This window comes from Guggenheimella bovis (assembly GCF_054492335.1).
Map to the genome: position 1 here is coordinate 116,510 of NZ_JBQWTF010000002.1, position 56,995 is coordinate 173,504.

The 56,995-nt window shown below is 44.5% G+C and carries 56 protein-coding genes, 2 tRNA genes and 1 other RNA gene (2 of these 59 cut by a window edge); 47 read left to right on the top strand and 12 right to left on the bottom strand.

Annotated features, from left to right (window positions below):
* From ACUB3H_RS07040 to ACUB3H_RS07065, 6 genes are all read left to right on the top strand, one after another.
* Window positions 1-505: the 3' portion of a hypothetical protein gene (locus ACUB3H_RS07040; RefSeq protein WP_459129974.1), read on the top strand. 158 nt of this gene lie to the left of the window's left edge; 505 of the gene's 663 nt are visible here — the last part of the coding sequence; its start codon lies beyond the left edge, outside the window; it ends in the stop codon at window positions 503-505.
* A gap of 74 nt (window positions 506-579) precedes the next feature.
* The gene (locus ACUB3H_RS07045; RefSeq protein ID WP_459129975.1) at window positions 580-2,076 is read left to right on the top strand and encodes a Ppx/GppA phosphatase family protein; all 1,497 of its coding nucleotides are present in this window, start codon (window positions 580-582) and stop codon (window positions 2,074-2,076) included.
* Complete coding sequence (gene ppk1 / locus ACUB3H_RS07050) at window positions 2,073-4,124, top strand: polyphosphate kinase 1 (protein ID WP_459129976.1); 2,052 nt, start codon at window positions 2,073-2,075, stop codon at window positions 4,122-4,124. The genes ACUB3H_RS07045 and ppk1 overlap by 4 nt, the downstream gene beginning before the upstream one ends.
* Window positions 4,117-5,613: a Ppx/GppA phosphatase family protein gene (locus ACUB3H_RS07055; RefSeq protein WP_459129977.1), complete on the top strand. Its 1,497-nt coding sequence runs from the start codon at window positions 4,117-4,119 to the stop codon at window positions 5,611-5,613. The genes ppk1 and ACUB3H_RS07055 overlap by 8 nt, the downstream gene beginning before the upstream one ends.
* A 38-nt stretch (window positions 5,614-5,651) precedes the next feature.
* Window positions 5,652-6,233, top strand: a complete 582-nt coding sequence (locus ACUB3H_RS07060; RefSeq protein ID WP_459129978.1) for a hypothetical protein — start codon at window positions 5,652-5,654, stop codon at window positions 6,231-6,233.
* Window positions 6,234-6,275: 42 nt separating this feature from the next.
* Window positions 6,276-6,647 carry a prepilin peptidase gene (locus tag ACUB3H_RS07065; RefSeq protein WP_459129979.1) on the top strand — a complete coding sequence of 124 codons (372 nt, stop codon included), beginning with the start codon at window positions 6,276-6,278 and terminating at the stop codon, window positions 6,645-6,647.
* Here the strand turns inward: ACUB3H_RS07065 and ACUB3H_RS07070 are convergent.
* From ACUB3H_RS07070 to ACUB3H_RS07080, 3 genes are read right to left on the bottom strand one after another with little or no spacing between them, the layout of a single operon-like run.
* Window positions 6,640-7,863 (bottom strand): aminopeptidase, encoded by a 1,224-nt coding sequence (locus tag ACUB3H_RS07070; RefSeq protein ID WP_459129980.1) that lies wholly within the window; start codon window positions 7,861-7,863, stop codon window positions 6,640-6,642. The two genes, ACUB3H_RS07065 and ACUB3H_RS07070, sit on opposite strands and share 8 nt — an antisense overlap.
* A gap of 35 nt (window positions 7,864-7,898) precedes the next feature.
* On the bottom strand, window positions 7,899-8,828 hold the full coding sequence (gene fba / locus ACUB3H_RS07075; RefSeq protein WP_459129981.1) for a class II fructose-1,6-bisphosphate aldolase: 930 nt from the start codon (window positions 8,826-8,828) through the stop codon (window positions 7,899-7,901).
* Window positions 8,829-8,839: 11 nt separating this feature from the next.
* Window positions 8,840-9,355: a hypothetical protein gene (locus ACUB3H_RS07080; RefSeq protein WP_459129982.1), complete on the bottom strand. Its 516-nt coding sequence runs from the start codon at window positions 9,353-9,355 to the stop codon at window positions 8,840-8,842.
* Window positions 9,356-9,416: 61 nt separating this feature from the next.
* On the opposite strand from ACUB3H_RS07080, the gene ACUB3H_RS07085 reads away from it, so the two are divergent.
* The 23 genes from ACUB3H_RS07085 (at window position 9,417) to ssrA (ending at window position 33,019) form a co-directional block, all read left to right on the top strand.
* On the top strand, window positions 9,417-10,310 hold the full coding sequence (locus ACUB3H_RS07085; protein WP_459129983.1) for a pseudouridine synthase: 894 nt from the start codon (window positions 9,417-9,419) through the stop codon (window positions 10,308-10,310).
* 7 nt (window positions 10,311-10,317) lie between these two features.
* Complete coding sequence (locus tag ACUB3H_RS07090) at window positions 10,318-11,022, top strand: hypothetical protein (protein WP_459129984.1); 705 nt, start codon at window positions 10,318-10,320, stop codon at window positions 11,020-11,022.
* Window positions 11,019-12,644 carry a PP2C family protein-serine/threonine phosphatase gene (locus tag ACUB3H_RS07095; RefSeq protein ID WP_459129985.1) on the top strand — a complete coding sequence of 542 codons (1,626 nt, stop codon included), beginning with the start codon at window positions 11,019-11,021 and terminating at the stop codon, window positions 12,642-12,644. Before ACUB3H_RS07090 ends, ACUB3H_RS07095 begins: the two co-directional genes overlap by 4 nt.
* A complete protein-coding gene (locus ACUB3H_RS07100; protein ID WP_459129986.1) occupies window positions 12,641-14,641 on the top strand; it encodes a glycine C-acetyltransferase in 2,001 nt (666 codons plus the stop codon). The genes ACUB3H_RS07095 and ACUB3H_RS07100 overlap by 4 nt, the downstream gene beginning before the upstream one ends.
* Window positions 14,638-15,276 carry an endonuclease III gene (gene nth, locus ACUB3H_RS07105; protein WP_459129987.1) on the top strand — a complete coding sequence of 213 codons (639 nt, stop codon included), beginning with the start codon at window positions 14,638-14,640 and terminating at the stop codon, window positions 15,274-15,276. Before ACUB3H_RS07100 ends, nth begins: the two co-directional genes overlap by 4 nt.
* Window positions 15,260-15,565, top strand: a complete 306-nt coding sequence (locus tag ACUB3H_RS07110; RefSeq protein WP_459129988.1) for a heavy metal-binding domain-containing protein — start codon at window positions 15,260-15,262, stop codon at window positions 15,563-15,565. The genes nth and ACUB3H_RS07110 overlap by 17 nt, the downstream gene beginning before the upstream one ends.
* Window positions 15,562-16,038 carry a tRNA (cytidine(34)-2'-O)-methyltransferase gene (locus ACUB3H_RS07115; RefSeq protein WP_459129989.1) on the top strand — a complete coding sequence of 159 codons (477 nt, stop codon included), beginning with the start codon at window positions 15,562-15,564 and terminating at the stop codon, window positions 16,036-16,038. Before ACUB3H_RS07110 ends, ACUB3H_RS07115 begins: the two co-directional genes overlap by 4 nt.
* A gap of 50 nt (window positions 16,039-16,088) precedes the next feature.
* On the top strand, window positions 16,089-17,189 hold the full coding sequence (locus tag ACUB3H_RS07120) for a BMP family lipoprotein (RefSeq protein WP_459129990.1): 1,101 nt from the start codon (window positions 16,089-16,091) through the stop codon (window positions 17,187-17,189).
* A gap of 65 nt (window positions 17,190-17,254) precedes the next feature.
* On the top strand, window positions 17,255-18,781 hold the full coding sequence (locus tag ACUB3H_RS07125) for an ABC transporter ATP-binding protein (protein ID WP_459129991.1): 1,527 nt from the start codon (window positions 17,255-17,257) through the stop codon (window positions 18,779-18,781).
* Entirely contained in the window at window positions 18,774-19,829 is a 1,056-nt protein-coding gene (locus ACUB3H_RS07130) for an ABC transporter permease (RefSeq protein WP_459129992.1), read from the top strand. Before ACUB3H_RS07125 ends, ACUB3H_RS07130 begins: the two co-directional genes overlap by 8 nt.
* Window positions 19,826-20,773 carry an ABC transporter permease gene (locus ACUB3H_RS07135; RefSeq protein WP_459129993.1) on the top strand — a complete coding sequence of 316 codons (948 nt, stop codon included), beginning with the start codon at window positions 19,826-19,828 and terminating at the stop codon, window positions 20,771-20,773. The genes ACUB3H_RS07130 and ACUB3H_RS07135 overlap by 4 nt, the downstream gene beginning before the upstream one ends.
* Window positions 20,773-21,063, top strand: coding sequence for a hypothetical protein (locus tag ACUB3H_RS07140; protein WP_459129994.1), 291 nt, complete (start codon window positions 20,773-20,775; stop codon window positions 21,061-21,063). The genes ACUB3H_RS07135 and ACUB3H_RS07140 overlap by 1 nt, the downstream gene beginning before the upstream one ends.
* A gap of 47 nt (window positions 21,064-21,110) precedes the next feature.
* The gene (gap, locus tag ACUB3H_RS07145) at window positions 21,111-22,121 is read left to right on the top strand and encodes a type I glyceraldehyde-3-phosphate dehydrogenase (RefSeq protein ID WP_459129995.1); all 1,011 of its coding nucleotides are present in this window, start codon (window positions 21,111-21,113) and stop codon (window positions 22,119-22,121) included.
* A 43-nt stretch (window positions 22,122-22,164) separates the two neighbouring features.
* Entirely contained in the window at window positions 22,165-23,343 is a 1,179-nt protein-coding gene (locus tag ACUB3H_RS07150; RefSeq protein WP_459129996.1) for a phosphoglycerate kinase, read from the top strand.
* Window positions 23,344-23,346: 3 nt separating this feature from the next.
* Window positions 23,347-24,093, top strand: a complete 747-nt coding sequence (gene tpiA, locus ACUB3H_RS07155) for a triose-phosphate isomerase (protein WP_459129997.1) — start codon at window positions 23,347-23,349, stop codon at window positions 24,091-24,093.
* A gap of 7 nt (window positions 24,094-24,100) precedes the next feature.
* Window positions 24,101-25,588: a 2,3-bisphosphoglycerate-independent phosphoglycerate mutase gene (gene gpmI, locus ACUB3H_RS07160; RefSeq protein WP_459129998.1), complete on the top strand. Its 1,488-nt coding sequence runs from the start codon at window positions 24,101-24,103 to the stop codon at window positions 25,586-25,588.
* Window positions 25,585-26,868 (top strand): phosphopyruvate hydratase, encoded by a 1,284-nt coding sequence (gene eno, locus ACUB3H_RS07165; protein ID WP_459129999.1) that lies wholly within the window; start codon window positions 25,585-25,587, stop codon window positions 26,866-26,868. Before gpmI ends, eno begins: the two co-directional genes overlap by 4 nt.
* Window positions 26,869-26,968: 100 nt before the next feature.
* Entirely contained in the window at window positions 26,969-27,220 is a 252-nt protein-coding gene (gene secG / locus ACUB3H_RS07170) for a preprotein translocase subunit SecG (protein ID WP_459130000.1), read from the top strand.
* 12 nt (window positions 27,221-27,232) lie between these two features.
* On the top strand, window positions 27,233-29,188 hold the full coding sequence (locus ACUB3H_RS07175) for a sodium-translocating pyrophosphatase (RefSeq protein WP_459130001.1): 1,956 nt from the start codon (window positions 27,233-27,235) through the stop codon (window positions 29,186-29,188).
* Between the two features lie 52 nt (window positions 29,189-29,240).
* Window positions 29,241-31,346, top strand: coding sequence for a ribonuclease R (rnr, locus tag ACUB3H_RS07180; RefSeq protein WP_459130002.1), 2,106 nt, complete (start codon window positions 29,241-29,243; stop codon window positions 31,344-31,346).
* A complete protein-coding gene (locus tag ACUB3H_RS07185; protein WP_459130003.1) occupies window positions 31,339-32,142 on the top strand; it encodes a Cof-type HAD-IIB family hydrolase in 804 nt (267 codons plus the stop codon). The genes rnr and ACUB3H_RS07185 overlap by 8 nt, the downstream gene beginning before the upstream one ends.
* 82 nt (window positions 32,143-32,224) lie before the next feature.
* On the top strand, window positions 32,225-32,671 hold the full coding sequence (smpB, locus tag ACUB3H_RS07190) for an SsrA-binding protein SmpB (RefSeq protein ID WP_459130004.1): 447 nt from the start codon (window positions 32,225-32,227) through the stop codon (window positions 32,669-32,671).
* 4 nt (window positions 32,672-32,675) lie between these two features.
* Window positions 32,676-33,019, top strand: a transfer-messenger RNA (tmRNA) gene (gene ssrA, locus ACUB3H_RS07195).
* A 50-nt stretch (window positions 33,020-33,069) separates the two neighbouring features.
* Here the strand turns inward: ssrA and ACUB3H_RS07200 are convergent.
* The 4 genes from ACUB3H_RS07200 to ACUB3H_RS07215 all read right to left on the bottom strand — a co-directional run bounded on the left by ACUB3H_RS07200 (window position 33,070) and on the right by ACUB3H_RS07215 (window position 35,630).
* Window positions 33,070-33,723: a vWA domain-containing protein gene (locus ACUB3H_RS07200; protein ID WP_459130005.1), complete on the bottom strand. Its 654-nt coding sequence runs from the start codon at window positions 33,721-33,723 to the stop codon at window positions 33,070-33,072.
* Window positions 33,724-33,800: 77 nt separating this feature from the next.
* Window positions 33,801-34,619: a macro domain-containing protein gene (locus ACUB3H_RS07205; protein WP_459130006.1), complete on the bottom strand. Its 819-nt coding sequence runs from the start codon at window positions 34,617-34,619 to the stop codon at window positions 33,801-33,803.
* A 70-nt stretch (window positions 34,620-34,689) separates the two neighbouring features.
* The gene (locus ACUB3H_RS07210) at window positions 34,690-35,373 is read right to left on the bottom strand and encodes an ATP-binding protein (RefSeq protein ID WP_459130007.1); all 684 of its coding nucleotides are present in this window, start codon (window positions 35,371-35,373) and stop codon (window positions 34,690-34,692) included.
* Window positions 35,370-35,630 carry a TIGR04076 family protein gene (locus ACUB3H_RS07215; protein ID WP_459130008.1) on the bottom strand — a complete coding sequence of 87 codons (261 nt, stop codon included), beginning with the start codon at window positions 35,628-35,630 and terminating at the stop codon, window positions 35,370-35,372. Before ACUB3H_RS07215 ends, ACUB3H_RS07210 begins: the two co-directional genes overlap by 4 nt.
* A gap of 79 nt (window positions 35,631-35,709) precedes the next feature.
* On the opposite strand from ACUB3H_RS07215, the gene ACUB3H_RS07220 reads away from it, so the two are divergent.
* On the top strand, window positions 35,710-36,369 hold the full coding sequence (locus ACUB3H_RS07220; protein WP_459130009.1) for a Crp/Fnr family transcriptional regulator: 660 nt from the start codon (window positions 35,710-35,712) through the stop codon (window positions 36,367-36,369).
* Window positions 36,370-36,410: 41 nt separating this feature from the next.
* On the opposite strand, the gene ACUB3H_RS07225 is transcribed toward ACUB3H_RS07220, so the two are convergent.
* A complete protein-coding gene (locus ACUB3H_RS07225) occupies window positions 36,411-37,844 on the bottom strand; it encodes a basic amino acid/polyamine antiporter (protein WP_459130010.1) in 1,434 nt (477 codons plus the stop codon).
* Window positions 37,845-37,947: 103 nt separating this feature from the next.
* On the opposite strand from ACUB3H_RS07225, the gene ACUB3H_RS07230 reads away from it, so the two are divergent.
* The gene (locus ACUB3H_RS07230) at window positions 37,948-38,718 is read left to right on the top strand and encodes a PhzF family phenazine biosynthesis protein (RefSeq protein WP_459130011.1); all 771 of its coding nucleotides are present in this window, start codon (window positions 37,948-37,950) and stop codon (window positions 38,716-38,718) included.
* Here the strand turns inward: ACUB3H_RS07230 and ACUB3H_RS07235 are convergent.
* The gene (locus ACUB3H_RS07235; RefSeq protein ID WP_459130012.1) at window positions 38,715-40,265 is read right to left on the bottom strand and encodes a vWA domain-containing protein; all 1,551 of its coding nucleotides are present in this window, start codon (window positions 40,263-40,265) and stop codon (window positions 38,715-38,717) included. The two genes, ACUB3H_RS07230 and ACUB3H_RS07235, sit on opposite strands and share 4 nt — an antisense overlap.
* 255 nt (window positions 40,266-40,520) lie before the next feature.
* Here ACUB3H_RS07235 and ACUB3H_RS07240 point away from each other — a divergent pair, with 255 nt between their 5' ends.
* The 3 genes from ACUB3H_RS07240 (at window position 40,521) to ACUB3H_RS07250 (ending at window position 42,261) form a co-directional block, all read left to right on the top strand.
* The gene (locus ACUB3H_RS07240) at window positions 40,521-42,017 is read left to right on the top strand and encodes a Na+/H+ antiporter NhaC family protein (protein WP_459130013.1); all 1,497 of its coding nucleotides are present in this window, start codon (window positions 40,521-40,523) and stop codon (window positions 42,015-42,017) included.
* Between the two features lie 78 nt (window positions 42,018-42,095).
* Window positions 42,096-42,169: transfer RNA gene (locus ACUB3H_RS07245), tRNA-Gly, on the top strand.
* Window positions 42,170-42,172: 3 nt separating this feature from the next.
* Window positions 42,173-42,261 (top strand) — tRNA-Ser (locus ACUB3H_RS07250).
* Window positions 42,262-42,303: 42 nt separating this feature from the next.
* On the opposite strand, the gene ACUB3H_RS07255 is transcribed toward ACUB3H_RS07250, so the two are convergent.
* From ACUB3H_RS07255 to ACUB3H_RS07265, 3 genes are all read right to left on the bottom strand, one after another.
* Complete coding sequence (locus ACUB3H_RS07255) at window positions 42,304-42,957, bottom strand: hypothetical protein (RefSeq protein ID WP_459130014.1); 654 nt, start codon at window positions 42,955-42,957, stop codon at window positions 42,304-42,306.
* Entirely contained in the window at window positions 42,957-43,490 is a 534-nt protein-coding gene (locus ACUB3H_RS07260) for a TetR/AcrR family transcriptional regulator (protein ID WP_459130015.1), read from the bottom strand. Before ACUB3H_RS07260 ends, ACUB3H_RS07255 begins: the two co-directional genes overlap by 1 nt.
* A gap of 93 nt (window positions 43,491-43,583) precedes the next feature.
* Window positions 43,584-44,045 carry a GNAT family N-acetyltransferase gene (locus ACUB3H_RS07265; RefSeq protein ID WP_459130016.1) on the bottom strand — a complete coding sequence of 154 codons (462 nt, stop codon included), beginning with the start codon at window positions 44,043-44,045 and terminating at the stop codon, window positions 43,584-43,586.
* A gap of 59 nt (window positions 44,046-44,104) precedes the next feature.
* Between ACUB3H_RS07265 and ACUB3H_RS07270 the strand changes: the two genes are divergently transcribed.
* The 13 genes from ACUB3H_RS07270 to grdD form a co-directional block, all read left to right on the top strand.
* Window positions 44,105-45,280 (top strand): M20 metallopeptidase family protein, encoded by a 1,176-nt coding sequence (locus tag ACUB3H_RS07270; protein ID WP_459130017.1) that lies wholly within the window; start codon window positions 44,105-44,107, stop codon window positions 45,278-45,280.
* Window positions 45,281-45,649: an iron chaperone gene (locus ACUB3H_RS07275; protein ID WP_459130018.1), complete on the top strand. Its 369-nt coding sequence runs from the start codon at window positions 45,281-45,283 to the stop codon at window positions 45,647-45,649.
* A gap of 8 nt (window positions 45,650-45,657) precedes the next feature.
* A complete protein-coding gene (locus ACUB3H_RS07280) occupies window positions 45,658-46,605 on the top strand; it encodes an AAA family ATPase (RefSeq protein WP_459130019.1) in 948 nt (315 codons plus the stop codon).
* Window positions 46,602-47,735, top strand: coding sequence for a DUF58 domain-containing protein (locus ACUB3H_RS07285; protein ID WP_459130020.1), 1,134 nt, complete (start codon window positions 46,602-46,604; stop codon window positions 47,733-47,735). The genes ACUB3H_RS07280 and ACUB3H_RS07285 overlap by 4 nt, the downstream gene beginning before the upstream one ends.
* Entirely contained in the window at window positions 47,716-49,902 is a 2,187-nt protein-coding gene (locus ACUB3H_RS07290) for a transglutaminase-like domain-containing protein (protein ID WP_459130021.1), read from the top strand. The genes ACUB3H_RS07285 and ACUB3H_RS07290 overlap by 20 nt, the downstream gene beginning before the upstream one ends.
* Window positions 49,903-50,031: 129 nt before the next feature.
* Complete coding sequence (locus ACUB3H_RS07295) at window positions 50,032-50,379, top strand: GrdX family protein (RefSeq protein ID WP_459130022.1); 348 nt, start codon at window positions 50,032-50,034, stop codon at window positions 50,377-50,379.
* Window positions 50,380-50,387: 8 nt separating this feature from the next.
* Window positions 50,388-51,335 (top strand): thioredoxin-disulfide reductase, encoded by a 948-nt coding sequence (gene trxB / locus ACUB3H_RS07300; protein WP_459130023.1) that lies wholly within the window; start codon window positions 50,388-50,390, stop codon window positions 51,333-51,335.
* An 8-nt stretch (window positions 51,336-51,343) separates the two neighbouring features.
* A complete protein-coding gene (gene trxA / locus ACUB3H_RS07305; protein ID WP_459130024.1) occupies window positions 51,344-51,670 on the top strand; it encodes a thioredoxin TrxA in 327 nt (108 codons plus the stop codon).
* A gap of 12 nt (window positions 51,671-51,682) precedes the next feature.
* Entirely contained in the window at window positions 51,683-52,969 is a 1,287-nt protein-coding gene (locus ACUB3H_RS07310) for a glycine/sarcosine/betaine reductase component B subunit (protein WP_459130025.1), read from the top strand.
* Between the two features lie 21 nt (window positions 52,970-52,990).
* Complete coding sequence (gene grdA / locus ACUB3H_RS07315) at window positions 52,991-53,467, top strand: glycine/sarcosine/betaine reductase complex selenoprotein A (protein WP_459130026.1); 477 nt, start codon at window positions 52,991-52,993, stop codon at window positions 53,465-53,467.
* Window positions 53,468-53,476: 9 nt separating this feature from the next.
* The gene (grdB, locus tag ACUB3H_RS07320) at window positions 53,477-54,787 is read left to right on the top strand and encodes a glycine reductase complex selenoprotein B (protein WP_459130027.1); all 1,311 of its coding nucleotides are present in this window, start codon (window positions 53,477-53,479) and stop codon (window positions 54,785-54,787) included.
* A gap of 39 nt (window positions 54,788-54,826) precedes the next feature.
* Window positions 54,827-56,356, top strand: coding sequence for a glycine/sarcosine/betaine reductase complex component C subunit beta (gene grdC, locus ACUB3H_RS07325; RefSeq protein WP_459130028.1), 1,530 nt, complete (start codon window positions 54,827-54,829; stop codon window positions 56,354-56,356).
* Window positions 56,352-56,995, top strand: partial view of a glycine/sarcosine/betaine reductase complex component C subunit alpha gene (grdD, locus tag ACUB3H_RS07330; protein WP_459130044.1) — the 5' portion only. The gene runs 544 nt beyond the window's last position; 644 of the gene's 1,188 nt are visible here — the first part of the coding sequence; its start codon is at window positions 56,352-56,354; its stop codon lies off the right edge, out of view. Before grdC ends, grdD begins: the two co-directional genes overlap by 5 nt.

The following is a 56,995-nucleotide window of genomic DNA, read 5'->3' on the forward strand; positions in this document are numbered from 1 at the left end:
CGAAGGGAGTGGAATTAGAGAAAATGATCAGAGGCGTTTTGAAAGCTTTACACTTGAAGCGGAACGCCTTTTAAGCGAGCTTCAAGAAGGGAAGAGACCGCGTTACAAAAGACCGCGGACCTTTTCTTTCCTGAGATTAGGTTTTGCTTCACTGTGCGCATTTTTTGCACTTCTCATCCTAAGCTTTATCACACGCTACGTATCCTACGGATTCTTTTCTGAGATGATCGCAGGCGTTCTTACGGGCTATCTTATGAAAGAAGCCTATTTAAGAGCGAAAGGACCGAAAGAATTCTTACTTGCCGTCATTATGACGCTAAGTATCTTAGGACCACTCCTTTCGTCTCTATGGGGAATCATCCTTTCGCCTGGACTTGAAATGGAGTTATCGAAGGTTCTCGCAGAGGAATTTTTTACCTTTTCAAACCTCCTCGCACTTTATGGAAACAGCTGGATCTTTATTGTCTTTTGCTATGTCGGAGTCCAATGGACGCCTTCGAGATAAAATTAATCTGTTCTTAACATGGAGCATTTTTATATAGATGCTCTTTTTGTCTATAATGTTAACTGGGAGGAAATATGGCAAATCATGTTTTCGCTGGTATTGATATCGGCAGTAATGCGATCAAAATGAAAATCGTTCAGACAGATCTTCGAACCATTTCGGTCCTTGAGGATCTATCGAAAACCGTTTATTTAGGTGAAGAAGCCTTTACGACCAATCAGTTAGTAATCCTTCGCCCCGTTCTTATGGACACATTGAAGTATTTCTCTAGGCTCCTTAAAGAATACAAAGTGGAAAAGTATCTAGCCGTTGCTACGAACCCTTTCCGTTTAGCGAATAACCGCGCCTTTCTACAAGATGAGATTGAAAGAGCGTATGGAATTAAAGTACAAATTATCGATGATGCTCAGGAAAAATTCATTACGTATAAGTCGTTAAGAGATCAAGAAAAGAACTACCTCATGTACAGAAAAGAGGGAACCGTTCTCGTAGAGCTTACGAGCGGTGGTTGCGACGTGACCTTCTACCGAGACGACAAGCTCATCCGTAATGACGAGATCGGAATCGGAAGCTTAGAGCTACGTGAGATCTTAGAAGCTTTCCAAGAGATGAGTAATGACAGCGCTGAGATGTTAGAGCAATATATTGCAACGAAAGTTGACTACATCGGAAAGGTGCTTAAGAATAAGACCATCCGTCACTACCTCGCGATGGGCGGTGAGATGACGACGCTTACAAGGGCGTTCTTCCATGGCTCACGTTCGATCTCGAGAGAAGAATTCTATTCGACCTTTAAACGCCTTACGTCAAATCTTGAAGAGCTAAAGGTCGCTTCGTTAAAAGCTGATAAGGACTGGCAAGAAGTGCTTGCAAGTCTTGTCTTCTTTAAAGTCTTCTTTGACCTCCTTCACTGTGATAAGCTCGTGATTCCTGATATTTCGTTACGAAGTGGACTCATTTCAGAACTCATTGATGGAGCTTCGGAAAGTTCTCGCTATCACTCCTTTAACGAAGATCCCTTTAATGCATCTTATCAAGTGGCGAAGCGCTTTGGCGTTCATACGGCACATGCGAAGTTCTTAGAGAAGAATGGTACACTCATTTGGAACGCATTAAAGGATGCGTATGAAAGTAAAAAAGAAGAGCTCGTGCTCTTAAGACACGCAGCCTTTTTACATGAAATCGGTAAGTCGATCGACTTAAATGATTACTACGAAGCGAGCTCCAAGATGATCTCGGGCCTTCGAATCTTTAACTTAAATAACCAAGAGGTTCAGCGAATCAGTGAGATCTGCTTGATTCTTGGTCGTTTTATTAAAAAAGATGTCAGCGTCTATTCATCGAATCTCGATGACCTTCGAATCGCTGCCATCTTACACCTCGTTGACAGCTTTGATGCATCGAAGTGGGAACACATTAAGATTCAAGAGGTCGACCTTAAAAAGAATCATTTGACGATTCGCTATGAAGGGGAAGGCAATATGGTGCTCGAAGAAATGATGCTTCGAAATGCCCAGACGATCTTCTCTAAAATATTCGGATTGACGCTTAGAATGGAGGAAGTGCAATGAATCAATTTACGAACCGTGAGCTGAGCTGGCTCCAATTTAACGAACGCGTCCTAGAAGAGGCGATGGACCAGAGTCTTTCGCTCTTTGACCGCTGTAAATTTCTATCCATTTTCTCATCAAACCTCGATGAGTTCTTTATGGTTCGCGTTGGAAGCTTAAACGACCAGCTCGAAGCCAAATTCGATAAGCTAGATATCGCAGGACTCACGCCTGAAGGACAACTCGAACTCATTCGAAAAGAGTCCTACCACCTTGCGACGAGACAACATGACTACTTTGAGAACGTCATGGAAGAAGCGAAAAAAGAGGGCTTTGAGATCCTTTCTATGGATGATGTCACGGAGGATGAAAGAAGAGACCTTGAAAAGTACTACAGAGACTTTATCTTCCCAGTACTTACCCCTCTAGCGACTGATGCTCATAGACCATTTCCACTCCTTACGAACTTCTCCATCTATCTAGCTTGCACACTAGAGGATGAAAAGAAGCTCATTAGCTTTGTACAAGTTCCATCCATTCTACCTCGCTTAATTACGATCGATAGAACGGCAAAAGTTGCGCGCTATGTACTTTTAGAGGACCTCATTAAAGCAAACCTCGAAAGCCTTTTTGTAAATAAAAAAGTAAAGACCGTGACAACCTTCCGTATCACTCGTAATGGAGACCTTATGGTCGATGAAGAGGGTGCAGAAGACCTCCTTCGCGTGATCGAATCATCCCTTCAGCAACGCCGTTGGGGTAAGGTCGTTCGCTTAGAGGTTGAGGAAGGATATGACCCAGACGTTCTCGAATACATTAAAAAGAGCGTCGATGTCAATGAAAATGACGTCTTTACCTTCCGCCGTCCACTCGACTTACGCTTTTTGATGGGCATTAAAGGACCTCAAGGAAATAAGAGCTTCTTTGGCTCCGAACACCGTCCCAAGCCCTTAAAGGAAATTGAACGTAAGAGCATCTTCCAAGCTGCAAAGGAAAGAGACCTCTTTTTCCACTTACCTTATGATTCCTTTGATCCCATTGAAAATACGATCGTAGAAGCCGCCAATGACCCTGAAGTCTTAGCAATCAAAATGACGCTCTACCGTGTAAATAGTGACTCCAAGATCGTAGAGGCACTCACGAAAGCAGCTCTTCAAGGAAAGCAAGTCACAGTACTCGTTGAGCTTATGGCTCGCTTTGATGAAGAAAATAACATTCACTGGGCAAGAAAGCTTGAGCGCGTAGGTGCCAACGTCATTTACGGTGTTCCAGGCCTTAAGACGCACTCTAAGATCTTCCTTGTCGTTCGTAACGAGAAGTCGAGAATTCGTCGCTATGTCCATTTAGGTACAGGTAACTACAACTCCAAGACCGCAAAGCTCTACACCGACATGTCTGTCCTTACTGCCCGTGAGGATATCGGTTCCGATGCATCTAAGTTCTTCAACATGATCAGTGGTTATGCAGAAGAAGTTTCCATGGAGCGACTCATCTATGCACCGACACTTCTTCGTAAGCGCATTGTCGCACTCATGGATCAGGAAATTGCTGCAGCAAAAGCTGGCAAGAGTGCTTCCATGTCGATTAAGATCAACTCCTTAGTCGATAGAGCCATGATCGAAAAACTCTATGAAGCAAGCCAAGCTGGCGTTAAGATTCGTCTCATCGTCCGTGGTATCTGCTCTCTCGTTGCAGGTGTTGAAGGCTTAAGTGAAAACATTGAAGTGAAGTCGATCGTCGGTGAATTCCTAGAGCACGAACGCATCTACTGCTTTGAAAACGCGAAGCCCGATGACACCTTCCTTGCGAGTGCAGACCTCATGACGAGAAACCTCGATCGCCGTATCGAATTGATGTTTCCTGTCTTAGATCCAGTGAACCGTGAACGCGTTCGCTTGACCTTTGAACTCCTATGGAAAGATAGTGTAAAGAGTCACTGGCAAGTCGGTGGAACGTATACGAAACGACCTCAAGAATCCAACATTTTTGCTCATGAAACACTCAAAGGAATTTCTTATAAAAACTCAGAAGAACTGAACCGTGAGCTGAAGAAGATTCTAAATGACTGATATAGAAAAACGCCTAGCGATCATCGACTTAGGCTCTAACTCCGTTCGCATGGACATCTTTGAGGTCGACAAGAACGGAACATATCAGCTTCGAGATCAGGCGAAAGAAAAAGTTCGACTCTCCGAAGGCATGGGAGATGATCGTACCATTAAAAATGAGCCACTATTAAGGCTCCTATCGACGCTAAAGCTCTTTCAAAGTCTCCTTCAAAGTTATGAGGTTACAGAGGTCCACGCCCTAGCTACGGCTGCTGTGCGCATGGCTACAAACCAAGAGCTCGTCCTACAGACCATCGCAATCGAGACGGGCTTTGAATTTAAAGTCCTTTCTGGAGATGAAGAAGGAACACTCGATTACCTCGGAAGCGTAAACACCATGGCCTTTAACGATGCACTGCTCGTAGATATCGGAGGAGCGAGCACAGAACTCGTTCTCATAAAAGACCGTGCTATAAAGAATCTCGCTTCCATTCCCTTTGGTAGCGTAAACCTCACGGAAAACTTTTCGACGCAAAAGAAGGCGATTCTTCGCATACGAAAGGAATTTCAAAAGCTCCCTTGGCTTAAGGAAGCGAGAGGACTTCCAATCATAGGTCTCGGAGGAACGATTCGAACCATTGCAAAGATGCAACGGGCCATGGACGGTTGGCCGCTTTATCCCATTCACAATTACAAGCTTTCGCTTAACGATGCGAAAAAGCTTGTAAAGCTAATTACCGTCTCAAGCGATGAAACGATTCGAAACCTTCCAGGAGTCAGTATTTCTCGTAGTGACATCTTAAGAAATGGTATCGCTCCCTTAATCGAATTAATCAATGTCCTTCGACCAGAATCGATTCGAATCAGTATGAGTGGACTGCGAGAAGGATACTTTTATCGCCTTTATAATAATCTCTACCACGGCTCTGATGTCGTAAGTGACGTAAAAGAAGCGAGTTTAGAAAACCTCGAAAAGCAGTGTAGAGTCAATCGTGACCACGGAAGGTACGTCGCCTACTTAGCGACAGAACTCTTCGATCTCTTAAAAGGTGAAGCCTTTACAGAAAATGACCGCAAGCTCTTAGAGGTTGCGGGAAGACTCCATGACATGGGAATGCACATCGACTATTACTCGCATCACCTGCATGGATTCTACCTCATGATTCAAAGTGGCATGTACGGATTAACGGATGAAGAGATTATTAAGGTCGCCCTTTTAATCGGCTTCCACCGCGGAAAACCCATTCACTTTGACCTCCTACCATACGCTAAAGTCATCGGATTAGAAGAGTTTGAACGCACCAAGGAGCTCGCACTCTTCTTAAGTATTGCAGAAAAACTCGACCGCTCAGAATCACAAAAGGTGACGCGCTTTATTCGAGAAAAGGATGAGATTCACATTGAACTCAAACCTGGTGAGAGTTCAAGCCTTGAAGAAAAAGCAGCCTACAGTGTTTTATCTCTTTTTGAAAAGAAGTATCGCGTAAAATTCGTTTTTGACCCCAAATAATGGGGTAGAGATACTCTGACCCAATAAAGGAGGCAAATATGTCATTTTTAGACGATTTAAAACACACATTATCGGATGTTGCCCGTAAGACGAGTGAAATTGCAAACGACGTAAAAGATCAAGCAAAGATTAAAACAGAAATTTCTAAGCGAAAAAAAGCGATCGAAGAGAGCTTTATCGCTATCGGTAAGAAGGCTTTTGAAGATTATCAAGCAGGACACGTAACTGACGAAGCACTACGCGTTGAATTTGACCAAATTAAGATGAACCAAGATGACATCGTAGGTCTCGAAGAACAACTTCAAACCATCACAAGCTTTGGTGATCACATGAAGGAAGTCGTTTCGAATACGAAGGAAGCTGTCGTCGGTGGAGCAAAGACTGCTTACGAATCGACAAAGGATTTCGTTTCAGAAAAGACGGAAGACATCAAAGAGTTCGTTGAAAAGAAGCAAGAGCCTATCATCGAAACGGTTGAAGACGTGAAAGAAGAAGTCGTAGAGACTGCTGAAGAAGTCAAAGAAGACGTTCAAGAAAAAGTAGAAGAAGTCAAGGAAAACGTTCAAGAAAAAGTAGAAGACGTAAAAGAAGAAGTAGAATCCGTTAAGGAAAACGAATAAAGAAGGCTTCTAACTCTTAAAAAGGTAACATAGACTATCCATATGGATAGTCTATGTTTTTTTATTACCTTAGGAATTTCAATTGAAGATCTAAAATCGAAGACCATACCGAACGAGTGGGTGGCACTCCTTGCACTTGTAAATGTTTTTCGGACGAATAACTTTATAAGTGCAATCATAAGCTTTCTTATCGCCGTGCTTATCTACTTTCTCTTTTATGGAAAGCTAGGCTTTGGCGATGTAAAGCTTCTCTTTGCGCTCGTCCTTTGGAAGGGATCTCCGTTAGAGATTGTAGCTTTTAGCTTTCTTAGTGCAGGCCTTCTTTCGATCGTACTCTTAATCTTTAAAGTCCTCGATCGAAAGAGTTCCATTCCCTTTGGTCCCTTCCTTTGTTTGGGGGCTCTTCTTATATAGCCCAGGCACCATTGGTAAAGATCTTCTTCTGGCTTCCGTCTTTTAGCGTCGCTGTAATCGAAAGATCACTGGAACCGACCATGAAATCGACGTGTGTGATCGAAGTGTTGGCTCCGTTTTTCTTTAATTCTTCGGTGTTCATCTCCTTACCACCGACCATACTTGCGGGATATGCATTACCAAGTGCTAAGTGGCAGGAAGCGTTCTCATCGAAGAGCGTATCCATGAAGATGATACCGCTGTCACTAATGGGGGAATGGAAGGGAACGAGAGCGACCTCTCCTAAGTAGCTTGCGCCTTCGTCTTCTGAGAGGATCATTTCGAGCTCTTTTTGACCCTTCTTCGCTTCGAAATGAACGACCTTACCCTCTTTAAATTCTAAGATAAAATCGTCGATCTCTTGACCGTTATGGTAGAGGGGCTTGGTGTTACGAATCCAACCGTTGACGCCAGTCTTTTCAGGCATCGTGTGGACTTCTTCTGTTGGGAGGTTTGCGATAAAGGAATGACCAAATTCATTTACCTTTTCGCCGCCTTGCCAGTAGTGTTTATCGATGATATCAATGGTAAGATCTGCTGTATTACTTTCAAAGTGCAAGCTCTTAATTTGAAGGCTATTGAGCGTATCTCTTTTCTCTTTTAAGTTCTTTGCATGGGCTTTCCAAGCTCCGATCGGGTCTTCTAGATCAGCTCTAACGATGGAGTAGAAGTGCTTTGATAAGAGTTCCATTGCTTCTTCTGTCGATTTATCAGGGAAGATCGCTCGTGCCCATTCTTCATTTACAATATTTCCAAGGCACCATGTGCGAAGACTCTTACTCGTAAGGATGCGAGAGGGTCCGAGCTTTGGTAGAACCATCTTATTTCGAAGACTGATTCTTGAAGTGTCGACGTCACGGAAGGTTTCGAAGGTCTGTCTTCTCACGCTTAGGCGTGCGTGATCGTCAAATTCAATACTATTGAGTCGTTCAACTTCGTAGGGTTCGATCTTGGTTAAGATCTCATCGGAAGCGTGCTTATAAAAAAGTCGATCGAGGCGCGTATCGCTAAAGTGAACGCGTACTTCTTTTGCTCCTTTTTCATAAGCTTTTTCAGCGAGCATCAGAGCAAATTCGTGATCTCTGGGGTCGATATTGATTGTTAGAATTTGTCCGGGATGCGTTTGTACACCCATTTCAATGAGGATGCTTGCATAGTTTTTTAAATAGTTTTTCATTTTTTTCTCCATGAAAAAAGTGGGTTGCCCCACTTTTATTTTGTAGCACTTCCGAGTACGGTTCGGATTTTGTGTTCTACCATTTCGGCGACTGCTTTTCTCGCTTCACCTAAGTACTTTCTCGGGTCGAAGTTCGATGGATCGTCGTGTAGCGCTTTTCGAATGACACCCGTCATCGCAAGACGAATATCACTGTCGATGTTTACTTTGCAGACACCATACTTTGTAGCTTCGCGGATAAGCTCTTCCGGAACACCGAGTGCTCCAGGAATCTCTGCTCCGTAGGTATTATTCATTTCTACGAAAGCTGGGATGACGCTACTTGCACCGTGAAGAACAAGTGGGAAGCCTGGTAGAAGGCTTTGAATGCGCTTAAGTCTTTCGATATCGAGCTTTGGTGTGCCTTTGAACTTATAAGCACCGTGTGATGTTCCGATCGCAATGGCGAGGGAATCACAGCCCGTGCGTTCTACAAATTCTTTCGCTTGATCAGGATCCGTGTAGGTTGCATTTTCTGCACTGACATTGACTTCATCTTCGACACCAGCGAGCTTTCCTAGCTCTGCTTCTACCGTCACACCCTTGTCGTGAGCATATTCAACAACTTGCTTTGTAAGTGCGATATTCTCTTCAAAGGGTAGGTGACTACCGTCGATCATGACAGAAGTGAATCCGTCGTCGATGACTCCTTTACAGAGTTCGAAGCTATCACCGTGGTCTAAGTGCAACACGATATCGAGTTCAGGTGCTTCGATGAGTGCTGCTTCCACAAGTTTCTTTAAGTACATGGGCTTTGCATACTTTCTAGCTCCCGCACTTACTTGAAGAATGAGTGGACTTCCTGTTGCAATTCCTGCAGTGATAATACCTTGAATGATTTCCATGTTATTGACGTTGAATGCGCCAATGGCATATTTTCCTTCATAGGCTTTTTGAAATAGCTCTTTACTCGTTACTAGTGGCATAATAACTCCTTTTACTTGAACATGACATCAATAACTTCTTGTATGGTCATACCCTCTTCGAAGGTAAAGTTACCAGGTTTTAGCTTGGTGTCGAGCCCTTGGTGAGCAATTTCTTGAATAAAGGCATCTCCGTCTTCAATGACTCCATTATTGACGAGTGCGGAAGCGATCATGCGCCAGGTGGTCTTATCTTGAACGCTGATCTTAACCTTTTTACGTTCTACGACAGGTGCCACAGGCTCATTCGATTGAACGGGACGAACAGGCTCTGTAGTGAGCGTCGGTTCAGAAGATTGTTCCTTAACCGGTTCTGTCGTCGGAATTTTTACCGGCTCGTTCGATACCGTCGTAGCTGGCTCTGGAGCAGGCTTATTATTAAGCGTATCAAAAATACTTTCCTTACTTAGGTTGAGCCCTAGGCTATTGTTCATGATGAATGATATACTGATTACGATGATCAGTAGGATGACGAGAGTAATCAGGAAATCACTGACGTCATAAAATACATTTTTAAGCTTCTCAAGCATTGTTATCACCTCAATGATAATTTACCATAAAAGCACCTGAGACGCAACGAAAGGAGGGCGGATGGAAATTGACATCGACCTCACCAATAGTGACCAAAGACTCGATCGATATTTACGTAAGCGCTTAAAAGATCACTCCTTAAGTGAGATCTTTAAACTCATTCGAACAAAGAAGGTGCTCGTAAATGGTCTAAAGTCAAAACCTGAATACCGATTGAAGTTAGGCGATACACTCACAATTTTTACTGAGACCCAAACCGTAGAAAAAGAAGTCTTTCACGGGGAACTTCCCATCATCTATGAAGATGAAGAAATTCTCGTCGTCTACAAGGTAAAGGGTTTAAAGACGATCCCCGATAAAAAGGGGGAAGTGAGCCTTACAGGTCTTGTTCAGACCTACTTAAGTGAACTCATTACACCGACCTTTGCGCCGTCTCCTGTAAGCCGATTAGACCGGAATACATCGGGACTCGTTCTCTTTTCTAAGACCTATGAAAGGCTTAAAAGTTTAAATGAAACGATGCGCCAAGGTGGAATAAAAAAATATTATTTAGCGCTCTTGTTTGGTACAATGAAGAATGAGGAGCTTGTACGTGTAAAGCTCTTAAAAGACCATGAAAAAAACGAGAGCGTTGTGAGCGAACGAGGTGTTCCTACAGAAACTCGGTTCACGCCACTCGCTTCAAATGAAAGATGTTCACTCGTTCGCGTTGAACTCATTACAGGAAAGAGTCATCAAATTCGAGCTGTAAGTCGCTACCTCGGCCATCCCGTACTAGGGGACCCCAAGTACGGTAAGGGCAAGGGACATCAGGAGCTCGAAGCTTATGAACTAGAATTCGAATCGTTTCATGTGCGCTATATAGAAAACCGCTTCAGAGACCTCGTACGAAAGGAGTTTTCTCATGATCCCCTACCAGGAAATACAAGGACATGTCGAAACATATCAGTATAGGCTTCTTATGAAGCTCTTGCTTCCAGAAAGTGATAGCCTTCTCTATGCACTCTTACGTATAGGAGAATTGAGCTTAGATTTTGAGTTTAATCGTGCAAGACGCGTCTTCGATCGCATTCAAGACGACCTCGATGCTCCTTTTAGAGAACTTTTACAGAAGAACTTCTTAGATCTTGAAGAAGGCGATGCCAATGCGGTCTTTAGTGAACTCATGTACAGCATTGAAATTCAAAGAGCTCAAGGGCAATTCACGGACTTTTTAGGACGCATTTATCGATTTAACGAAGCCTTTTTTAAGTTTATCTTTGCTAAAAAAGAGTTCTCGGGAAAAATCGACATCTATAACCGCGCCTTTGAAGAAAACTTTTTGATCGACCGCTTACGAAGACGCTATCAAATTCATGGTGGAAACATCATTTTTAGCGTCGAAGAATACTACCGAAGAAACCACCGCGATGACAAAGACATGCTAAAAGTCATCGACCTCTTAACCGATGAACGCATGCGACGCGTCATTGAACTCAGAAATAACTCCATCGTAGGCCATGGCTTTGGCGCGAGTGGAGAAGAATCGATAAATGAAGTCTTTTCAGATACCCAGGAACTCGTAAACAGATTGCGACAAGCTTTAGAGGTTGCCGGAGTACGCGTTTACGACTCCAAGTACAGAAGACTCAATGAGCACATTTTAAGGGAGCTAAAAAATAAGTGATTACAGAAGCTAGAAAAAGGACGTTAACGATCATTATCTATTCCCTGGTAGCACTCGTCTATTTGGGGCTTAGTTCGTCGTTGCTTGTAAACGATGTCATCGATCGCATCGTCAGTGATAAAGCTTTTCCCATTCAGCTCATTTTAGATCTTTTAATCCTCATCTTGGCAGCGAGCTCTACCTTCGTAAACCTCTATTCCTTTGCGATTTTTAGAGAAGCGAGACCGCTCATCTTAGGTATTGCAAGCTTCCTTTTAACCTTCACGTACTTTACTCAAATTGTTTCAGGCTTTGCGACAGCCATCGAGATTCCCTATTTTGGGCCAGATAATGTCACGCAGCTTAGCCTCATCATGGCACTTGTCATCTTGTCACTTCTTTTAATTAAACTAGCACTCGTTCATAAAAATATGAGGATCAAGCTGCCTCTTCGCTATGTACCAGTGCTTCTCATACTCATTACGCTTTGGATTTTTGGCGTCTATAACCTCATTCATGCCACGAGCAAGGTGAATGACGTCGTCGTCATGGCGATTCTCATGGTGCTTGTCTTTATTAACCTCATCGGTTACCTCATGAAGTACCTTGCGGAGAATGACTTAAATGCCAAATACATCCTATTCTTAGGAATTCTTCACCTTGCGACCTTCATGTATCCCATCTATTCGAATGAGGTGAGACCATCTCAAAGTCTTCTCATATCGACCTTCCGTGTGATCGGTTTTCTCTATGTCCTCACAGGCTTTTATAAAGAACTCTTCAGTTCCTATACGCGTGAAGTCGAAGACATGAACCATCAAAAGGATATTTATACCAATAACCTCGAACAACTCATTGAAGAGCGTACGAAGAGCTTGATGGAGATGAACGAGACCTTAAGCAATGAAATCAATGCTGCGAAAGAACTACAGCGCTCCATGATGCCCGCAAGAGAAATTAGCTATCGAACCGTTTCTTTTATCAGTGAGAACTTCGCCTGCGAGCGAATGAGTGGAGACTTCTTCGACATCTATGAGATCGACGACGATCGAGTTGGAATGTACATTCTAGACGTTTCAGGTCACGGCATCAATGCTGCCCTCATTAATGTCTATAGTTATAACTACATCCGCTCCTCATCGCCTCTAATTAAGCGCTACATGAGTGATAAGCCCTCGAGAAACCTCTCGCATCTCTACGACGAATTCAATCAGATGAACTTCCCTGATGAGATGCATATGGTTATCATGATCATGACTTACGACATGAAGAAAGGAATCTTTACCTACTCAAACGGTGGACTCAATACGCTTCCCATTCTCTTTAGGCAAAATGGCGACATTATTGAACTCGATCAATCGAGTGGATTCCCCATCTGTAAAATGGGCGATGTCTTTAAACCCGAGTACACCGACGTGAAACTTCAGCTATTTAAGGGCGATCGCATCCTCTTTTCAACCGATGGACTCTTTGATGATCGCCAGCCTTTCTCGATGACGATACAAGATATTCAAGAGATCTTCCTAGAGCATACAGATTCTTCACTACAGACCATCGATGAAGAGATTAAAAAGCGCATCGAACCGTATCGTCATGAACTCATTGACGACGTGAGCTACTTTATCATGCAGGTGGACAGTTGAAGGAAGAATTGAGAGAGCTTGCGCTAAAGTGCGGGGCGGATGCCGTAGGATTTACAACCGTTGAACCCTTAGGACCAGTAGCCCCGCTTCCTTTTCACTTTGCCTGTCACGATGAAAAAAAGCGCATCTCTCCCTTAGCTCACTTTCCTGAAGCAAAGAGTGCAATGGTGATCCTTAAGGGCTACGATCTCTTTGAAAACGCTCTAAAAGAGAATGAGTTTAAAACGGCGAGTGCGGCAAAAATAGACTATCATCTGACCGTTCGAACGATTCTAGAAGCCATTCAAGAGAAGATGCCTTTTAAAAGCGTCGCACTCTGTGACACCGAGGGACTCCTTGAAAGACGTCTTGCAGCAAGGGCAGGCCTCGGTTTTATAGGAAAAAATCACTTCCTCATTCACCCTAGACTAGGGAGTGCTACGAACATCGGCGTGATCCTTTTGGAGAAAGAATTGGAGCCCGATCAACCGCTCGAAGCTACGTGTGGAAGTTGTAAAAGGTGTGTGCTAAAATGTACGGTAGGTGCGTTAAGAAGTGGCGATTTGACGCGCTGTGTAAGTGCATTGACCCAAGATAAAGAGGCGATCTTTTCAGACCTCAACGGCTTTCTCTATGGCTGTGATGAGTGTCAAAAAGCCTGCCCCTACAATAAGGTTCAAGAGATGGATCCGGACTTCATCTTTACGGTGACGGATTTCGATCTTTCGAACCGAGAGTTTAAACAAAGGTACCAAGAGAGAGACTTCGCCTGGATAGGGAAGAAGACTCTCGTTCGAAATTTAAGCTGGAATAAAAGGAGTAGAAGAATGGAAAATATTCACGAACTAGGTTATCTCAAAGAAAAGATCGATGGCCTAAAGAAAGACGGCGTTTACCGCAAGCTTCCTATCCTCGAAGGACCGAATGGTGGAAGAATCATCCTCGACGGAAAAGAAGTTATTAACCTTTCAGCAAATAACTACTTAGGCTTTGCCAACCACGATCGTATTAAAAAGGCTTCCATCCGTGCCATTGAAGAATACGGTGCAGGAAGTGGTGCTGTTCGTACGATCATCGGAAACTTAAAGATCCACGAAGACCTCGAAAAGATCCTCGCTGAATTTAAGCGCGAAGAAGCTGTCATGGTCTACCAATCGGGCTTCAACTGCAACGCTGGTACCATTCAAGCGATTACTGATAAAGGCGACCTCATCATTAGTGATGAATTAAACCACGCATCGATCATCGACGGCGTTCGTCTTTCCAAAGCAGATAAAGCTGTCTTTAAGCACAGCGACATGGCTGACTTAGAGCGCATCCTTAAAGAAACGGAAGGAAAGTACAACACACGCCTCATCATCACAGACGGTGTCTTCAGCATGGACGGAGATATTGCAAAGCTTCCTGAAATCGTAGACCTCGCTGAAAAATACGGAGCTCTTACCTACGTAGATGACGCTCACGGTTCTGGTGTTCTCGGTGAAAATGGACGCGGAACAGTCGACCACTTTAAACTACACGGCCGCGTAGACTTCATTATCGGAACGCTTTCAAAGGCCCTCGGTGTCATCGGTGGCTACGTTGCAGGAAGTAAGGTCATGTACGACTGGTTATCACACCGTGGTCGTCCCATTCTCTTCAGTACTTCTCTAACACCAGCAAGCTGTGGAGCACTCATTGAAGCTGTAAAGATGCTCATGGAATCAAGCGAGTATACTGATAAGCTCTGGGATAACGCTCGTTACTTCAAAGAAGAGCTCGGAAAGCTTGGCTTTAACACGGGTCACTCTGAGACACCGATTACTCCAGTTATCGTTGGAGAAGAAGCAAAGACTATGGAATTCTCACGTGCTCTTAAAGAAAAGGGTGTCTTCGTTTCACCGATCGTATTCCCAACCGTTCCAAGAGGAACAGGAAGACTACGTTGCATGGTCAGTGCTGCACACAACAAAGAAGACCTCAAAGAAGCTGCTCGTATCTTTGGTGAAGTCGGTAGAGAATTAGGCATCATCAAGTGACTCAAAAAGTAACAAAAATTGTTTCTGCCTTGGAGGGGATGTTTCCCGATGCCAAGGCAGAACTTGACTTTACGAACCCCTTTGAGCTCTTAGTCGCGACCATTCTTTCTGCCCAGACGACAGACGTCAGGGTCAATCAGGTGACAAAGGTACTCTTTAAAGAGGCACCTGGTCCTTCAGAGCTCTTAGCGATGGAACCCGCACACCTTGAAGAGATCATTCAGTCGATCGGAATGTATCGAACGAAAGCAAAGAATCTTCAGGGCATGGCAAAGATGCTCATTGAAGAGTTTCATTCATCCGTTCCATCGACAAGAGAAGAACTCGTTCGCCTTCCTGGGGTAGGGAATAAGACAGCGAGCGTCGTCTTATCAAACGGCTTTGACGTTCCTGCCATCGCCGTCGACACGCACGTCAAACGTGTCAGTTTTCGCCTGGGTCTAACAAAAGAAACAGATCCCGACAAAGTCCAAAAGGACCTCGAACGCATCTTAGATAAGAGCCTATGGTCCATCATGCACCACAGACTCATCTTTTTAGGGCGAAGAGTATGTTCTGCGAGAAGCCCCAAGTGTAACGCATGTGACCTAGAGAAGTTCTGCCCGAAGAGAGGTATCCATGATACAAAAAAATAGCTTTGATCCCAAAGAATATGAATTTAAAGAACTCATCACCGACTGTGTCGTCGTAAGTTCTAGCATGAAAGACGACTTTTCGGTGCTCTTTAAAACGCTTTCAGAGGCAAAGATTCCAGAATACGAAGAGCTCATTCAAACGGCGATTAAAGAAGTCCTTGAAAAGGTTCGAAAAAGCATCGAGGAAAAGGGTCTCGATGCGATCTTTAACGCTTCCTTAAACGTCGAGCGCATGTTTTCATCGACCATTCTCATCGTCTTTTCGGGGGATGGAGTTGTAAGAAGATGATCCACGTCGTGCTCTTTGAACCTGATATTCCACAGAACACAGGTAACATCGCAAGGACGTGTGCGCTCACACAATCGGTCCTTCATCTCATCCGTCCCTTAGGTTTTTCGATGGACCAAAAGACGCTTAAGCGTTCGGGACTCGATTACTGGGACAAGTTAGAACTTCAAATTCACGACGACTTTGAGAGCTTTTATAAGCTTTATAAAGATCTTCCTATGTACCTACTAACAACGAAAGCGACCTCCTCATACACCGAGGAATCTTTCGGTACAGATGTGGTCCTCGTCTTTGGTTCGGAAGCGAGTGGCGCTCCCGACTGGCTTCACGAAAAGCTAAAAACCGGGCGAATTACGATTCCTATGTTTGACCGCGAAGGACTCCGTTCCTTAAACTTATCAAATAGCGTAGCCATCGTTCTTTACGAGGTTTTGAGGCAACAGGGAAGGTTACAAAAAGGCAAGATTCTATAGCTAATTTCGGCTTATTGTGCTACAATGATGTCATTCTAAAAGGAGGTAACATGAAACGCATTTTATCTATCATGTTAGTATTAGTGCTCGTTTTTGCAGTTGGTTGTCAACCAAAAGAAGCTACATCAACAGAGCCAACAAAAACAGAAACTGTCAAGATTGTCGATAACGACAACCTAAAACCTGAAGACGTAAAAGAGATCACCATGGGTCTCGTTACAGATACAGGTGGTATCGATGACAAGAGCTTTAACCAAGGTACGTACGAAGGCCTAAAGGCTTACCAAGAAAAGTACTTACCAGAGAAGAAGGATAACTTAAGCTACCTTCAATCGATCACAGACGCTGACTACATTCCTAACCTCACTCAATTTGCTGACGCTAAGAAAGATCTTATCGTAGCTCCTGGCTTCCTCTTCGAGCAAGCTATTGCTGAAATCGCTAAGACTTTCCCAGAGCAAAAGATTCTATTCCTCGACGCTGTCGTCGATGCTCCAAACGTAGCTAACGCAGTATTCGCTGAACACGAAGGAAGCTACCTCGTTGGTTTAGCTGCTGGTCTAAAGGCAAAAGAAGCTGGAAAGACCAAGGTTGGTTTCATCGGCGGAGCTGACTTCGACCTCATTCAAAAGTTCGAAGCTGGTTTTGAACAAGGCGTAAAAGCAGTAGATCCTAACTTCGAAGTGATGATCGACTATGCTTCTGGCTTTGACAAGGCAGAAGAAGGACAAACCATCGCAGCTAAGATGTATGATGCTGGTGCATATATCATCTACCATGCAGCTGGTTCAACAGGTAACGGTGTTATCAAAGAAGCCAAAGACCGTGCCAATAACGGCCAAGACGTATGGGTTATCGGTGTTGATAAAGACCAATACGCTGAAGGTATGCTTAAAGACGGTCAAAAGAGCGCAGTCTTAACAAGTATGATTAAGCGCGTTGACCAAGCTTCTTACGATATCGCTAAGATGGTTGCTAAGGGAGAATTCAAGGGTGGAACATACGTATTTAGCCTCGCTAATAACGGTGTAGACATCCCATCTGTAAACCCCAACCTCAAGCCTGAATGGGTTGAACAGATCAACAAATATAAAGCTGACGTTATCGCTGGCACGATCAAAATTGACCCAGTTCCTACACGTAAAAAATAAATAGTGAAAAGGGCATCGAAAGATGCTCTTTTTTTTGTATAATAAAAGTAGCAAAGGAGACAGTTATGGCAGAAGCTATTGTAGAAATGAAACACATTACCAAGCGGTTTCCTGGAATTGTCGCAAACGATGATGTCAGTATTTCTCTACATGATGGGGAGATTTTAGCTCTCCTGGGAGAAAATGGTGCCGGTAAGAGCACCCTCATGTCCATTCTATTTGGTTTTTATCAACCAGAAGAGGGAGAAATTTGGATCAAGGGCAAAAAGATTCAAGTGACGAACCCTAATGTTGCGTACGACCAGGGAATCGGAATGATCCACCAGCACTTCAAATTGATCGATAAGTTCACGGTGACGGAAAATATCGTCTTAGGTGCAGAACCGATGAAAGGCTTAGACGTCGACTGGAAGGAAGCGAGAGCTCGCGTTAAAGAACTTTCTCAGCGCTATGGACTCGGTGTCGATGTCGATGCGAAGATCGAAGACATCTCCGTCGGTATGCAGCAACGTGTCGAAATCTTAAAGGTTCTCTACCGCGATGCCGACATCATTATTCTCGATGAACCGACGGCAGTCCTTACGCCGCCTGAAATCGAAGAATTGATGGAGATCCTAAAAGGCTTTGTAGAAGAGGGAAAGAGCATCATCCTCATTACCCATAAGCTAAAAGAGATCATGGAAGTTGCCGATCGTATCGCCGTCCTTCGTAGAGGTCAACTCATCGGTGTCGTCAATAAAAGCGATGCCACGAGTGAAAGCCTCGCAGAGATGATGGTCGGAAGAAAGGTTAGCTTCTCTGTAGAAAAGAAGCCTTCAGAACCTAAGGAAACGGTTCTTCAGGTGAAAAACCTGTACATCGATGACGTGAGAGGACTCGAAGCCGTAAAGAACTTGAACTTCGAAGTTCGTTCTGGAGAGATTGTAGGTCTCGCAGGCGTTGACGGTAACGGTCAAAGAGAACTCGTAGAGGCCCTCACAGGCCTTAGAAAGATCAAGTCTGGAGAAGTCAATATTTACGGTGAGAGCTTTAAGGAATTAAAGAGCTCCGACAGAAAGCGCTTGAATTACGGTCACATTCCAGAGGATCGCCAAAAGCGTGGACTCATTTTGGACTTTGACCTAAGAGAAAATCTCATCTTAGAGCGTTACGATGAAAAACCTTATACCGTTCGTGGCATTCTAAATCGTGACAAGATCACAGAAAAAGCCAAAGAAATTATTGAAGCTTACGACGTTCGTAGTGGCTCGGGAGAGAAGAGTCTCGCTCGCACCATGAGTGGTGGTAATCAGCAAAAAGCCATCATCGGCCGCGAAATGGAGCTTCGCCCGAAGCTCATGATCGCAAGTCAGCCGACGCGTGGTCTCGACGTAGGAGCTATCGAATACATCCATAAGCAACTCGTCGAACTTCGTGATGAAGGAGCGGGCGTGCTTTTAGTGAGCTTTGAGCTCGATGAAGTCCTCGATCTTTCGGATAGAATCCTCGTCATCTACGAGGGAGAGATCGTTGGTGAGATGGATGCCAAGGATGCAGACATTCAGACCCTTGGGCTTCTCATGAGTGGATCAAAGGAGGTAAGACATGAGTAAATTAAAGCTATCGATGATCGCCATCTTATTGGCCTTTATCATCGCCTCCTTTGTCATGGTACTCACAGGAATTAACCCCATTAACTTCTTTATCGCAATCATTCGAACAATTTCAGGTTATGACCTTCAGACGGGAAACTTCAACCCACGCTACATCGGTGAATTTGTCCAGATGTCACTTCCGATCATTCTCGCCGGTCTTAGCGTAGGCTTTGCTTTCCGCACAGGTCTCTTTAACATTGGTGGCGAAGGACAGCTCTTGATGGGATCCTTAGGCGCTGTAGCAGTAGGTATTCTCTTTAAGCTACCTCCTGTCGTTCACGTCGCCCTTGCTATCTTAGTAGCAGGTCTTCTAGGCGCTCTTTGGGGCGTGATTCCAGGATTCCTTAAAGCTAAGTTTGGTGTCCACGAGGTTGTCGTTACGATCATGCTTAACTATGTAGCACTTTATGTTTCGGCGCTCCTATTAAAGATGCTACCGGGTAGTGACAACCAAAAGACAGTGACACTTCCTGATAGCGCACTCCTTCAGAGTGACTGGCTTACAAGTTTAACGGGTGGAAGCCGCTTGCACTGGGGCTTTATCATCGTGCTCGTAGCACTCTTCTTGTACCACTTCATCATTACGCGAACGACCTTCGGCTATGAGCTTCGCGCAGTTGGTTTTAATAACGAAGCCGCTGAGTATGCAGGTATTCCTGTTTCTAGCCGCATCATCGCTTCCATGGCTTTAGCAGGATTCTTTGCAGGTCTCGGTGGAAGCATGCTCTCCTTAGGAACCTTTGACTACGGCCGCGTACTCTATGGCTTTGAAAACTACGGTTTCGATGGACTAGCCGTTGCTCTCTTAGGAGGCAATAACGCCTTTGGTATTCTCTTTGCAGGGCTTCTCTTCGGTGCGCTAAAGAGTTCTCAGGCCCTCATGCAATTCCAAAAGATTCCGCTAGAGATTACGAACATCGTAACGGGACTCATCATCCTTTTCGTTGCGATGCAAAATGGCATCGAGTACTTCTTTATGAAGCGTAAGAATGGAGGGAAACGATGAATATTTTCTTTTCCATGCTCGTACTGAGCTTGAACTTCGCGACCCCCATCATCATTACTGCACTAGGCGGACTCTTCAGCGAACGAAGTGGTGTCACAAATATTGCTCTAGAAGGTATCATGGTCATTGGAGCGTTTGTCGCTGCGACCTTCGTTCCTCTTACGGAGGAAGTGTTAGGTGGTGCAGCCCCTTGGATCGCCATTCTTTTAGCGAGTCTTGCAGGAGCCATCTATTCGCTCATTCACGCCTTTGCATCGATTAACTTAAAAGCCGATCAAATTATTAGCGGTACGGCCGTAAACATGCTTTCAGTTGGAATCACGGTTTACTTCTGCCAGATCATCTTCCACCAACAACGCACCCGTACCTTTAACTACGGCTTCTCAAAAGAGTCCATTCCTTTCTTAAAGGACATTCCTGTGATCGGTGGCCTCTTTAGTAACATCTATCCTACTGTCTTCTTAGCGATCCTACTCGTGATCGTCACAAAATTCGTCGTTTTTCGTACGCGCTTTGGACTGCGCTTAAGAGCTTGTGGAGAAAATCCATCGGCTGCCGATTCTGTCGGAATTTCAGTTCTTAAGCTTCGCTACATCGGCGTCATCTTAAGTGGTGTTTTAGCAGGTCTTTCGGGTGGCATCATGGTCCTTACGCAGTCGACTCAATTTACTGCCGGATCGATCCACGGCGTCGGATTTATCGCTTTAGCTGCTTTAATCTTTGGACAGTGGAATCCCTGGGGCGTTTTTGGAGCAGGACTCTTCTTTGGCTTTAGCCAGATCGTCTCCATCTATTCAAAGGACGTTCCGCTTCTCGCTAGCGTCCCCAACGAAATCTTTAACCTTTTACCTTACATCTTAACGATCATCGCCATGCTCGCCTTTAGTCGTAAGAACTTAGGTCCTCAAGCAGTCGGTGAACCGTATGACGTATCGAGGCGCTAATGATTAAGGAATATAGAAAATTAAAGGAGTTCGTACCAGAACTCGACGAACGTTTTCAAGTACGTTACTTGATTTTAACCTTCGTCTCGGAGCATCCCCTGTGTGGACGTCGTACTCTCTCCTCTGAGCTTGAAATTAAAGAGCGTGAGGTGCGTAATGAGATCCAGTTTTTAGCCCAAAAGGGCTATCTCGAAGTCACCCCCAAAGGATTATTGATCTTGCCTGTGGGTAACAATGTCATCGAGAGGTTTCGTACTTTATTTAAAAAGGTCAAAAACAAACAAAAATAGTGAACCATTGCCGAATTAACGGCGAACAAACATTTTAGGAGGAAAAAATGGTCAGAGTTGGTCTGAACGGATTTGGTCGTATCGGTGAAGCTGTCATGCGTATTTGGGCACTTCAGGAAAAGAAAGATTGGGAAATCGTTTTACTAAATGGTGTTAGAGATCTTTCCATGGTCGTACGCAGCATGAAGTATGACTCCGTCTATGGTACATATCCTGGCGAAGTCTCTCTAAAGGATAACGTGTTAACGATCGACGGTCACGACATTCTCGTTACGAACATCCGTGAGCCAGAAAAGCTAGAGTGGAAGAAGCACAATATCGATCTCGTCATCGATGCATCAGGTCGTTACAGAGATCGTGATACTGTACAAGCTCACTTCAATGCTGGAGCAAAGCGTGTTCTTATCACAGCTCCTGCAAAGGGTGACGACGTTACGATCGTCATGGGTGTCAATGAACAAGATTACGATCCAGAAAAGCACTTCATGATTAGTAATGCTTCTTGTACGACAAACTGCCTAGCTCCTGTCGTCAAAGTCCTTGAAGAAAAGTTTGGTATCGTTCATGCGTTCATGACAACTGTTCACGCTTATACGAACGACCAAGTGCTCGTAGACGGTTCCCATAAGGACCCACGTCGTGCACGTGCAGCAGCACTCAATATCATTCCTACAACGACTGGTGCAGCTACTGCAACAGCACTCGTTCTTCCTTCCATGAAGGGTAAAATTGATGGCATTAGCCTTCGCGTTCCTACACCAACCGTATCTCTCGTAGACTTAAACGCTGAGATGAAAAAAGACGTAACGGTTGAAGAAGTGAATGCTGCTCTTAAAGAAGCAGCAGAGACGACCATGAAGGGCTTCCTCGGTTACAGCGATGAGCCACTCGTTTCCATGGACTACAAAGGAGATCCACGTTCTTCCATCGTCGATGGACTATCGACTGCAGTCGTAGACGGCAATCTCTTAAAAGTTATCGCTTGGTATGACAACGAGTATGGATACTCAAGTCGTGTAGTAGACCTCGTAGACTACATGATCGAAAAAGGAATGTAATGACAAAACCCGGACGCAAGTTCGGGTTTTTAGGAGGAAAAGCATGGCAAAGAAGACGCTTAGAGATATTGATGTCAAGGGTAAGGACGTATTTGTCCGCGTAGACTTTAACGTTCCGATTAAAGATGAAGTCGTTACAGACGACACACGCATCGTCGGCGCCCTTCCGACCATTAACTACTTACTCGACAATGGTGCTCGAGTTGTACTCGCAAGTCACCTCGGTAAACCGAAAGAACCAGGCGATCCAGCCTTTACACTTCGTCCTGTGGCAGAGCGCTTAGAAGAGCTTTTAGGAAAAAAGGTCCACTTCATTCCATCCAATCAAGTAGTAAACGACCTCATCGTCGATACGTTTAAAAAGATGGATCAGAAAGAAGTAATGCTTCTTGAAAATACGCGTTTTGTTTCAGGAGAAACAAAAAATGACGAAGCATTTAGTAAAGAACTCGCTCGATTCAGTGAGATCTTTGTAGACGACGCTTTTGGAACAGCGCACCGTGCTCATTCCTCAAACGTTGGAATCACAAAGTTCATGGAGGAATCAGTAGGCGGTTTCTTAATCGAAAAAGAACTCACTTTCTTAGAAGGAGCTCTTGAAGAGCCGAAACGTCCTTTTGTAGCCATCTTAGGTGGTGCAAAGGTTTCTGATAAGATCAAGGTCATTGAAAGACTCCTAACGATCGTCGATAAGATTTTAATTGGCGGTGGAATGGCCTTCACTTTCTTAAAGGCACAAGGAAAGAACATCGGAAACAGCTTACTTGAAGAAGATCGCTTGGAATATGCCAAAGAGATGCTAGAAAAAGCACAGGGAAAGATCGTTCTTCCTGTAGACTTCTTAGCAGCTTCGGCTTTCGAAAATCAAGATCCTATCTATGCAGACGGTGAAGTTCCAGAAGGACTCATGGGCCTAGATATCGGAGAAAAGAGTATCGAGCTCTTTAAGAACGAATTAAAGGATGCTGAGACGATTCTTTGGAACGGACCGCTGGGAGCTTTCGAACTCGAAAACTTCTCCAAGGGAACGCGTGCTATTGCAGAAGCATTAGCAGATTCCAAGGGAACTACTATCATCGGCGGTGGAGACAGCGCTGCAGCCGTGAACCAATTTGGTCTTGACGATAAGATGACCCACATCTCAACGGGTGGGGGAGCAAGTCTAGAGCTCTTAGAGGGAAAAATTCTTCCTGGTATCGATGCGCTGTCAGATAAGGAGTAACTCGTGCGTTATAAAATGATCGCTGGAAACTGGAAGATGAATCACACGAACCAGACCGCCAAGGAGTTTCTAAAAGAACTCGGTGATCTATCAGATGTTCAAGATCGTGTCGTCATCTGTCCTCCCTATATTGCTCTTCAGGACATGGTGGAATTAAGTGATGTACCGATTGAAATCGCTGCACAAAACGTCCACTTTAAAGATACGGGAGCTTATACGGGTGAAGTCAGTGTCGAGATGCTTCAAGACATCGGAGTTCAAATGAGCATCATCGGTCACAGCGAACGCAGACAGTATTACAACGAAACGGATGAAGCTTTAAAAGAAAAGGTTTTAAAAGCCGTTCAAAAGGACTTTGAGGTGATTCTCTGCGTAGGAGAAAGCTTAGAGGAGAGAGAAAGCGGACAAGCAGAGGCTGTCGTAAAGAGACAACTTCTGACCGATCTCGAACTCATCGAAAGCGATTCCACGCACCTAGTAAATATCGCCTATGAGCCCATTTGGGCGATCGGAACAGGAAAGAGCGCGACCAACGAAGATGCTGAGAGCATGTGTCGTTTTATTCGCGAGACCATCGAGGAACGCTTCGGGAAAGAAGCGGGTGAGACGATGACGATTCTCTACGGAGGTAGCGTAAAGCCTGAGACGATCGATGGACTCATGAGTGAGCCCAATATCGACGGTGTACTCGTCGGAGGCGCAAGCTTAAATCCCGAAAGCTTCCTACGCCTCATCCATTACAAGAAATAAGGTATCAATGAATAAAGCAGCACTAATTATTTTAGACGGTTGGGGAGAGACGGTTCTCACAAGAGGAAACGCCGTACTCGAGGCTCATGCCACGTACTTCAACCGCCTACTAAACGAGTGTCCCAGGGGCACCCTTCGAACAGATGGCCTCTTTGTAGGTCTTCCTGAGGGACAGATGGGTAACAGTGAGGTCGGCCACATGAATATTGGCGCAGGCCGTGTCATCTATCAGCCACTCACTAGAATCTCGAAGGACTTGACCGATGGAACACTCGAACAAAACGAAAGCTTTCAGGAGATCTTTAGACTCGCTAAAGTTCACGGTAGAAGGCTCCATATTCTAGGGCTCATTAGTGATGGTGGTGTGCACTCGCACATCGAACACGTGAAGGGAATCCTAGAGATTGCAAAGCGCGAGGAAGTAGTGACCTACGTTCATGCTTTCATGGACGGTAGAGACACTCCTCCCACTTCAGGCGCTCACTACCTAGAAGAACTCAATGGCCCCATTGCCACGGTAAGTGGTCGCTATTATGCGATGGACCGAGACAATCGCTGGGAGCGAATCAAAGAAAGCTATGATGCGATCGTTTACGGTAAAGGCGAACGAGTCGCTTCTGCCGTAGAGGGAGTAAAAAAGAGCTACGAAGCGGGCGTAACGGATGAATTCATTAAGCCCTTTATCGTAGATCCTGAGGGACTCATTCGAAAGGACGATGTCGTCTTTTTCATTAACTTCCGCCCCGACCGTGCAAGAGAAATTACAAGAGCTCTTACACAGCCTGACTTTAATGAGTTCCCGCACGAAGCTCTAGACCTCCATTACTTCACCATGACGGAGTACGATCACACCCTTCAAGTGCTTACAGTGATCTACCCTCCAAAGGGCATTGAAAATACACTTGGGGAATACCTTTCAAATCTAGGTCTCAAGCAATTTCGTATCGCAGAAACAGAGAAGTATGCTCACGTCACTTTCTTTTTTAACGGAGGAAGGGAAGAACCTTTTGTAGGAGAAGAGCGAAGACTCATCCCTTCACCGAAGGTTGCAACCTACGACCTCCAGCCAGAAATGAGTGCGGAGGGAGTAAAAAACGCACTCGTAGAGGCCCTCAAAGAAGAGCGTGCAGACTTTTACCTCTGTAACTTTGCTAACCCCGACATGGTAGGTCATACGGGTGTCTTCGAAGCAGCCGTTCAAGCGATAAAAAAAGTTGACGCCTGCCTCGAAGAGATTGTAGAATGCTGTAAAGAAAAAGGTATCTCTGTGATCATTACAGCCGATCACGGCAATGCCGAAGAAATGATTGATGAATCTGGAAATGTTCTCACAAGTCACAGCTTAAACCCTGTTCCTTTCCTCATCGTTGGGGAGACTGGAACGATTCGTACGGGTGGAAAGCTCGCTGATATTGCGCCGACGGTTTTAGATCTCATGGACATTCAAAAACCAGAAGAAATGACTGGTGAATCACTATTAAGGAGAACAAAATGACGATTTTAGATGTATATGCAAGAGAAGTGCTCGATTCCAGAGGCAATCCAACCGTCGAAGTCGAAGTAACACTTGAAGACGGTGTTGTAGGTGTAGCGCAAGTTCCATCAGGAGCTTCTACAGGCCAATTTGAAGCTGTTGAATTAAGAGATGGAGACAAGGCTCGCTACCTCGGTAAAGGTGTTCTACAAGCAGTAAAAAACGTAAACGAAGAAATTGCTGACGAAATTGTCGGCATGGACGTGTTTGACCAATATGCCATCGATCAAGCGATGATCGCACTCGATGGAACAGAAAACAAAGGTCGCTTAGGTGCAAATGCACTGCTCGGCGTTTCGCTCGCTGTAGCAAGAGCAGCAGCCAACGAATTAGGTGTTCCGCTCTACGAGTACATCGGTGGAATCAATGCAAGAGTATTGCCACTTCCGATGATGAACATCCTAAACGGCGGAGCACACGCTGCAAATAACGTCGACATTCAAGAGTTTATGATCATGCCTGTCGGTGCAAAGAGCTTTAAAGAAGCACTTCGCATGGGCGTAGAAATTTACCACAGCCTTAAGAGCGTACTAAAGGCCAAAGGCCTACTCGGTGGCATTGGTGATGAAGGTGGCTTTGCGCCAGACCTTTCTAGTAACGAAGAAGCGCTTTCTATCATCGTAGAAGCGATTAAAGAAGCTGGTTATAAGCCCGGTGACGACGTGAAGCTCGCTCTTGACGTTGCTGCAAGTGAACTCTACCACGACGGCATCTATAAGCTAGAGGGCGAAGGCAAGAGCTTTACAACCGATGAACTCGTCGAGTTCTACGTAGCTCTTTGTGACAAGTATCCGATCATCTCCATCGAAGATGGCTTCAATGAAGAAGACTGGGAAGGCTTTAAGAAGCTTAACCAAAGAATTGGTAACCGCGTACAGCTCGTAGGTGACGACCTCTATGTAACGAACACCAAGCGTCTACAAAAGGGTATCGATGAGAAGGCTACAAATGCTATCCTCATTAAGTTAAATCAAATTGGAACCCTTACAGAGACACTAGAAGCGATCGAAATGGCAAAGAGAGCAGGAATGACAGCTGTCGTAAGCCATAGAAGTGGTGAGACGAGCGATTCAACCATCGCTGACCTCGCAGTCGCTACGAACGCAGGTCAAATTAAAACGGGTGCTCCTGCACGTACAGACCGCGTCGAGAAATACAACCAACTTCTTCGCATCGAAGATATGCTCGCTGAGAGTGCTCGCTTTGAAGGTGAAAAGGCTTTTTATAACCTCCGTGGCTAATACCTTGTGAAAGAGATGCTAAGCATCTCTTTTTTTTGTCTAAATCTTTACATTTGCCAATTTATCTAGTAAAGTATATATGTTATAGAGAGGAGGTAGCATGACAACACTGTATTGGATTTTCGTTGCACTGATTGTTATCAGTGGTTTAGTGCTTATCGGTAGCGTTTTAATGCAATCTGGTAAAGCAGCTGGACTTAGTGGCGCGATCGGTGGCGGTGCAGAACAGCTATTCGGAAAACAAAAGGGACGTAGTCTAGATTCCGTTTTCGAAAGATTGACTTTGATCTCTGCCATTGTATTTATGATCAGCGCTGTGGCTTTAACTGTACTTCATAAAATCGTTTTTTAAAGGAGTGGCTTTATGCTCGTATATGTACCTATAATCGCTTCCCTCATTGCTTTAGCATTTACGTTATTCTTAGTCTATGGTCGAATTATGACTGTAGAAGTAGGAACCAAGCGTATGGAAGAGATTTCGGACTATATTCACGAGGGAGCTATGGCCTTTTTGAGCCGTGAGTATCGGTCAATTTCTGTCTTTGCGGCAGGGTTGGCCGTTCTTCTTTTCTTAGGCGTCAACTGGCAAACGGCTGTTGCATTCCTCGTGGGTACCCTTTTCTCAACCCTAGCTGGATACATCGGAATGCGCATCTCTACACGTGCAAACGTGCGTACGACCAATGCTGCAGAGCACTTTGGTATGAACAAAGCACTTCAAGTGGCCTTCAGCGGCGGCGCAGTCATGGGACTTTGTGTCGTTGGTCTCGGACTCTTAGGATTAAGCGTCATTTATCTAATCTTTAAAGACTTAAACATCTTAACAGGCTTCAGCTTAGGAGCATCAAGTGTTGCACTCTTTGCTCGCGTTGGCGGTGGAATCTATACAAAAGCTGCTGACGTCGGAGCAGACCTCGTAGGTAAGGTCGAAGCTGGAATCCCTGAAGATGACCCAAGAAACCCAGCCGTTATCGCAGATAACGTAGGTGATAACGTCGGTGACGTAGCAGGAATGGGTGCTGACCTCTTCGAAAGCTATGTCGGTGCCATTCTCGCTTCCTTGACGCTCGGTGCTCTCATGTTCAAGGAAAACGGACTTCTCTTTAGCTTCTTACTATCATCCATTGGCGTCATCGCTTCTGTGATCGGAATTTTCTTTGTAAGAGGTGGAGAAAAGAGTGATCCACACAGAACACTTAAGATTGCAACCTACGTCAGTGGTCTTCTTGTTCTTGGAAGCTCTTACGCTTTAAGTCAGTATTTCTTCCAAGGCTTTGATCAAGCTCACGCCATCGCTTCTGGTATCATTTGCGGTGTTTTAATCGGTCAAGTGACAGAGTACTACACTTCCGATAGCTATAAGCACGTTAAGGCTATTGCTGAGCAGTCCATGACAGGAGCCGCTACAAATATCATCAGTGGTCTCGCTATCGGAATGCTTTCAACCATGTGGCCAATTATCTTAATCAGTGCTGCCATTCTCGTAAGCTTCCACTTCGCTGGACTCTTTGGCATTGCCCTTGCAGGCCTCGGTATGCTAAGTACCGTAGGTATTACGATTGCCGTCGATGCTTATGGGCCGATCGCTGACAACGCTGGTGGAATCGCTGAAATGAGTGAATGCCCTCACTCTGTTCGTGAGATTACAGATAAGTTAGACTCTGTAGGTAATACGACAGCTGCTATCGGTAAAGGTTTTGCTATCGGTTCTGCTGCTCTTACAGCGCTCGGACTCTTTGCATCTTATGCACAAGCCGTTCAGTTGAAATCGATCGATATCTTGAATCCTTTCGTTGTCGTAGGACTTCTTGTCGGTGGAATGCTTCCATTCCTATTTAGCGCATTTACCATGCGTAGCGTAGGTAAGGCAGCCAACGACATGATCGCAGAGGTTCGTAGACAATTTAAAGAAATTCCAGGTATCATGGAAGGAACAGCAACACCTGACTACGCACGTTGCGTAGATATTTCTACAGGAGCTGCTCTTCGTGAAATGATCATTCCTGGTATCATGGCTATCGCAGCACCCATCGGCATGGGACTCCTTCTCGGTAAGGAAGCACTCGGCGGACTTCTCGCTGGTGCACTCGTTACAGGTGTTCTCATGGCTATCTTTATGGCTAACAGCGGTGGTGCATGGGATAATGCGAAGAAGTATGTAGAAAGCGGATTCTTCGGAGGAAAAGGTTCTCAAGCTCATAAAGCGAGTGTCGTAGGTGACACCGTTGGAGACCCCTTTAAAGATACCTCTGGACCATCCATCAACATCTTGATTAAACTTATGACGATTGTAAGCTTAGTCTTATCAGGACTCTTCTAAAAGACGCCTCAGGGCGTCTTTTTTTTGGGTAAGTATACTCATGGAGGGAACTATGTTGGAAAATGAAATTAAAGCACTCTTAGAGAGAAGAACAAAAGCACTTTCAGCAGCCGATATTCAGAAGTTTTTAGGAAAAGAAACCTTAGAAGACATCGAAGATGCCTTAGATGGACTCGTCCATGATGGCATTCTTAGAAGAACGAAGAAGGGCAAGTATTCCCTTTTAAGCGACGAAGGATGCTTCAGTGGAGTCATTGAGCTTACGGAGCGTGGCTTTGGCTTCTTTATAAGCGAACGAGAGGGTATGAAGGACATCTTTGTCCATAAGAATCATCTCAATGGAGCCATGAACGGCGATAAGGTACTCGTGTGCATCTCAAAGCCTGCTCAGGGAGATTCGAATCCTGAAGGCTATGTAGAAAAGGTCTTAGAGCACAACACGAACCGCGTCGTTGGAAAGATGGACATCGGTGCGACTGCAGCCTTTGTCGTAAGTTTAGATAGAAAAATTAAACAAGACATCTACATTCCGCTCAATCGCACGTTAGGCGCGAAACAAAATGACGTCGTAGAGGTCGAGATTACAAAGTATGCGAAAGGATCTAAAAACCCTGAGGGACGCGTTACGAAGATTATCGGAAAACCAGGCGAGCCTTTTGTAGATATTCAAAGTGTTGCAAGCATGTTTGAATTAGAGACTGACTTTCCAGAAGACGTCCTAGCTCATGCCAACACCTTAAAAAGAGAGATTACAGCAGAGGATCTTAAGAAGCGAAGAGACTTAAGAGACCGCTTTATCATAACGATCGATGGAAGAGATGCGAAAGACTTTGACGATGCTATCAGTATTGAACCGCATGAAAAAGGATACCTTCTTGGTGTTCACATTGCTGACGTCACGCACTATGTAAAAGAAAACGACCCCATCGATCGAGAAGCTTTTAAGCGTGGAACGAGTATCTATTTTCCTGGCATGGTCATTCCCATGCTTCCTGAAATTCTAAGTAATGAGCTTTGCTCCCTTCGACCGGGAGAGGACTCACTCACCTTAAGTGTCGAGATGGTCATCGATAAAGACGCCAATGTCGTAAGTCATGAGATCTTTGAATCAGTCATTCACTCCAAAATGCGACTCGTCTATGACGACGTGAGTGACTTCTTAGAAGGAAAAAATGAACTCTTCGAAGGAGAAGCCAAAGAAGATCTTCTTCTCTTTAAAGAGCTTGCAGAAAAGCTTGAAAAGAAGCAAAAGGAACGTGGTTCCATCGACTTTGGCTTCGTGGAAAGCGAGATCATTGCAGACGATGAAGGACGTGTCGTAGACATTAAAAAGCGCGACCGCCGTATCGCTAATAAGCTCATCGAAGCCTTCATGATCCTTACGAATGAAGTCGTCAGTGAGCACTATGGAAGTAGAGACATTCCATTCCTCTATAGAACCCACGAAAAGCCTTCAGAAGAAAAGCTCATGGAGTTTAACCGCGTCATCTATAACTTTGGCTTTAAGCTCGAGGGAACGTTAGATGACATGGATCCCGTGCGCGTGAATGAACTCATTCAGAAGGTCAAGGGCACGCCGTATGCAAATATTGTAAATAAGCTCATGCTTCGAAGCCTAAAGCAAGCGAAGTACACGAACTACATGGAAGGCCACTTTGGACTGGCATCGACCTACTACTCTCACTTTACGTCACCCATTAGACGTTACCCTGACCTACAGATTCACAGAATCATTAAAGAAAATCTTCAAGGACTCTTTACTCCCGAAAGAAAGAAGCACTACGAAGATATTCTAGAGGTCGTCGCAGAGCAATCGAGTGAAAGAGAGCGAAACGCAGAAGAAAGTGAACGCGAAGTCGACGACATCAAGATGGCTGAGTTCATGCAGGATAAGATCGGACAGTGCTTTGAAGGAACGATCAGTTCTGTTACGAGCTTTGGACTATTCGTAGAGCTCGAAAATACCGTAGAAGGTCTCATTCGACTAAGTGAATTAAAGCAAGACTTCTACCACTATGAAAAAGAGACACTCACACTAAAGGGCGAACGAACAGGAGCACGCTTTACGATCGGTGATAAGATCATGGTTCAGCTCATCAGAGTCAATGTCGAACAAGGTGAGATCAACTTCGGTTTAGCTGAGGAAAGCCATGACTAAGCTCTTTGTATCTGATCTCGATGGAACACTCTTAGGTAGCTCTAAGCGCATTACCGATCGTACGAAAAAAGCCATCAAAGAGTGGAAGGCGAGAGGAAATGAGTTTGTCATCGCGACAGGAAGGCTTTTAAGTAGCGTCGAGTACTATGCCGACGACATCGAATGCTCTGAAGACCTCATCTGCTGCTCGGGAGCAGCCATCTATAAAAACAAGGAGCTCGTTCACGAAGCGAGTGTACCAGGAGAAGTCGTTGAAAGACTTTGGAAGTACATGGATAAGACGAATGGCTACTGTCAGGTCTATACGAACCGTTCGCTCATAGCGAATAAGCGAGAATCCGTTGCCCTCCAGTATGAAAACTACAGAAGAAACCTCCCGAAAGGCTACGACATTCCCATACGCTATCAACGAGAATTCACAGAGGAGCTCACAAAGAACATCCATAAGCTTTCCTTTACCTTTGAAACACTTGAAGAAGCGAAGGTCGTCCTAGAAAACCTAGGAAACCTCGATCACGTGAACGTCTTTCGATCGTTAGAGCACCTCTATGACATTATAAGTTTAGATGCCGATAAGGGAAAAGCGACCATGTGGCTTAAAGACCAGCTCGGAATCGACGAAGTCTACGTAGCAGGCGATAACGAAAACGACACCGCGATGCTTCTAGCTTTTGAGAACAGCCTCGTCATAGAAGGTGCACCAGAAAACGTTCTAAGAAGTGCCAAGACGGTCATAAAGAAGCCAGAAGAGGATGGACTAGCTATCTACTTAGAAAAACTCATGGCCATGGAATAGCCCTCAATAGGGCTATTTTTTAAACCATAGCCTTGTGGACAGTAGAATAAAAATTTAGTATACTATACCAATTGGAGGACGCATGAAGAACCTAGCTACTAACAAGAAGGCTTATCATGACTATTTCATCCTTAAGACCTTCGAGGCCGGGTTATCTCTTGTAGGCAGCGAAGTAAAGAGCATGAAGGATGGCAAAGTAAGCATCAAAGAAGCCTTTATAGAAATTCGACAAGATGAAGCCTACATCACAGGAATGCACGTGTCTCCTTATGAACAGAGTTCCATCTTTAATGTCGACTCCACAAGAGACAGAAAGCTTCTCCTTCATAAGAGAGAGATCCATTCCCTCTATGAAGAAGTAAAGAAGCAAGGGATCACTGTCGTGCCCTTAAAGGTCTACGTAAACGACAGAAACCTCATAAAGCTAGAAATAGGTCTTGCTCAAGGTAAGAAGCTCTACGATAAGAGAGAAAGCTTAAAAGAGAAAGAAGCAAAGCGCGCCATGGACCGTGCACTAAAGAATTATTAAACATGGGGCTGAATGGTTTCGACAGGGATAAAGAATCTACGGAAGCGAGCCGTGTTTACTCCTGGGGTACACGTAAAAGAACTGGGAACTAAATTTAAACGCAAACAATAATTTTGCTTACGCTGCGTAACTAGCAGCCTTTGTCCATAAGGCCTTTCGCACTTGACGCCTGTGGACATAAACATTCAAGTGCACGATCCTGTTCTTGCCTCGGGGGCAGGTGGTTTTAGAGGCACATCATAGACCGTTTGTCACTTTAGAATCTATGATTATTAAAAGTGTCTGCGCTCGGAGATGCTGTAGAGGATTTGTTTTTGGACGGGGGTTCGATGCCCCCCAGCTCCACCAAAACCAAAAGAAAAAGCCTACCGCTTAGAAACTAAGCGCAAAGGCTTTTTTTATTTCTTCTTATTCTTTCCGCCTCTTTTTTGGAAATCTTCATCTATCACCTTTTTCCAATCTTTTGTAAGTGGTGCATCGCAGCATCTAGCATACATGATCGCATCGCTTAGAACCTCGTAGTTTAAAGCGGTTCCTTCTTTATCAGAGTGATAAGTTACTGCCATATCTGGTTCAATTCCCATTTTCTCTGCTTCTTCCGGTGCATCGATATTGGCACCTAAGAAGAGGAACTCCCAGCCCTTTTTTTCACGCTTTTCTTTAATCATTTTTTGAACACTCTTATAGGTGTAGACGTGGCTTGAGTTTTCCATACCATCGGTCGTAATGATAAAGAGCGTCTTTTCTGGAACGTCTTCTTTTCTAGCGTACTTATGGACGTTTGAAATGTGGTGGATTGCGCTACCTACGGCATCGAGAAGAGCGGTAGAGCTTCGTACAAAGTATTCCTTTTCCGTTAGATCACTCACTTCCTTTAGTGGCACGCGGTCGTGAATCACGACGGATTCGTGATCAAAGAGTACGGTGGAGATTAAGGCTTCATCAGGTTCCTGGCGCTGCTTATGAAGCATGGAGTTAAATCCTCCAATGGTGTCTAGTTCGAGTCCTCTCATGGATCCACTTCGGTCTAGGATAAATACGAGTTCTGTCATTTCTTATTCCTCCTTCATGTTTGTGAATTCATTCTAGGTGAAAAGGAGGAAAGATTGGTCGCTTAGAAAGCGACATTTTAACCGATGAGCGGTTGATCAAAGGCAAAGAGTACTTCATTGAGTTCAAAGACGTTGTAGTTTCTGTTCATTAAAAAGTACTCGACGATGATGTCAAACTTACTGCTATGAGAGAGGGCGTAGCCTGCTCTTCTGATAAAATCTTCTGTTTCTTCGAGATCGAGTTCCAGTGCAAAGGCAAAGGCCAGTGCTGTCGATTTGGATGGTCTGTAATCAGGATTATTTCTGATTTTTGAAAAAAGCTTTCGATCGACATTGGCTTTCTTATAGATCTCAGAGTCCTTCTTTCCCGTGCGGTCGATGAGCTTTAAAAGAGTTTCTGTAAAGCCTGCATCGAGGTCATCTAAAAGGGATGTAAAGTCATCGTTATCGAAATACTTGGGAGCGCATAGAGCCTTTTTTAGTGAAACTTGTTGATCAAAAAGAATGACTTCTTCTTGGAGCTCCGTTTCACTAAAGTTTTCTTCGATATAACGGCTTACTGAGTCATAGAGGTCTTCTGAAAGGGAGAAGTCTTCTTTATTTTCTACGACGAGGTAGATCATCATGTCGTTTTCTAGGAGAAAGCTACTCATTTCCTTTAACGCCATGTGACGCGAACTTGGTTCTGAAAAGAAAGCGATGGACTCGAGCTCAAGCTTTTTCGCTAAGTGAAGGGCTTCTCTATAAGATGAGGTAATGAAGTCCTCAACGGTCTGACCATTCATCCTCACGTTTATAGAGTGAGTCGTATTTTTTTCATTAAGCTTAAAGTCTTTTGTTACAATCGCATCTACATGAAGCTTATCTATTTCATTTCGAATGATTTCAAAAGGCATGGGAGCTCCTCTCATAAGTGTCTTACTATCCATAAAAGGAAACCGAGTAGTCTTAGACTACTCGGTCTTATTATAAGATATTTCCGTCGGTTGTGATAGTCACGACACTCCAGGGGATAAACTTCCCACTCTGTTGAAGTGCAGTCTTAACGGCATGCTCGAGTCCACCACAGCAAGGAACTTCCATTCGAACGATATTAACGCTTTTAATGTCGTTATTTCGAATGATCTCTGTGAGCTTCTCGGTGTAATCGACCATGTCTAACTTCGGGCATCCGATGAGTGTCACGTGGTTACGGATAAAGTCTCTGTGGAAGTTTCCGTAGGCAAAGGCCGTACAATCGGCAGCGACGAGAAGGTTTGCACCTTGGAAGTAGGGAGCGTTCGTAGGAACGAGTTTAATCTGTACGGGCCACTGAGTGAGTTCACTCGTCACTTCTTGAGGAACTTGGACACTTTCTTTATGTGAAAAGGTCTTTACGTGTGTACCAGGGCATCCACAAGGAAGTGGTTCCTTAGCTTCTTTTGATTTCATGACAGCTTCATGATCGTAAGCTGGTGCTTCTCTTTCTTCGAACGTTATCGCTCCCGTAGGACATGCTGGTAAGCAGTCTCCTAAGCCGTCACAGTAATCTTCTCTCGTAAGCTTTGCGACACCGTCTATCATCTTTATTGCACCTTCGTGGCAAGCACTTGCACATGCACCACAGCCGTTGCACTTGGCTTCATCAATTTTTATAATTCTTCGAATCATACTTCCTCCTTCTCAATCTTAAAGACGTTCACTACGTCACTATCTGGGCAGCAAAAGCGAATTTCTCCATTATTGGCCCTCGGGGGATTCCCACCATAGCGCAAAATATCAATGTACACAAAGGCTACATGCATGGCTAGGGGGCAGAGGTTACCTCTTTCGGTATCGTAGTCCCAAGTGTCTCCTACCTTGTGGCCTCGGTGGCAACCGCATTTTCCTAGGCGGTCTACGAGTGTGATCTTAATCTTTGGCTTCATGGGTCCTCCTTTTGTTTTCTTGCCTTAAGTATAGTAGAATGAGTGTCGTAAGTATGTTGTTTTTACAACGAGGGAGAAAATGGATCAAAAATTTTTAGCTTTAAAAAGTTCTCGCCTTTTCGATGGCGTGAATGAAAGTGAAATCGAGTCGTTTCTCGAGTGCTTTCGTACCTCTGTCTTGAGCTTTAAAAAGGACGAGGTCGTCATTCGAGAAGGGGAGAGGGTACAAAAGATTTACGTCCTTTTAGAAGGTTCCTTGTACATTCAAAAGGACGACTACTGGGGAAACCGTTCGATCTTAGCCGAGATCAGTCCTGGTGAAATGTTCGGTGAAGCCTATGTAGCACCTGAGAGTGGGGGCTTTTTAAATGAAGTCTATGCTTTAACCGATTCCAAGGTGATCGCTTTTAATGTCTTAGAACTTCTTAGTACGTGTCAAGCGGGATGTAGCTTTCATCAAAAGGTAATTCAAAACTTATTCTTTACGATTAGTGAAAAGAACCGCAAGCTCGTTCAAAAGATCTCTCACCTTACAAAGCGCTCCACAAGAGAAAAGCTCCTTTCGTATCTTTCAGAAGAGGAGAAGCGTCAAGGTTCTCCCACCTTTTCGATACCCTTTAATCGACAGGAGCTTGCAGATTATCTGTCGGTCGATCGCTCGGCGATGAGTAGTGAGCTATCGAAGCTTAAAAGAGAGGGCCTTATCGAATACGACAAGAATCACTTTAGGTTAAAATAAAGAAAGCAGACACGTGTGTCTGCTTTCAAGCTTTTCGTGGATTAGAACCACTGAATGGTTCCGTTTACTGTAAGAACGATGGATGCAACAGCTGCTCCCATGAGTACGAGGCAAGCGATGACATCGCCTGTGTTGTTGAAGAGCTTTTGTCCGCGTTTCTTGCGGTTATAGAGGTACATCAATGTTCCTGGTGCATAGAGTAAGCTTGCGATGAGGATATATGTTGTTCCTGATGCATAGAGTAGCCAGAAGCCATAGATTGAACCGAGGATTGCAATGATCCAAGCGCCTACCTTACCGTTGGGTTCAAACTCTTTGTCTTCGTTCTTTAAAACGACTTTGAAGTAGTAGAAAGCAGAGAGTACATAAGGTAGCATGATAGCTGAAGTAGAGAGCGCATAAGCAGCTTGGAAGGTCGCATCGTTAAAGTATACGATGATGAGGAAAATCTGAATGACCAAGGCTGAAATGATAACAGACCATGTTGGTGCTCCGTTCTTATTCTTCTTCGATAAGAATTCGGGGAAAGCCTTGTGTTCAGAAGGACCATTTGCACTATCAACACAGAGGATCGTGTAGCTAAAGAGTGCTCCACCTAAGCTGATGATAACGCCAATGTTTACAAGCGTTGCACCCCAGTCACCGACGACTGCTTTAAGTACACCACCTAGAGATGGGTTTTCAAGAGCTGCAAGTTCTTCTGCTGGAAGAACGCCCATCGAAAGGAAGGAAATGACAAAATAGAGAACGAAGAGTGATACGAAGGAGATGATGGTTGCTTGTCCTGAAATCTTTTGTGTCTTACCACGACCAGAAATAACGACAGCACCTTCGATACCTATGAAGATCCAAACGGTAGTATAGACCGTGGAACGAACTTGTTCTAGAAGAGACATTTCGCCCGTTCCAGCGAAGTTTTGCATGAAGATTTCCCATTTGAATGCGCCACCGATGATGATAGCAACGAGAACGACAATGATCGGAATGATCTTTGCGGTAACGACGATAGCGTTCAAAACGACTGCTTCGTTTACACCACGAAGAATTAACAGTGCAAAGAGCCACATGATCACAGAAGCAACGATGACAGCTGTGAGGTTCATTCCGTTCCCGAAGGCAGAGATGTAATAACTAAGAGTTTGGAATAATAACGCGATGAATGAAATTTGTGCAAGGATGGCACTGATCCAGTAGCCCCATGCTGAGTTAAATCCGATGTAGTCACCGAAACCTTCTCTAGCATAAGAATAGATTCCACTTGTGAGATCCTTCTTTACAATCGAAAGTTTGAAGAAACACATGGTAAGTGCAAACATTCCTACGCCACAGATTGCCCAACCGATAAGAGTTGCAAGGGTGTGTGCTCCGCCTGCTGCAAAGTCGCCGCTGAGACTAAAGACACCGCTTGCGAGTGTAAGACCTACCGCGAACATCGCTAGAGGGAATACCCCCAGAGTCCGTTCATTTTGCTCCATAGAAGCCTCCTTATTTTTGAGAGATCTTTCTCTCCACGGACTTATTGTATATACTTAGAATGAGGTTGTCTAGAAAATTTTTATAACTAAATAAGGAGGGTTTATGACACAATATATAATAAAAGCTTTTAATTATCAGGGCCAAGGTGGAAATACGGCTGCTGTCGTATTAGAGCAGGGAAATCCTGCAGAAATGCAAGCTCTCGCTAAAGCCAATGGCTATAGTGAAACAGTGTTTTATGACACGGAAAAGAAGTTTGCTCGCTTCTTTACACCCGTAGAAGAGGTTGGAATCTGTGGTCACGCGACACTTGCTCTCTTTGGTGTATTAAAAAAACTTGAGATCGTAGAAGAGGGAGTCCAGTCCTTTACAACGAACCAAGGAACGTATCAAGTAGATGTGAGAGAGGATGTCGTTTTTCTTCGACTCGATCAACCAACTTTCTTTCCCTTTGAAGGAGAGTGGAAGGACGAAGCACTAGGCGTTAAAACGAAAAATGTCGATGTCGTAAGCACGGGGCTAAAAGATATATTAGTAGAGGTTGAATCGAGAATTCTTTTACACGTGGCAAAGCCCGATCGAATCTATTCAGACGCCATTCAAAAGGAAAATGATGCCATAGGCTATCACGTCTACACGCTTCACGACGGCCTCCATGTGAGAAACTTCGCTCCACTCGTAGGAATCGATGAAGAATGTGCGACGGGAACCTCAAACGGCGCTCTCGTGAGTTTACTTCACAAAAAAAATATCGTAAAGACGAATGAAGTCGTTACGATATTTCAAGGTGAAGATATGGGAGAGCCTTCTCGCATTGAGGCCTTTGTCGATGAGGAAGGTTACCCTTGGGTAGGTGGGGCAGTCTCCATTTAATCCATTTGTTTAGCTTTTTGTACGAGCTCGATGAGTTCCTTCACGAGCTCGTCTTTTTCTTTGATGCTCTCTAAGCGCTCAAGGACACTTTGATAGCTACTTTGTCCCTTGTATTCAGAATCTCTTAAGAGCATTCCAAATTCGGCGAGTGCACTACTGAGTTTAGCGTTCTCGCTCATACCTGTCGTAAAAGAATCCTGTTCAAAATCCAAGCGGAGACCTTCTGAAACTTCGCTTGTAGGCTCTTTGTAGCGAATGGAAAGAGAGGCGAGCTTATTGCTTTCCGGGGGAATTTCTAGATTAGGGTCTGTCGAAACCGTTGGAAGTTCGTACTTCGATTCGGAATCTACGATTTCATAAAGGACGGTGATTCGGTGACCTGCACCCATTTCTCCGCCGTCTTTTTTATCGTTTTCAAAGTCTTCAGCATCCATGAGGCGGTTTTCGTAACCGATTAATCGATAGCCTCTTACGAATTGAGGATTGAAATCCATTTGAAGCTTCACGTCTTTCGCAATTATTTCTAGGTTTTGACCCATTTCTTCAAGAAGAACCTTTCTCGCTTCTTGAATGGAGTCGATATACCCGTAGTTTCCGTCGCCGTGATCGGCTAAAGCCTCGAGCTTATTATCTTTGAGGTTCCCTGTTCCAAAGCCTAGGACAGAGAGCTGAATGCCAGCTTTTTTCTCTTTTTCGATGATTTCTACGAGTTCACCTTCAGAACTCGGTCCGACGTTTAAGTCACCGTCTGTGGCTAAGATGACGCGGTTATTTCCATCTTTCTTATAATATTTTCTTGCAATTTCATAAGCGGTCTCTATCCCTCTACTACCGGCTGTGCTTCCACCAGCAGTGAGGTTTTCGATGGCATCCATTATTCTAGTCGTCTCTGTAGCTTTTATTCCCTCAATGACGACGCTATCCACACTTGCATAGGTGACGATACTGATCGTATCCTCTTTATTCAAGTTTTCTAGAAGTTGTAGGAAAGAGCGCTTCACTAAAGGGAGCTTATTTGATGTATCCATGGAGCCACTCACGTCGATTAAAAAGACGAAGTTATTGGCTTTCTTTTTTACAATGGGATTCGGGCCATTGGCCTGAATTCCGATGAGTAAAAGTTTCGTGTCTTTGTTCCAGGGAGTAGGGAAGTACTCTTTTGTTACGGTAAAAGGACCTGCCTTTTCTCCTTTCGAATAATCGTAGCGGAAGTAGTTCAGCATCTCTTCGATACGCACAGAATCTTTTATAGGAAGGGATCCTGCTTTTAGCTGTCTTCTAATATTTGCATAGCTCGCTGTATCGACATCGACCGCAAAAGTAGAGTAACGATTGACTTTCGTGAGTTTGAAGCCCGATTCCTTTACATGATTGTATTCTTCTGTGTTCATGATTTCTTTTGTGTCAAGGGCTAAGGAATCTGTTGCCATGTCTACTATCGGCGAATTCATGATATGTTCCGACACGGGAGCTTGCTGTTTTGCCTGAAGTGGTGCACATCCAGCTAGTAATAGAAGTGCAAGAAGTAGTGCGATGATTTTTTCCATAGTTTCCTCCTTTTCACCCTCTATACAATCGAAAAGGAGGTTTTGTCCTTAATTCACAAAATCTAAACCATGACTTAACATAATGTAACAAATATTGTCGCGTTATGTATAGAACAAAAAAAGTGTAACGAAGAATAGCATACTATGATCTAGGCAGATAACAACTAAAAACATAATTTTATAATCATGAATTTACGTTGATTTATCTTGTTATTAATGCTACTATCGAAGTATCAAAAACTAAGGAGGCACTACATGGATTTTGACGTATTGTCAGTCCTGCCACCGGTGATTGCGATCGTACTCGCACTCATTACCAAAGAAGTTATCTCTTCACTCTTCATTGGTATTTTAGTGGGCGTTTTGATCTTCTCACAGTGGCAAATTATTCCAGCTTATGAGAATCTCTTCAATCTCATGAGTACTAAGTTGGGTGAAAACTCTGGTATGATTCTTTTCCTTGGACTTCTTGGTGTTATCGTTGTTCTCGTTACAAAAGCAGGCGGTAGCCAAGCTTATGGTAAATGGGCAACCAAGAAAATCCGCAATCGTGCTGGTGCTCAAGTAGCTACAGGTATCTTAGGTATCTTAATTTTCATTGATGACTACTTCAACTGCTTGACCATTGGTACAGTTATGAGACCTGTAACGGATGCTCAAAAGGTATCAAGAGCAAAACTCGCATACCTTATCGACTCGACGGCTGCTCCTGTATGTATCCTCATGCCAATCAGTAGCTGGGGTGCAAGCGTTGTTGCAACAATCGGTGACACAGGTGTTGCTGAACCAATGAACACCTTCGTTTCATCCATTCCTTACAACTTCTATGCAATCTTTGCTATCATCGTTGTATTCTTCTTCGCTCTTACAGACCGTGACTTCGGTCCAATGAGAAAGTTCGAAGAAAACGATACATCAAGAATCGACGATGCAGACGACTCCATCAACGTAGAGATCTCTCCAAAGGGAACTGTTTGGGACCTCGTAATCCCTGTACTCGTTCTCGTATTCTGCACAGTTATCTTCATGCTTTATACGGGCGGATTCTTTGCTGGCGAAGGCAAGAGCCTCTATGCAGCATTTGGTGATTCTGGTGTATCCATTTCTCTCGTCTTTGGTGCTATCGTTGCTCTCATCGTATGTATGGTTATGTACTTGCCGAGAAAGCTTATGACATTCACAAGCTTCATGGATTCCTTCAACTCAGGTGTTAAATCCATGGTTCCTGCAATGATCATCCTTACACTCGCTTGGACAATCGGTGGCGTTTGTAGCTCTGATTACTTAAATACAGGTGCTTACGTAGGTAAGATCCTTAAGAACTCTGTAGTTCCTGTACAGATTCTCCCTGCACTCGTATTCATCGTAGGTGCTGTATTATCCTTCTCAACAGGTACAGCTTGGGGTACATTCGGTATTCTCGTACCGATCATGATCCCGATCATCCAACACCTCGGTGCAATGGACATGCTACCATTATTCCTCGGTGCGATCTTCTCTGGTTCCGTATTCGGCGACCACTGCTCACCGATTTCCGATACGACGATCCTCAGCTCTGCTGGAGCTCAGTGCCGTCACATCGACCACGTAGCAAGTCAGATTCCATACGCATCAGCAACTGCCGTATCAGCCCTCGTTGGATTTATCCTCACAGGACTTACAGGCATTTACTGGCTTGGACTCATTGGAACAATCGTAGTACTATTCGGTTTCCTAATGATCGTTACCAAGAAAGACGTCATTCAATACTAATGACATCAAAAGCCCTTCTCCTTGAGAAGGGCTTTTTTCTTGCATTTTTTTCTAAATCTGATATCATAATAAAGTCACGCGGATGTAGCTTAATGGCAGAGCTCTGGCTTCCCAAGCCAGCCACGGGGGTCCGATTCCCCTCACCCGCTCCACACGGAAGCGTATCGAAGCGGTCATAACGAGCTCGACTCGAAATCGAGTTGCCTTCACGGGCACGTGGGTTCGAATCCCACCGCTTCCGCCAAACAAAAAAAGTCCTGAATTTCAGGACTTTTTTCCTTTCTTTTCATCTTTCTTCATTCTTTCTCAAATACTTAAATCCCAAGAATACGATCATAAAATAAGCAACCGTCTTAGGCATCATGAGTGCTCCTACAGGAGGGAATTTCTGACTCCAGAGGACGACTGGAACATAGAAGAGAAAGCTCAAAAAAATTAGCCACCACATGTTCTTAAGACCTTCTGTCTTTCTCTCTTTAAAGCTCCATAGGATGAGTAAGATTCCAAGGATTAAGAAGGGAATATTTCTGTAGATACCATACATGTAATCGCCAGGCATCTGTCCCCACTTGTTTCCAGGGAGTAGGACGATGATGATTCTTGCGAGGGCGAGAGTCATGATAAGGAATGCTTTCGTGTTCGAGGTATCTTTACTCTTCAAGCGGTAGTAGAAGTAGAAGAGGACATAGAAGAGGGTCATGGTGATGCTCGTTACAAATTGCCCCCAGGAAAGTGCTGCGGCATGTCCCTTAAACCCTGATTCACTACAGTGAGAGATGATTCGAGGTACGAGGTGGAAGGCATCACCTAGTCCCAAAAGGACCGCCATCGAAGCAAAGAGGAGATATCCTTCTTTTCCTTTTACGATAAAGAGCTTGATGCCTAGATAGATCACACTTACTAGGTAAAGAATGTCAAAGGTACTTTCAAAGATCGCCATTAGTTAACCCCCTTTAGAATCCACTGTAGCTGTGTTTCATATTTTTCTAAAAATTCTTCTTTGGTCCATTCCTCTTCAAAGGTCCTTTGAATGAGTGTATGAAGGATTCCTTTTAAGTATTGGACTTTTTCTTCTTTGGGGAGTGTGTTTTTATGACGTGCTCGCATCTCTTTATTGAGACCTTCGTCCCAGTAGAGGTAACGCGTCTTATAGATCGAGTAGTTGTCGTTAAAAAGAGCCTTTTGAAGTGCTTTTCCGTAGCGTGTGAGCTTTTCTTCAAGCGTCGTATCTTTTTTCATCTCTTCTAAAAAGAGTTTATGAATGTCTGTCGTTTTTCGGTCTAAAATCTCGAAATAGGCATCCTCTAAGCTTTCAAAGTACTGATAAAAGCTTCCTCTTGCGATTCCTAATTCATCGACGATGTCTTTTACCGTAACCAGATTAAAGGGCTTTTCTTCAAAGTTCTTTTTTAGTACCGAAAGAATCTTTTCTTTCTTATCTTCTGGTAGTCGTTCAAATGTGTCTTTTGCCATAGAGTCTCCTTTGTGACACGGTGTCATTGCTTTGTTACTATACATGACACGGTGTCACGACGCAAGCGTTTTTTTAAAATTTTTCTGAACGGCTTATAAATATTTACAGAAGAAGTGTACGGTCTGCTTATCAAAGGCTTCCTTTTCATAGAACTTACTAGCCTTAGGGTTTGTGAGTTCTGCCATGAGTTGTAGCCTCTTATAGCCATTTTCCTTTAACCATTCGATAAGCTCATTGATGGCTCTCTTTCCATAGCCTTTTCCACGGTATTCCTCAGAGAGGAAGAAGTCGTCTACATAGAGCACCTTACCGTGAGCCCATACACCGTAAAAATAGGTGGAATTCATAAAGCCGACGACTTTTCCGTCGTATTCGATCATAAAGATATGGTTTGGTGATTCCTCGTTTTCTAAGACCATGTCGAAGACTTCCCCGATATCGCCTCTTCCTAGCGGATCCTCCCATACGTTTTCGTCTTCGTATTCAAAGTGAATAAATTCGGTATTGAGCTTGACCCAAGCATCTCGATCGGATGTGTTTGCTAATCTAATCATAATGACTCCATTCTTGTAGTGAGACTCTAAAATGATTATACTAAAAGAAAAGGAGTAGTATGAAACCAAATGATATTAAGGCGTATTTTTCTGTGCTTCAGGGACACAGAAGAGCGCTTCATAAGATACCTGAATTACAAAATGATCTCCCCAAGACAAGTCAATATATTCAAGAAGAACTCGATAAGCTATACATTCCTTATCGCACCTACATGGATGGTAATGGCATTGTAGCCGTACTCGATAGCGGTAAGGAGGGAAAGACCTTGGCTTTTCGAGCTGACATGGATGCCCTTCCGATTTTAGAAGAGACGGGTCTTCCGTTTGCCTCCGATAATGGCTGTATGCATGCTTGTGGTCACGATGCTCACATGGCTACGGTCTTGACCTTAGGTGCATACCTGAAGAACGAAGGGATGCCTTTTAAGGGAAAAGTCGCTCTCCTCTTTCAACCCGGAGAAGAGATGCCTGGTGGTGCGGAGCCAATGATTCAAGAAGGTGCTTTAGATGGTGTCGATGCCATCTTAGGGATGCACGCAGGAAGAATGAGTAAGGAGCTTAAAAAGGGAAATTTTGGCTTTAGAAAAGGTCCTATCATGGCTTCCATGGACTATTTTAAGATTACGATCACAGGTCATGGTGTTCATGGCGCCTATCCCGACGAAGGGATCGATCCGATTCCTGTGAGTGCTGAACTCGTCTTAGCTCTTCAGACCATTATGAGTCGTGGAAAAAAGACGACAGAACCTGGCATTCTATCCGTTTGTCACATTGAAGGGGGATACAATCAAAATATCATCCCCGATAAAGTCATCCTTGAAGGCACCGTTCGTGCCGTCAATGAAACGACGAGACTTTGGATCAAAGAACGCATCGAAACGATCTCAGAGCACATTGCTCTCGCTCATGGAGCAAAGGCTACCGTGCAGTATGAATTAAAGTACCCAGTTCTCGTAAACGACGCTTCCTTTACAGAACGCATGATGGATCTAGCGAAGAATGTCTTTTCTGAGGACAGAGTCGTAGAACTTGAGCACCCTGTTATGGGAGGAGAGGACTTCTCCTTCTATACGAAAAAGATTCCTGGAACCTTTTTCTTTTTAAATAACTTGAGAACGACCGATGGCATAGATTACGGACATCACACATCACACTTCGACCTAGAAGAAGAATACCTTCTAGATGCACTCACTTTCTTTGTAGAAGCTACAAAGAACTATTTAAACGAGGAATAGATGAAATATTTTGATGATTATGTAAACCAGGTGACGGATGAAGTGGGAAGAAAACGCCTTTTAGAGGTTTTATCCTTTGTTCAAGAGACATTTCCAGACCTTGTAGGAGAGATCAAGTGGAACCAACCGATGTTCCTTCAAGAGGGAACCTTTATTATGGGCTTTTCTCTCGCTAAAAATCACATCTCCATCGGCCCTGAAAAAGCTTGTCTCGATCACTTCCGTGAACGTATCGAAAGTGAAGGACACGAGGCCATGAAGATGATGATGAAGGTTAAACATAAGGATCCTTTCCCTTATGATTTACTTAAAGATATGATCACATACAACTGTGTTGAAAAGAAAGATTATAAGAGCTTTTGGAGATAGGAGGCGGCATGGTCCACGTCGGTCAATGTAAGGAGCAGATTGAAGAGATCCAAAAGAATATGAAGAGAGTCTTCGTCGGTAAAGATGAAGTCATCACCGATATTCTCACGGCTCTCATTGCACGAGGTCACGTGCTCGTAGAGGATGCTCCTGGAACAGGGAAGACGACCCTTGTAAGTGCCCTCAGTGCGACGACATCGCTCGCATTTAAACGTATACAATTTACACCAGATATCATGCCCTCCGATGTGACGGGCTTTAATCTATACAATCCGAAAAGGGGAGACTTTGAATTGCAGCCAGGTGCTGTCATGACAGAAGTCCTTCTGGCAGATGAGATCAACCGTACGAGTCCTAAGACACAGTCTGCTCTACTTGAAGTCATGCAAGAAAATCAGGTAACGATCGACGGTGTCACCTATAAGCTTCCCAAGCCCTTCATGGTGCTTGCGACGCAAAACCCGGTGGAATACTTAGGAACGTATCCTCTTCCAGAGGCACAGCTCGACCGCTTCATGATGAAGATAAGCCTTGGTTATCCTTCCCTTCAAGAGGAAGTGGAGATCTTAGAGCGCTTTGGTGGTCATACGCCACTCGATGACGTAACCCCGGTCGTTACGAAAGAAGAAGTTCTTTGGCTTCAGGAGCAAGGAAAAAACGTTCATCTTACCGATGCGTTAAGGCATTATATTGCTAGGCTGTCAAACGGAACGAGAAATCATCCCGATGTCCTTTTAGGCGTTTCTCCAAGAGGGTCCTTGATGCTACAAGAAGCGAGCAAAGCACGTGCTCTCATCATGGGTCGTGACTTTGTGCGCCCAGAAGACATTCAAGAACTTGTCGTTAAGGTCTTTTCACACCGAATCTCACTTACTCCCGATGCTCGAATCAAAGGCATTAAGGGAAGAGAAGTCGTCCAAAGTATTCTCGGCGAGACACAGGTTAATGACCGATGATCACACGTCGCTTTGTCGGCTGGGTCTTGACACTCGTACTAGCGATTTTCGTAGCGAATCTAGCACTTCGAAGCTTTGCTCATACGTTTGTTTACTTTTTACTCGTACTTCCTGTAGTGAGCCTTTTATACGCATTCATTCTTAGAAGATCACTACAGCTTTCTTTTCATGCAAAATTTTCAAAGATCCCACGGCACGAACGCGGGGAATGGGTGATCCTTCTTAAAAACACGAGCTTTTTTACGACCTTTTATCTTTCCCTACATGAGCGTTTAGACGTTGGCTTTAAGAAAAGTGAATACGTATTAGAACCCCTGTCCATGTTGGAATTACCGATCTACCGTGAAACCGATCACTGTGGAATCTTACTTTCGCCAGAGGTCAAGCTCTTCTTTTACGATCCCTTTGGCTTTTTTCGCATTCCTTTGAAAACGCTTGCTAAAAGAGAGATGGGAGATGTTTACGTTCTTCCAAGGCCTTATGAGATGGCATCGGATGAACTCTCACTCGAACTTTTCTCCAAAGTAGGAGAAAAGGAGTATAAAAGGAGCATGTCGCAATCGGATGAGATTGAAGAAGTGCGACCATTTCGCTTAGGAGACTCCAGAAAATTCATTCATCAAAAGCTCTCTGCTAGAGTTCAGGAGTGGATGGTACGAGAGTATCGTGAGACGCGAGAACGCGTGATCCAAGTCTTTTTTTCATTTGAGTCTTTATCGAAAGAGGAAAAAAAGGAACTCGACTTTTGTTTTGATGCCATGAGTTCTGTCTTAAAGCATCTCTCAGAGAAAAATGAGAAGCTTCGAGTTTACTTCCATCAAAGAAGTTTAGCCCTTGAACTAAAGAACTTCTCGCACTATGAGGAGTTTTTACTGAACCTCGTCCGAGAAGTTCCACCTTTTTCTTCCTCTCTCGACTTCGTGGAGGAAGGTGTTCAAGACCTCAATGAAAGTGTGGTCCTATTCTTTTTTACAAGCCTTAAAGAAGAAGATGGAGTGAAACTAAGAGCCTTAGCTTCTAAGGCTAAAAGTGTTAGCGTCATCTATTTAAATGTGTACGACAAAGAACCTGGGATCAAACCAGAAACGTTAAAGAGAAATGGAGTCGATTATGCAGAAATCAAAGCGTAATAGTGGTTTCATCCTTCACTTTATCGTAAGCTATCTGAGTGTCTTGGGCTTCTCATTTGCATTGGGGGCTGCCATCCTTCGCTTTATGAACATCGAGATGAATGGTGGGGAACTGTTACCGCTATTGGCACTCTTTTCCTTTCTTTTTATGCTCGTCGTCCTCTATCCCTTTCAGACACTCGTCTTTTTAGGAGGATGTGCTCTTTTATATATCCTTCTTCTTTTGATGCCAGAAGGGAGCTCTCTTGCACATTTTTCGAAGAAGCTTACGAGCTCTCTTTTTTCCTACTTTGAATACGGGAAAATCTTCTTTGGGCAAAAGCCAGGAACCATCCCTGTAGCGAACTATTTTAGACTCCTTTCGGTCTTTCTTTCGCTCGTAAGCGTGCTTCTTCTATGGCTTAGACCCATGCCTCTCGTAGCACTCATTACACTTGCTGTTCCAATTTTTTACACCTTTCGAAGTGAAAGCGGTCTCTTTTGGATCCTTTTGATCGGGTTTAGCTCGATTCTCCTTGGCTTTAAACAGAGACCGAGTTGGAATGTACGAACCCAAGAAGTGTTCAATCTGCCTTCCATCCCCTTGATTCTCTTTACACTTCTCTTAACGTACTTTCTTTCAGGCCTTGGCCCTGAAAGCGTCTATAAGAGAGAGGTGAGTAAACGCGTGAATGACACGATGCGCTCTGTGAAAAAGGAGTGGGTTGTGAGAGAAGCTTCCTTTGGAGGAGAGCGTCTAGCGTTTTATAAAAACAGGTCACCGATAGGTAATTACGTAGCGGGGAAGAAGACACCTTACTTGAAAATTGAAGGCCCGTCGGATTCCTTTTATCTAACGGCTTCGAAGTATAAGAAATTTAATGACAACGAATGGATTCGTCCGAATGATTTGAAGCAGGTCGCGTTTGAGGGAATGAATTCTTCTTTCTCAGAGTCCGACTTTTGGAAGCCTTTAGTCCTCGATGTCAAGTACTTAACCGATGAACGCCAACTCATCTATTACTCTGGTCCCGTGCAATCCGTTCTTCCTGCAGTAGGTTACGAGAGCGAGATTAAAGTCATCGATGGTGGTTACCTCTGGTTTGAAAAGAAAGAAGTTCCAGGATATTCGCTCTTTGGCTATTACACGCCTATAGAGGACGGAACGATTGAACGCGCGTTAATAAAAGAAAATGTTTCGCTCGATGAACTGAAGCCAAAGACCGACTATAAGAAAGAAATTGAAAGGCTCGATCCGACGCTTTATAAGCTCGTCTATTCACCGTATCTTACCTACGGGGAAGCTGTCGATCGACTTATGGAGGTTCGTGATTACTTGAGGACCTTCACCTACTCCTTAAGGGAGACTGCCATCAATGTCGATGAGACCTTTTTTGAACGATTTCTATCGACGAAACGCGGCTACTGCGTTCACTTTGCGACGGCCATGACGCTCTTAGCAGAAGAGATGGGATTTTCCGCTTCTTACACAGAGGGATTCATCGTTCCGGAGAGCGAAAAGACAATACGTACGATTACGAGTGAATCGGCACACGCTTGGTCGAGCGTGAAGCTTTATAACTTAGGCGAGATTCCGATCGATGCGACACCACAAGCACGAGTTGATGCCCTTCAAAGAACGCCAGAAGCGACGCAAAGGGTAACGACAGAACCTGTGACGAAAGAATCCCCGAATAAAGCCCCAATGGACAAAGTGAAAAATAAGGAGACGTCTCCTCTAGCGGCGACCGAGAAGAAGGAAGTGAACGCTCTTCTTTTACTTCTTCTCGTACCGTTCTATCTTCTCCTTTCCCTCGTTGTGTTTAAGCTACGTCGGAATTCTCCCTTCTTAAAGGCGCACTTTAGGGATCGAAAGGTACTCATTCGAAGACTCGTCGATGATCTAGAAAAGATCGATCGCTTAAAAGAAAAAGATGCGAGAAAAAGCGAGAGTACGTATGCTTTTATGGAGCGCATCCTTGGCTATCATCCACCTAAGAAAGAGGAAAAAAACCTACTCCTTGAAACGATCGATGACATCTACTACAGAGAACAAGAAATATCTGAGGAATCTATCGACAACTTCTTACGTTACCGCTTGAGTCTCGAAGAGAGGGTGAAGCGTGAGATTCCATGGATCACGTGGTTTCTACGTCGTTTTCTCTATAAAAGTGGGAAAATTTTGTAACAATTACTAGAGGTTTTCAGGGAATTCCTAATAATTTGCCAAAAATATGGTATAATACTCTTTATCAGGAGAGATGATTAGTTTGGAAAGTAGACGGATTTACGAATGAAAAATTACCTTGAGACATCAATGATCATTACGAATAATGAGAGGGTACAAGAAAAGTACTCCCATGTGCGTTTTGTCACTGGAAGTGTACTCGATGTTTTCATCGCGACTCGTGATGAAATTCACAAAGGGCGTAAGCTTCTTACGCATCCTTTGAGTGGATCGGTAAAACCGAATGAGACACGCTATAAGTCGATCGCTCTTTCGGAGGAACTCGGTCCTCTCGATGTCGAAAGCTTACTACTTATCGAAGATGCGATTCAACTGACCAGTCGTATGGAAAAGGAAAGATTTGTTCGTCATCTCGATGAATCGTTAAAGGACGACTTTCGAATGATCGATCTATCTCTTCTAGAAAGTTCTAAATAGGAGGAACAGTGAACGAATTATTTGACGTCATTATCATCGGCGCTGGACCGAGCGGCCTTGCTGCTGCTCTCTATGCCGGAAGAGCCAAGCTGAAAACACTGCTTTTGGAAAAAGAAAAAGCAGGTGGACAAATCGTCCTTACAGAAGAAGTAGAGAACTACCCAGGCTCTGTCGATGAACCATCTGGTTCACGCATTGTCGCTCGTATGGTTGAGCAGGCAAAGGGCTTTGGTGTAGAGATCACCTACGATGAGGTAAAGAGCTTCGATTTCTCAAAAGAGATCAAAGTCGTTGAAACCTCTAAGGGCACCTACCAAGGTAAGACCGTTATTATTGCAACCGGTGCTAAGCCAAGAAAGCTTGATTGCCCTGGTGAAAAGCAATTTGTCGGTAAAGGCGTAAGCTACTGCGCTACATGCGACGCTGCATTCTTTGAAGACCTTCCAGTATACGTCATCGGCGGTGGAGATACTGCTGTCGAGGAATCGATGTACATTGCTAAATTTGCAAGGAAAGTCACGATCGTGCATCGCCGTGATGAATTGAGAGCTGCTAAATCCATCCAAGAAAAGGTCTTCAAAAATCCTAAGATTGAAGTCAAATGGAATTCTGTTGTAAAAGAAATTACAGGTGATGGTTTAGTAGGAAGAATGGTTCTTAAAGACACCGTTACAGGAGAAGAGACTGAAATCTTAGCTGATGAGGATGACGGAACCTTTGGTATTTTCGTTCTCGTTGGATATATTCCTGAGACGACCATCTTTAAGGATGCCATTACCATGAACGGAGCAGGGTATATTGTTACTGACCCCAACATGAATACGAACATTCCTGGCGTCTTTGCTGCTGGTGACGTTCGTGAAAAAGCGCTTCGTCAAGTTGTGACAGCTACCAATGATGGTGCTATTGCTGCCATCATGGCTGAAAAATATATCGAAGATCACTTCGAAAGTTAGGAGGTAACATGGTAGAACTCGATAAGACCAACTTTGAAGCAGAAGTGCTTCAATCTAAAGGTCTCACCCTAGTCGACTTCTGGAGCGAATCTTGTGAGCCCTGTAAAGCTTTAATGCCTAAGGTTCATGAACTCGCTGAGGAGTATGCTGCAAAGGTAAAATTTTGTAGCTTGGATATCACTAAGGCTCGCCGCGTGGCAATTGGCCAAAAAGTCATGGGCTTGCCTACGATCATTCTTTATAAGGATGGTGAAAAGGTTGCAGAGGTCACAAAGGACACTGCAAACATTGAAGCAATTCGCGCTATGATCGACGAAAACGTAGCCGAAGCTTAGAAATGGGGGAAAATGGTTCTTGAATTAGGTTCCATTCACATGAAGGACGTTCAGTTTGGTCCAGAGACCAAAGTGAAAGATGGCGTACTTTACGTTAACAAAGAAGAGCTCAATGCGCTCCTCCTCGAAGATGAAAGAATTTCATCATTAGAGATCGAGCTTGCTCATCCTGGTGATAGCATTCGCATTACACCAGTAAAAGATGTTATTGAGCCTCGTGTTAAGGTATCTGGCGGTGGGGGAATTTTCCCCGGTTGGATGAACAAGGTGACAACAGTTGGTAGCGGTCGTACCCACGTATTAAAGGGTGCTGCAGTCGTAACGACAGGCTCCATCGTTGGTTTCCAAGAGGGTATCGTCGATATGACGGGTCCTGGAGCGGATTACACACCATTCTCCAAACTACAAAACGTCGTACTCGTCATCCATGTCCGAGACGGCATAAAACAACACGAACATGAGGAAATTATTCGCCTTGCCGGCCTCAAGGCAGCAACGTATCTTGGCGAAGCAGGAAGAGATGTCGAACCCGATGAAATCGAGACGTTCGAAACACTTCCACTCCTTCAGGGCATTCAAAAGTATCCTGATCTTCCAAAGGTTGGATATGTTTTGATGCTTCAATCTCAAGGCTTACTGCATGACACGTATGTTTACGGCGTCGATGCGAAGAAATCGCTCACGACGATGCTCTATCCGACCGAAATCATGGACGGTGCGATCATCAGTGGAAACTGCGTAAGTGCTTGCGACAAGAATACGACGTATCATCACTTGAACAACCCCGTAGTTCACGAACTATTCAAAGAACACGGGAAGACGATCAACTTTGTCGGTGTCATCATCACAAATGAGAACGTCTATTTGGCAGACAAAATGCGTAGTTCCGACTGGTCTGCAAAACTTGCTGAGTTCTTAGGTCTCGACGGCGTCATCGTGAGCCAGGAAGGCTTCGGAAACCCCGATACCGACCTCATCATGAACTGCAAAAAGATCGAAGATAAGAATATCAAGACAGTCATTATTACAGACGAATATGCTGGAAGAGACGGCGCTAGCCAATCACTCGCTGATGCCGATCCAAAAGCAAATGCCGTTGTAACAGGCGGAAACGCAAATGAAGTTATTGAATTACCAAAGCTCGATAAAGTCATCGGTGACATTGAGGTAGTAAACCGCATCGCTGGTGGTTTTGATGGTAGTGTTCGTCCTGACGGATCGTTGGTTGTGGAACTCCAAACGATCACAGGTGCTACTAACGAAATGGGCTTTAACAAACTGACCGCAAAAGGTCTCTAACATCGAAAGGAAAATAATAAAATGAGTTTGTATGATGGAAAAAAAGTCATTCTCATCGGCGACCGTGATGGTATTCCCGGTCCAGCCATGGAAGAATGCCTAAAATCAACATCTGCAGACGTCGTGTTCAGTTCCACTGAATGCTTCGTCTGAACGGCTGCAGGAGCCATGGATCTAGAAAATCAACGTCGCGTGAAAGAATTTGCTGACAAATTCGGACCTGAGAACATCATCGTTGTTCTCGGAGCTGCTGAAGGAGAAGCTGCAGGACTTGCAGCAGAAACCGTAACAGCAGGCGACCCAACATTTGCTGGTCCTTTGGCTGGAGTTCAGTTAGGACTCCGTGTATATCATGCAGTAGAACCGGAATTTAAGAACGAAGTTGACCCTGACATCTATGACGAACAAATCGGAATGATGGAGATGGTACTCGACGTCGACGATATTATCTCAGAAATGACATCTATTCGCGATGAATTCTGCAAATTTAACGACTAAGGAGTCCCAATGGCTAAATTAAGAGTCGTACACTATATTAACCAATTCTTTGCTGGAATTGGCGGAGAAGAGAAAGCCGATATCACGCCTGAAGTGCGTGAAGGCTTTGTCGGTCCCGGTATGGCATTCGCTCAAGCCTTTGGGGAAGAAGCTGAAATTGTTGCAACCATTATTTGCGGCGATAGCTACTTCAACGAAAACTTGGAAACGGCCAAATCCGAGATCATCTCCATGGTTAAGAAATATAACCCGGACCTCTTTCTTGCAGGTCCTGCCTTCAACGCTGGTCGTTACGGCGTAGCTTGTGGAACGATCACAGCTGCCGTTCAAGAAGAACTTCAAATTCCTGTCCTCACAGGTATGTTCGAAGAGAACCCTGGTGTCGACATGTTCAGTAAGCTCGTCTATATCGTACCGACGAAAAACAGCGCTGCAGGTATGAGAGATGCCATCAAGAAGATGGCTCCTCTCGCCATGAAGCTTCTTAAAAAAGAAGCCATCGGCAGTCCTGAAGAGGACAACTACTTCGCTCGTGGCATTCGTAAGAACTACTTTGCTTCAGAGCGCGGTGCAAAACGTGCTGTCGATATGCTCGTGAAAAAGCTCAACGGTGAACCATTCACCACCGAATTTCCTATGCCGAAATTCGACCGTGTCGATCCGAATCCCGCGGTAAAAGATATGAGTAAAGCCGTCATCGCTCTCGTAACGAGTGGCGGTATCGTACCAAAGGGAAACCCAGATCACATTGAAAGCTCGAGTGCATCGAAGTATGGCACATACGACATCGAAGGCGTCATGGACCTAACCGAAGCTACCTATGAAACAGCTCACGGTGGTTATGACCCAGTCTATGCAAACCTAGATGCTGACCGTGTCCTTCCCGTAGACGTTCTACGCGATTTCGAAAAAGAAGGAAGAATCGGAAAGCTCTATCGCTACTTCTCAGCAACGGTAGGTAACGGTACAGCTGTTGCAAGTGCTAAAAAGTATGCTGCTGAAATTGGAAAGAAGCTAAAAGAAGACGGTGTAGATGCTGTCATTTTGACCTCGACGTGAGGAACTTGTACACGTTGCGGTGCAACGATGGTTAAAGAAATTGAACGTGCTGGTTTACCAGTCGTTCACATGTGCACAGTCGTTCCTATTTCACTCACTGTAGGTGCTAACCGTATTGTTCCAACGATCGCTATTCCGCATCCACTTGGAAATCCGGCACTAGAGCCAGCAGAAGAAAAGGCACTTCGTCGTAAGCTCGTTGAGAAGGCACTCAAAGCCCTCGAAACAGAGGTTACAGGACAGACCGTTTTCGAAGATTAATAAGGGAGACGATGTCTCCCTTTTTTTAAAGGAGTATGTATGTTTCCAAGTTTAAAAGCAAGCGCTTATATCCTCGTTCATACACCAGATATGGTTATGCATAATGGTACAACGCAGACGACAGAAAAGGTCGTAAATCCTGAGAGCGAGTATTTAAAAGCAGTACCCCAAAACCTCCGTAGCTACGAAGAAGTCGTAGCCTATCCTCCAAACCAGACCTATATCGGAAACCTTCATCCGACAGAGCTTGCAAAGATCGAGCAACCTTGGTCTGGTAAAAAGGTAGAGGGAGCGACGGCTGAAGGAAAGCGTGGCCACATCTATGCTGAAGACGAGTTCATCGGCTGGATCAAAGTCGTCGACGTATTCGACCTCGTGCTTCTAGAAAAAGGCTTTGTCGCATCGATCAAAGATCGCATGGACAAGATTAATTTTGCCGATGCCTTCAGAGGAAAATTAGGCGAAGGTGTCGAAAAAGAAGAGATTGAAAAAGCTCTCGCAGAACGCGGTGCAGAACCTCTCATCTATAAAGATGCTATTGTAGGTTGCGTAAATCGTGCTCACGATATCGATGCAAACCTCACAGCTCACGTCATCTTTGAAAACCTCGTCGTAAAGGCAAGTGGTGCCATGGCACTCATGCAGCTCTTAGAAAAGAACAACATCGATCCACTTTCCATCGATTACGTCATCGAGTGCTCGGAAGAAGCGTGTGGAGATATGAACCAACGTGGTGGTGGTAACTTCGCAAAGTCGATCGCAGAGGTCTGTGGTCTTATGAATGCAACGGGCTCCGACACGCGTGGATTCTGTGCTGCTCCTACACACTCACTCATTGAAGCAAGTGCTCTCGTTAAGAGCGGTGTCTATAAGAACGTAGTGCTCGTAGCAGGTGGAGCTACAGCAAAGCTTGGAATGAACGGAAAAGACCACATTAAGAAGGGATTTCCAATCCTAGAGGACGTCGTAGGTGGTTTCAGTATTCTCGTTTCCGAAAACGACGGCGTTTCACCGATTCTAAGAACTGACATCGTAGGACGTCACACCGTTGGAACGGGTGCTTCTCCACAAGCCGTAATTACAAGCCTTGTAGCAGCACCACTCGAAAAAGGTGGACTCACCGTTAAAGACATCGATTACTTTAGCGTAGAGATGCAAAACCCAGACATCACAAAACCTGCTGGTGCAGGCGACGTTCCTAACGCAAACTACAAGATGATCGCAGCTCTAGGCGTTATGAGAAAAGAACTCGAACGTGCAGAGATTCCAGAATTTGTAGCAAAACACGGGCTCGTTGGTTGGGCTCCAACACAAGGTCACATCCCATCAGGGGTTCCTTATGGTTGCTATGCGATCGATGACCTCACGACAGGAAATATCAACCGTGCCATGATCGTAGGTAAGGGCTCGCTCTTCCTAGGTCGTATGACCAACCAATTTGACGGTGTATCGATTATTCTTGAAAGAAATCCTGGAAAGACAGAAGAAACGAATTCCATGGATAAGAGTGCCGTCATGAAGCTTATCGCTCAAGCCTTCCGAGATTTTGCGCAGGGAATGGGAGATTGATATGGCTGAGATCAATGAAGTCATCAAGGGTATTTTTACAGAGATTGCCGATCGACTCGAATCGGGAAGCTTTCATGAAGGCATAACGGTTGGTATCACTCTCTTAGGGAGCGAAGTATCAGAAGATAATCTCTTCCTCGGAGCGACCGACTTTGCAAGAAAACACCCTACGGTTGATGTCGTTTGTATCGGACCCAAAAGAGAGTGTGAACTAAAGAACGTGCGCTTTAGTGAAGTAACTACAGAAGACGAACAACATAAGCGCATGGAAGAACTTTTAGATAAGAAAGAAATTCAAGCTTGTGTCACACAGCACTACAATTTTCCTATCGGTGTTTCAACGGTAGGTAGAGTCGTGACGCCAGGCTTTGGTAAAGAAATGACTCTCGCTACGACGACGGGAACGAGTTCGACTCACCGCGTCGAAGCGATGGTTAAAAATGCCGTCGCCGGAATCATTACAGCAAAGGCTATGGGTGTGAATGAGCCGACTGTAGGTATCCTAAATGTTGACGGTGCAAGAAGAGTCGAACAAGCGTTAGAAAAGCTTAAAAGTAATGGTTACGACCTGAACTTTTCAAGCTCTTCACGCAAAGACGGCGGTGCTGTTATGAGAGGAAATGACCTCCTCCAAGGAAG

What these genes read in the sequence shown, in the direction of transcription:
- ACUB3H_RS07045 (WP_459129975.1), top strand. Translation starts at nt 580, where the DNA reads ATGGCAAATCATGTTTTCGCTGGTATTGATATCGGCAGTAATGCGATC.
- ppk1 (WP_459129976.1), top strand. Translation starts at nt 2,073, where the DNA reads ATGAATCAATTTACGAACCGTGAGCTGAGCTGGCTCCAATTTAACGAA.
- ACUB3H_RS07055 (WP_459129977.1), top strand. Translation starts at nt 4,117, where the DNA reads ATGACTGATATAGAAAAACGCCTAGCGATCATCGACTTAGGCTCTAAC.
- ACUB3H_RS07060 (WP_459129978.1), top strand. Translation starts at nt 5,652, where the DNA reads ATGTCATTTTTAGACGATTTAAAACACACATTATCGGATGTTGCCCGT.
- ACUB3H_RS07065 (WP_459129979.1), top strand. Translation starts at nt 6,276, where the DNA reads ATGGATAGTCTATGTTTTTTTATTACCTTAGGAATTTCAATTGAAGAT.
- ACUB3H_RS07070 (WP_459129980.1), bottom strand. Translation starts at nt 7,863, where the DNA reads ATGAAAAACTATTTAAAAAACTATGCAAGCATCCTCATTGAAATGGGT.
- fba (WP_459129981.1), bottom strand. Translation starts at nt 8,828, where the DNA reads ATGCCACTAGTAACGAGTAAAGAGCTATTTCAAAAAGCCTATGAAGGA.
- ACUB3H_RS07080 (WP_459129982.1), bottom strand. Translation starts at nt 9,355, where the DNA reads ATGCTTGAGAAGCTTAAAAATGTATTTTATGACGTCAGTGATTTCCTG.
- ACUB3H_RS07085 (WP_459129983.1), top strand. Translation starts at nt 9,417, where the DNA reads ATGGAAATTGACATCGACCTCACCAATAGTGACCAAAGACTCGATCGA.
- ACUB3H_RS07090 (WP_459129984.1), top strand. Translation starts at nt 10,318, where the DNA reads ATGAAGCTCTTGCTTCCAGAAAGTGATAGCCTTCTCTATGCACTCTTA.
- ACUB3H_RS07110 (WP_459129988.1), top strand. Translation starts at nt 15,260, where the DNA reads ATGATACAAAAAAATAGCTTTGATCCCAAAGAATATGAATTTAAAGAA.
- ACUB3H_RS07115 (WP_459129989.1), top strand. Translation starts at nt 15,562, where the DNA reads ATGATCCACGTCGTGCTCTTTGAACCTGATATTCCACAGAACACAGGT.
- ACUB3H_RS07120 (WP_459129990.1), top strand. Translation starts at nt 16,089, where the DNA reads ATGAAACGCATTTTATCTATCATGTTAGTATTAGTGCTCGTTTTTGCA.
- ACUB3H_RS07125 (WP_459129991.1), top strand. Translation starts at nt 17,255, where the DNA reads ATGGCAGAAGCTATTGTAGAAATGAAACACATTACCAAGCGGTTTCCT.
- ACUB3H_RS07130 (WP_459129992.1), top strand. Translation starts at nt 18,774, where the DNA reads ATGAGTAAATTAAAGCTATCGATGATCGCCATCTTATTGGCCTTTATC.
- ACUB3H_RS07135 (WP_459129993.1), top strand. Translation starts at nt 19,826, where the DNA reads ATGAATATTTTCTTTTCCATGCTCGTACTGAGCTTGAACTTCGCGACC.
- ACUB3H_RS07140 (WP_459129994.1), top strand. Translation starts at nt 20,773, where the DNA reads ATGATTAAGGAATATAGAAAATTAAAGGAGTTCGTACCAGAACTCGAC.
- gap (WP_459129995.1), top strand. Translation starts at nt 21,111, where the DNA reads ATGGTCAGAGTTGGTCTGAACGGATTTGGTCGTATCGGTGAAGCTGTC.
- ACUB3H_RS07150 (WP_459129996.1), top strand. Translation starts at nt 22,165, where the DNA reads ATGGCAAAGAAGACGCTTAGAGATATTGATGTCAAGGGTAAGGACGTA.
- gpmI (WP_459129998.1), top strand. Translation starts at nt 24,101, where the DNA reads ATGAATAAAGCAGCACTAATTATTTTAGACGGTTGGGGAGAGACGGTT.
- eno (WP_459129999.1), top strand. Translation starts at nt 25,585, where the DNA reads ATGACGATTTTAGATGTATATGCAAGAGAAGTGCTCGATTCCAGAGGC.
- secG (WP_459130000.1), top strand. Translation starts at nt 26,969, where the DNA reads ATGACAACACTGTATTGGATTTTCGTTGCACTGATTGTTATCAGTGGT.
- ACUB3H_RS07175 (WP_459130001.1), top strand. Translation starts at nt 27,233, where the DNA reads ATGCTCGTATATGTACCTATAATCGCTTCCCTCATTGCTTTAGCATTT.
- rnr (WP_459130002.1), top strand. Translation starts at nt 29,241, where the DNA reads ATGTTGGAAAATGAAATTAAAGCACTCTTAGAGAGAAGAACAAAAGCA.
- ACUB3H_RS07185 (WP_459130003.1), top strand. Translation starts at nt 31,339, where the DNA reads ATGACTAAGCTCTTTGTATCTGATCTCGATGGAACACTCTTAGGTAGC.
- smpB (WP_459130004.1), top strand. Translation starts at nt 32,225, where the DNA reads ATGAAGAACCTAGCTACTAACAAGAAGGCTTATCATGACTATTTCATC.
- ACUB3H_RS07200 (WP_459130005.1), bottom strand. Translation starts at nt 33,723, where the DNA reads ATGACAGAACTCGTATTTATCCTAGACCGAAGTGGATCCATGAGAGGA.
- ACUB3H_RS07205 (WP_459130006.1), bottom strand. Translation starts at nt 34,619, where the DNA reads ATGCCTTTTGAAATCATTCGAAATGAAATAGATAAGCTTCATGTAGAT.
- ACUB3H_RS07210 (WP_459130007.1), bottom strand. Translation starts at nt 35,373, where the DNA reads ATGATTCGAAGAATTATAAAAATTGATGAAGCCAAGTGCAACGGCTGT.
- ACUB3H_RS07215 (WP_459130008.1), bottom strand. Translation starts at nt 35,630, where the DNA reads ATGAAGCCAAAGATTAAGATCACACTCGTAGACCGCCTAGGAAAATGC.
- ACUB3H_RS07220 (WP_459130009.1), top strand. Translation starts at nt 35,710, where the DNA reads ATGGATCAAAAATTTTTAGCTTTAAAAAGTTCTCGCCTTTTCGATGGC.
- ACUB3H_RS07225 (WP_459130010.1), bottom strand. Translation starts at nt 37,844, where the DNA reads ATGGAGCAAAATGAACGGACTCTGGGGGTATTCCCTCTAGCGATGTTC.
- ACUB3H_RS07230 (WP_459130011.1), top strand. Translation starts at nt 37,948, where the DNA reads ATGACACAATATATAATAAAAGCTTTTAATTATCAGGGCCAAGGTGGA.
- ACUB3H_RS07235 (WP_459130012.1), bottom strand. Translation starts at nt 40,265, where the DNA reads ATGGAAAAAATCATCGCACTACTTCTTGCACTTCTATTACTAGCTGGA.
- ACUB3H_RS07240 (WP_459130013.1), top strand. Translation starts at nt 40,521, where the DNA reads ATGGATTTTGACGTATTGTCAGTCCTGCCACCGGTGATTGCGATCGTA.
- ACUB3H_RS07255 (WP_459130014.1), bottom strand. Translation starts at nt 42,957, where the DNA reads ATGGCGATCTTTGAAAGTACCTTTGACATTCTTTACCTAGTAAGTGTG.
- ACUB3H_RS07260 (WP_459130015.1), bottom strand. Translation starts at nt 43,490, where the DNA reads ATGGCAAAAGACACATTTGAACGACTACCAGAAGATAAGAAAGAAAAG.
- ACUB3H_RS07265 (WP_459130016.1), bottom strand. Translation starts at nt 44,045, where the DNA reads ATGATTAGATTAGCAAACACATCCGATCGAGATGCTTGGGTCAAGCTC.
- ACUB3H_RS07270 (WP_459130017.1), top strand. Translation starts at nt 44,105, where the DNA reads ATGAAACCAAATGATATTAAGGCGTATTTTTCTGTGCTTCAGGGACAC.
- ACUB3H_RS07275 (WP_459130018.1), top strand. Translation starts at nt 45,281, where the DNA reads ATGAAATATTTTGATGATTATGTAAACCAGGTGACGGATGAAGTGGGA.
- ACUB3H_RS07280 (WP_459130019.1), top strand. Translation starts at nt 45,658, where the DNA reads ATGGTCCACGTCGGTCAATGTAAGGAGCAGATTGAAGAGATCCAAAAG.
- ACUB3H_RS07285 (WP_459130020.1), top strand. Translation starts at nt 46,602, where the DNA reads ATGATCACACGTCGCTTTGTCGGCTGGGTCTTGACACTCGTACTAGCG.
- ACUB3H_RS07290 (WP_459130021.1), top strand. Translation starts at nt 47,716, where the DNA reads ATGCAGAAATCAAAGCGTAATAGTGGTTTCATCCTTCACTTTATCGTA.
- ACUB3H_RS07295 (WP_459130022.1), top strand. Translation starts at nt 50,032, where the DNA reads ATGATCATTACGAATAATGAGAGGGTACAAGAAAAGTACTCCCATGTG.
- trxA (WP_459130024.1), top strand. Translation starts at nt 51,344, where the DNA reads ATGGTAGAACTCGATAAGACCAACTTTGAAGCAGAAGTGCTTCAATCT.
- ACUB3H_RS07310 (WP_459130025.1), top strand. Translation starts at nt 51,683, where the DNA reads ATGGTTCTTGAATTAGGTTCCATTCACATGAAGGACGTTCAGTTTGGT.
- grdC (WP_459130028.1), top strand. Translation starts at nt 54,827, where the DNA reads ATGTTTCCAAGTTTAAAAGCAAGCGCTTATATCCTCGTTCATACACCA.